The sequence below is a fragment of the Pseudoalteromonas aurantia 208 genome, from assembly GCF_014858725.1.
GTDB lineage: Bacteria > Pseudomonadota > Gammaproteobacteria > Enterobacterales > Alteromonadaceae > Pseudoalteromonas > Pseudoalteromonas aurantia.
Genome location: NZ_AQGV01000010.1, coordinates 173,015 through 224,211 on the forward strand (window position 1 = coordinate 173,015; position 51,197 = coordinate 224,211).

Here is a 51,197-nt window from a genome sequence, read left to right on the forward strand (position 1 = left end):
ACTTCCGGCACGGCAGTTATTTGTAAAAACAGCCTTTGAACGCTCTAAATCGGCTTGGGCGGTTGTGATTTGATCGAGGAATATCGGATCTTCAATATCAAACGTTAAGTTGCTCAACAGATCTAACGTGTTATCGATTGAACTGACTAATTGAACACTGCTAGTTGATGGTTGTGCGATACTGACTAGCGACTTTATCACGCCATTATGTGTCACTAAATGTGAAGCTAACTGGCCAAAATAGCTTGGCTCAGGATAAGTCAGCAACTGATTAACATTAAGTTGACAGCCTGGCTTTATTGCCTGAAAACCCACAACACCATCTAATCCATTGAAAACTAAGTCAGCATCATGATTTCCATGCACCATAGATAAGGTATTAATTTCATTAATGCGCGAACCGGCAATTCTATTGGTCTCGGATGCATCGGAGCCAGCGCTCAACGTATAACGTACAGACAGAGGTCGTAAAGACTCACAGACAAAGTTGTAATTCAAAATAGTTTTAAAAGAACCATTCCTGACAAGTCCGTCACTCGAGTACGCAGTATTGCGGTCGGCCGTCATGCTTTGTGAAGAGAATTGACAAGGAGGAACAAATCGTTCTCCTGTGCCCGTCATTCTTGACGCACACTGTGTGTCTGCATTAAATACTTCTACTGGAGCTGCTTGAGCTAAGGTAGCACCTGTCAAAGACAAAGTGGCTAGCAATAACATTTTCATAATATATCCTTTATTAATACTTATAGTTGATCGAAATTAGCGGTTAAAACTTGACGACTGACGGTGCCTTGTCCATCAGTCACTTTTACAACGGCATTTATCGTGGCATTATTTGCAGAACAAGCATGGAAAGCACTTTGGCTAAAGGTAATTTGCAAATTATTTAACTGAGAATTTGCAGTTACTCCTGAAGGTAAAAGTGACCCTGACATTGTGCCGGCATGGTATATGGAAGGAAAAATTTCAGACAGCGTTCTTGACATGTTCGGTGTCCAAAACATGCCATTGTATTCAAGATACTCCAGCTCAATAAACTCTCGTGAATGAGTTAATGCGGATGCTTCAAACAAATCCCAATCAATTGTTACTAATCGGTCTTTATCAAACATTTCGACATTGCTAATCACTTGACTACGAGCTGCGAGTTGATTCAATCGAGCGATTATTGTCTCTAACTGAGTCAGTAACTCTGCCGTATACCCGTCACGAATCATGAGTGAAAGCAAACTTCTTGCTTCTGTGGCTAACGTAAAACCCTCATCCTGAATCGCTGCCATTTCAGGATTTATTTTTCTAAACTCCTGACACAATAAAATAGGCTGTGTACCAAAAGCGCTTAAACTGGTGACTCCCATATTGCCTGTAACATCACTGCGCTCAGTTAACGCAGCCAATACCGCTTTACCAGTTTGGTTTTTCGACAAATAAGCAATGTCTATTGCTGTCGCTAAACGTTCTAAATTAGCCTGAGAACGTAGAGCCTTATAATCCACTAACTTACTACTCACAAAGCCGGCAAAATCTGGCTGTCTCAATAACCTAGGTTCGATCACCTGATAATTATCATTATAAATATTAGTTAATGCAGATGCTTCATTGTTAAGTGCAGTTAACACTTGCTCAAACTTCAGCAAACGATAATCAAACTCAGGATAGAACGGCATCGCTTCAGGTGCTGTGATCTTCGTATAACAAATACCTGTGTCACATTTTTTCAACTCAATATCGATATGTGGTGTAAGGAGTTGCGACTTTTCGAGCATTTTATCTTGTAGAGCAAGCGGTAAAGTATTAATCAGTCTAGACAATGTTCTGACTCGTCTATTCAAATGGCCCACGCGACTACTGGCAATTTGATCTGGTGTATAGCGCTTTAATAAATCCCAATAACGTAGTTTCACAGTTAATACAGAATCAATTTCTGCTTTTAAAGATTGACGCTGAGCTGTATCAAAATAAGGGTACTTATCAATATTAAATTTAATATCTATGATTGATCTATTTAACTGTTCTTCCAATAACAGACCTAACGAATAGCGTCTATACAACCCAGCAAAACGTAAAGGAGCGGCTAAAGAGTCTAGTTTAGTAAGAACATCCAGCCTAAAATTTACCCGTCGGAATTCATCACTTGCTGGACTAAAGCCAAAATATTTTGGTTTATTGACAAACTCACCATATAACTCATCAAACAACTCTTGCTGAAAAATATGAAGTTCTGAAATAAGTTCTGGGTAAGTCAGTAAATCAGACACATGAAACCACGAATAATCATCTCGACTTTGAAAGCCTTTACCTGTGGAATGTAATCCTGAAATCACGTCACACGGTAAATCCAATGATTTAAAACACTGTGGGCTATATTCCGGATCAGCTGCTGCACACACATCGGTACAATCTGACTCACTAAACTCCGAGTAACATTTTTGAGGAGAATAATTTACCAATTGAAAGCTTGCGCTACACATAGGCTCTTGTGCATAGGCAACCCCTAAATTAAGTAACCCTATCGTGAGAATTTTCAACTGTAATCGACTTTTACTTTGCTTTTTCAACACAAAATCCTTCTTCATATTCATAAAAATACAATTTGATATTAAGGGAAAAATACTTATATGCGTTTAAGTTAGGGGTCCATCCTAATTGACAAAAACGGGAAAGTAAACATGCTGAAAACAACGCATTAACACATCATTAACCTTATTTTTGTATACATACTATTGTATGCAATAAATGAAAGCATCATGAAATTTGTAAGGAGAAGCGCAGTTTCTTTCAAGGAGCCGTATCTACCACGACTATGTTTAGTGTAATAATTAATCGAAAGGGAGTTGTTTTTACTACTTATTTTATTAAGCCGAAACCCCCACACCTTGGAGGTAACAAAACTATAGTAGTACTTACTCTAAGCCTGTATTCTTTAAAGAAACATGATTTAATTACTCGGAAAATGGAATTATTCATCTGAAAATAATAATGAAAATATTAATTTTTTATCGATAAAGCAAGATTAGAAACATTGGAGTAGCATAAAAAAGGACTGGTTATCATACTTCCTTAAATAAAAAGTGGCATAACGCATCTTTTAAATTAAAAGATTTAATGAGATTAAATTGAATATAAATTTAGGCTGTTCTTTAAAAATCCGAACTAGATAAAATTAATGATGTACAATGAAGAAAACCAACATCGCAATTACGCTAATAACAAATCTAAACAGCTAATAATTAGTAACAAGGCATTGCATCACAGGTAAAAATAATCATACGATATGCTGAATAAAATCACACAATTAAACGGAACATTGTTGAATTTGAGATTGAATACAACTGCTTTGTAAAGGCTTAGAAGTGTTCCCCCTTCATTAAAACCTATCTTTATCAGTAACATTGTAGCGACTGTAATGCAGAGAAAATAGATTATAAACTAGATCCTCTGGTATATTCATTTAATCACACTGATGGCGACAAGGTTTCTAGAAACACTTACGGTATTGATAGTACCATTCGACTTATAGAAAATTACGGAAAATACACGAATGGCTCATAGTCGCAGATTCGAGTTCAAAGATGTTGCTGACAGCAAAAAAATAAACGTCTCTAAAACAAGGTAAATTGTTGGTCATACAAAATACGAGAACACCAATTATTACATTTTTATTAAAAATATAATTCAATGAAGGTACCTCTATAAAAAATGTATTTCCTAAAAATAAAAACAGTCCCCTCGTAAATTCAAGGCTCTTACATAATTGATTTTTGTTACATAAATATTAAGAATAATATGAAACTTAGCTAGTAAATGGCATAAATAAGTAAAACTCTATTTATTCATAAGGTTTATTGATCAACGTCGCATTAAAATGTGCCTCTATGCCTAGCATATTAAGCTTAAGCAAGCTGCTTGTAAGGGAGTTAAATAGTTCAGCTACTTATGTATTACAATGAATTGAATCACTTAAGCTGTGATAGGAAACAATTATTGTCAGAAATTAACAGTGAGTCACTGCTAACCTCCGAAATAATATATTAGTCTTTATAACCCCATGGCGCTTTTGGTGGCGTAATAGGCTTCGTTAAATCAAAATCAACTCTAAACTCTCGACCTTGACGCACTAAGCGGTAAGTGAACTGCTCATCATATATATACATTTGCCATGTATTGCCCATCGACTGGGGAATGCCTTGACGAGCAAATGACTCTTTTGAATACTGATCAGCAGGGAACGACTGTACATTTGCAAAACCTGCATCTGTTGTGTGACCGCCGTACATGGTTGAATCATCATCTGTACCATCTTGATGGCGATGGTCATGCTTAAGGCTCAAACCGCTGCCCGTTTTAGTGATCAACCAAGTACGTGACGCATCACTACCTACATGAAAAGGCACTTGCAATTCGCGCTCATTACAACGACGTACGTGCATTACTAACTTTTTACCTGCAAATGAATTTGGTCCAGTTGCATTATCAACTGTGATTTTACCTTCATATGCTTTACCACAGTGCGCTGCAATATTATCGAAAAAAGCGTCATGGCTAGGGATAGAGACCAAAGGTGCTGGGCGAGCGATAGCGACACTGCCCATTAACGTCAGTGCTGTTGCAACCACAAATTTCATAGTAATGTTCCTAAAAATTAAAAACCAAAGGGTAACTAGCCCTTTGGTTGTTTGCAATTAAATGCGCTTAACCCACCGCTTGATATAGTGGACTGCTAAAGTCACATTATTGCCATGGTCGCTCAGATTCTAATTTGCTCTCAAAGGCACTAATCGCATCATTGAGCTGTTCTGTTTCACCAATAAAGTCTAGCCCACTTAATAGTCGAGCTTTTATATCGGCCCGAACATCAAAGTTAATCGCATCAAAATAGGGACTGCGTAACTGTTGTTGTACTAAGTCTACTTCAACTTTCATATCATCATGCTGTTCAGCGAGTGAGAATAAATATTCTAATGTGTCAGCCGCAAGCGCGATACACAGCATTTGATTGTTGCCACAATTATTAAAGAAAATATCGGCAAAACTTTCGGCTAGTATAATACTGAAACCATATTGCTTAAGCGCCCATGGTGCATGCTCCCGAGATGAACCACAACCAAAGTTATCACGGGTTAGTAAAATTGATGCACCTTTATAGCACGCTCGATTTAATACAAAGTCAGGATTAGACGCACCATCATCTAAATAACGCCAATCATAAAAAAGGGCTTTATCAAAACCATCACGGCTCGTCGATGTCAGAAACTGTTTAGGAATAATCTGGTCGGTGTCCACATTATTTTTATCCAGCGGTGCTAATAGGCCTTGGTGATATGTACTCATGATGCCTCCCCTCTTATATCCGTGAAGTGACCGGCAATTGCTGCCGCTGCAGCCATCGCTGGACTAACTAAATGTGTCCGCCCACCACGCCCTTGCCGCCCTTCGAAATTTCGATTTGATGTTGAGGCACACCGCTTACCGGCGCCAAGTTTGTCGTCATTCATAGCTAAGCACATTGAACAACCTGGTTCTCGCCACTCAAAGCCCGCCGCTTTGAAAATCTCTGCTAGGCCTTCTTGCTCAGCTTGCTGTTTCACCAAACCCGACCCTGGCACAATCAACGCTTCAACACCGTGTGCAACTGTTTTACCTTCGACCACTGATGCCGCAGCACGCAAGTCTTCAATACGGCTATTGGTACAAGAGCCAATAAATACAGTATCCACTTTTGCATCTGTTAATTTTTGCCCAGCTTCAAGTCCCATGTATTGCAAAGCACTGCGGATCGCATCAGCTTTAATTAAATCGCTTTCTTGCTCTGGGTTCGGCACAACCTCATCAATACCAATCACCTGTTCAGGGCTGGTGCCCCACGTCACTTGAGGCTGAATATCTTGCGCATTAAGCTCAACCACTCTGTCAAATTGCGCCCCTTCATCTGAATGAAGCGTGCGCCAGTATGAAACAGCCGCCTCAAACTCTTCCTCACTAGGTGCAAACGGGCGACCTTTTAAATACGCATATGTAATGTCGTCTGGCGCAATCAAACCGGCTTTGGCACCCATTTCAATGCTCATATTGCACAGTGTCATTCTCGCCTCCATCGATAGTGCTTCAATACCAGCACCACAGAATTCAGCCACATAACCTGTACCACCAGCAGTACCGAGTACGCCAATCACTGCCATGATCAAATCTTTTGCTGTCACTGTTGGCCGAAGCACACCATTAATTTGTATTTTTAACGATTTGGCTTTTTTTTGCTGTAAAGTTTGTGTTGCTAATACATGTTCGACTTCAGAAGTACCAATACCATGTGCCAATGCACCAAAAGCACCATGGGTAGAGGTATGACTGTCACCGCATACAATGGTAGTGCCAGGCAGAGTGATCCCTTGCTCAGGCCCCATAACATGCACAATTCCTTGGTTTATTGAATTTAAGTCATACAACACAATGCCAAATTCTTTACAGTTTTCAGCTAATGCCATCAACTGGTTTTTTGATACCTCACTGGCCGCATCTAAAGACCGGCTTTTAGTAGAGACATTATGATCCATTGTCGCAAAGGTTTTTCCCGGGCAACGTACTGGACGATTTTTTTCACGCAAGCCTGAAAATGCTTGAGGTGACGTCACTTCATGGACTAAATGTCTGTCTATATAGAGTAAGTCGGTTTGTTCATTGATCTGTGCAACCACATGCGATTGCCAAATTTTGTCATATAAGGTTTGAGCCACGTGCTACATCCTCAAATAGAGCGGTAACCTGACGGAAGTCACCGCATTCGTTGCTATTAAATTCGCGATACTATGGCTTGTGCCACATCTTGTGTGGTGTAACCACCTTCTGGATATATATCTGGTGTACCAACACCTGCTGCAACCGCCTCAGCGACAGCCTTTTCTATGGCGCGTGCGGCTTCATCTTGACCCAGCGAATAACGTAACATTAGGGCTGCACTTAGAATCTGTGCTATTGGGTTAGCAATGCCTTTACCGGCAATATCTGGCGCAGAGCCGCCAGCAGGTTCATATAAGCCAAAACCTGATTGATTCAAACTCGCCGAAGGGAGTAATCCCATGGAGCCGGTGATCATGGCACACTCATCAGATAAAATATCACCAAACAAGTTATCGCATAACAACACGTCAAACTGACTTGGTTGCTTTACGAGCTGCATTGCAGCATTATCAACATAGATGTAATCCAACTGAACTTCAGGGTAATCTTGACTCACTTCTGTGACCACTTCACGCCAAAGTACACTGGATGCCAATACATTAGCCTTATCAACCGACGTGACATGATTATTACGTAGTTTAGCTGCTTCAAACGCAAAGCGAGCAATTCGCTCTATTTCTTTTCGAGAATAACGCTGGGTATCAAAAGCAGCTTCTTGATCACCTTCCCCGTCACGACCTTTTTCGCCAAAATAAATCCCGCCCGTTAACTCTCGTACACACAAAATATCGAAGCCTTGCTCGCTAATATCTGCACGTAATGGAGAAGCACCACTTAATGCAGGTAATAATTGTGCCGGACGTAAATTACAAAATAATCCGAAATGTTTACGTAATGGTAATAGAGAAGCACGTTCAGGTTGCTCACTCGGTGGTAAGTGTTCCCACTTTGGGCCACCAACTGAGCCAAATAGAATAGCATCCGCAGCTTCACACGCTTCCAGTGTTGTCTCGGGTAATGCTTTACCAAATTCATCAATGGCTGCACCACCAATCGCGTGGGTTTGACGATTTAACTTGAACTCAAATTTTTCACTCACAGCATCTAGCACTCTATCTGCTGCTGCCATAACTTCTGGGCCAATGCCATCTCCGGCTAATACGGCAACTTGGTAACTTGCTTGGCTCATCCTGCTTTCCTTTGTTGTTTCAAATCAGAGACTTTTTGCGCTCTGTTAATAAGATTATAAACACGGACCATAGCCCGTACCGATGCTTCAACAACATCAGCAGCAAGACCTGCACCGTGATATTGCCGTCCGTTATACTTTGCAATAATATCTACTTGGCCAAGCGAGCTTGCACCTTGCCCCGTCGCGTCTAAGTTGTATTCTATGACTTCAACAGACATACCGATAATTCGCTCAATGGCTAGAAAGGACGCTTCTACCGGACCATTACCCGTTGCGGCTTCTTGTTTAGATTGACCTGCGACTGTCATACCAATAGTCGAACTGGCAACCGACTGGGAATTCGAGGTTGAATTGACAAATTCAAGCTTAAATTGATCATCATCATCACCCATTTGGTTAAAGTGGATCATGGCCTCAAGATCATAGTCATACACGGTACCCTTTTGGTCTGCCAATGCTAAAAAGCTAGTATATAGACTGTCCATATCGTAATCCGACTTTTGATAACCCAATTCAGATAAGCGATGCTCTATTACATGACGACCCGAACGAGACGTCATATTGAGTTGATTGTTTGGTACACCAACACTTTCTGGTGACATGATCTCATAGGTATTCTGCGCCTTTAAAACACCGTCTTGGTGGATCCCAGAGCTATGAGCGAACGCATTTTCACCCACAATTGCTTTATTTGGCTGCACTGACATATTACAGATTTTTGCGACCTGTCGAGATGCTCGGTAAATTTCTTCACTGCGAATAGCAGTATGTACTTTTAAGTAGTCTTGACGCATCTTCATGATCATGGCCACTTCTTCTAAAGAACAATTACCTGCGCGCTCTCCAATACCATTAATGGTACATTCGATTTGTCTCGCACCCGCTTGCACCGCGGCAACAGAATTGGCCACCGCCAAACCTAAATCATTGTGGCAATGCACACTTAAGCGCGCTTTATCTATATTCGGCACATTATTCATTAAATGACGGATCATGGCTGAATACTCATCAGGTGTAACGTACCCTACAGTATCTGGCAAATTAATGGTCGATGCACCGGCATTAATCGCAGACTCGACAATACGACATAAATCGGCATGTGGGGTGCGCCCAGCATCTTCACATGAGAACTCAACGTCATCAGTATAATTACGTGCTAATTTAATTGATTTAACAGCCATAGCTGTCGCATCATCCAAGCTCATACGTAGCTTGTGCTCTAGGTGCAAGGGGCTGGTTGCAATAAATGTATGGATACGACCACGTTCTGCAGGTCGCAGAGCTTCGCCACATGCTTCAATGTCTTTGCTTACCGCGCGTGCCAAACCACAAATGATTGGATTACGTACTTCAGTCGCAATACGCTGTACTGCTCTGAAGTCAGCGGGGCTAGATACAGGAAATCCAACTTCCATAACATCAACATTGAGGCGGCTTATCACATGCGCAAGTTGCAATTTATCATCTTCTGTTAAACTGGCTTTTAATGCTTGCTCGCCATCACGCAATGTCGTATCAAAAATCCAAACTTTATCCTGCATACCCTATTCCTCGGCCCAAAAAATAAAAAACCCCGCAATGTGCGGGGTTGAAAGTAGTTGCTCAGTTACGCGCACTACGCCCCGCTCTTACATTTAATGAGTAAGAGGTTAAGCAGTAATGACAAGCGCGTTGTTTTTTTCATTGAGCAAAGTTGTCCTGTTGATGGATTAATTATGTTTTATCATGCATTCAAAACCAAGATCAAGCATATTTTTTTCAAAAATAAATCTAATATTCTTTTTTTAAGAAAAATAAAACCAATAAAAAAACAAATAAAGACTATATTAACCACTTCGTGTATCTAAAAAGAATAAATCCTAATCTTTATTTTTGATCTGTAGTAGATTTATAAAGCAATTAAATATCTATAAAAAGCAATATGCCGTTGTCAGCTCTGCTAATTAACTCTACTCGCTTCATTTGTGAATAAATTAGCTACACTCCCCAAGCCATGGCCTCTGCTGACATGTTTCTCGCAGTGCGCTTAATTCAGATAAATTCTGAGTTGCCATATCATATTCAATTTGCGCATCATCATACTCATTCTCAGTCGCTATAGTAAGAAATGCTTCAGCACGTGTATGTCGTCGGACAGCATCGCCAAAACGCGCTTCAACTGAGCGCCATATGTGATCATATTGGTGGTCAACTCGTACCTGCGCAGCATCCATCAGATCATAGTGACCAGAGTCTTGATAAGAACGCGTCGCCACACTACGAGGTGCTTTCTTTAACTTATTTAAATCACTCGTAAATCCAGTATCCCCAAATACATAATCGGATAAACGCTGTAACGTATTCAAACAAGGCGTGATATCACTTCCTCTGCAATGCTGTGTATTGCTATTTAATAATTGTGTCAAACCTGCGGGGAGTGAAGCATTTGAATTTGCATCAATACTTAACACTGCATTTGCTGCATATTTTTCAATTAACTTCACTTTAGTGATGGTTTTCTTGAAAAATAATAGACGTATTTTAATTTTCGTGACGAAACGCTTAAAATCAGCTTCAGAGCGAAAGTGTAAACGTGTATTAATAAATATATCTCGGCCATAATTAAGTTGATAAATAAATGCACCCCCACATGCTTTTTTATCATAATCCGCCACCAGCGAGCGGTTTTCTAATGTGCTATACCCTTCATCAAGCTTAAGGTGTAGTTGAGACGTTAAACTCAAATTATCGGTTGAATTTCGGTGATTAATCGATGTTGAAACGCTACCTGCAACAATAAATAAGTTTACCCCTGCATGGATCTCACCGAACGTTCTGCGACTTATTGCTACTGAGTTCTGATGCTGTAAGTAGTCAAGCTCGCCAGACATCGCACTATGAAATTTTAGATCCCCCGTAACACAACTGTCCTGCTCTTGGTGTAACTCTTGGTCAAACCCTTTCCCTAAATCAGATTGGCTATATCGTTCACTATAATAACGCTGGGCTACAACACCGCACGAAAAGCACAATATTAAAAAGCTAAATAATAGTCTCATGCTCAGTCCTTGTTAGAGCCAAAGTCTCTGACTTTAGCTCTATCATTACTTTAGTCTGTGCCAAATACCGTACCGTAAGTACTCAATGCACCCTCACATAATCGCCAATTTAATATACCTACTGCAGGTGTCTTAGCATTTATGAACGTTGGCGCCCAGCGCATATTGCGATATTTAACACTCTCATTTTCACTGATCACCCCCGCACGAACGGCTTCCTGTCGAGCTAATTCACACTGTTTCCAATCCAAACGATCTGATGAAGGTAGCTGTAGTTGCGTAACATCGTAACTTGCAGGACAGGTTTTACCACGACGCGTACAATCATCTTTCATTTTTTGCACTTCAACCTCACAGGATGTACCAAACGGATTATCTCGGCAAAACTGTGCGGCATTGAATAAAAACCATGCATTGTCATACGCCAATTTTTGGATTTGTTCCACTGCGTTACTTTGCGAATCCGGTAAATAGGCGTAATAACTGGTTAAAAGACTCGTAGCACGCTGCTCATCTAGCACAGCTTGCTTAAAATCATCTTCCAACTCACTGATCATCCATTTCGTTGCATTACGTACTTTTTGATAATCGGCAACTAATGGTCGAATAGCTAATGACGCACTGTCGTAACGCGTAGTGTAATAACGCACAACATTGTAATCACTCAATGAGTTAAGTTGTGTTCTAAAACCATCTTTTGAATACTTCACGGCTTCATAAAACATATCAAAACACGGCTTAGGGTTATCCAAGGAGCACGTAATTATATTATTAGGGATAATACTCAGTAGCTGTTTCGGATCGCCGCCATGTTGAATGGCTCTCACGGTGATTTTTACTGATGACTTTGTATCATCTTGCAAATATTTAAGCTGTCCGCCTACGTTAAATACGCCGCCATATAAATCAACATCAAGGTAACCACCAATTTCAGATTTATCGCGATTACTGCCATAATCTATTTTTAAGTTGACCATAATATTAGCGCCATACTCTATTGCACTCACAAACTCGTCACCTGCTAACTGTTGAATACGCGCTTGGTGTTTATTCGCTATTTCACTCCCTGCAGGCGTAAGCGTATACCCAACATTACTATCCTCAGGTAAAAACAGTCGTTTTTTAGGCGTACTCGTTGCGCTAAATGTATATGAACTAGAATATGTGCTCGATGCCATTTCTTTCGCTAACGACGCACCGGCCGAAACTCGCACGACGGGAAAATTAACATCAATATCAACACTACCATTCAAGGTACTGAGCAAATCATCATAGCTCATGTCAATTCCGGTTTTGAATTTAACTTCTGTATTTCCAAACGTTTCGTCCACACGTCCAGATATTGGTTGTACATTCAAAAAACGCTTGGTCTGGCTATCATAGGCTGTGCCGATTGACACATGATCATTGATTAACCCCGATATAGTTGAGCCTGCATTTGACTGCTGACTTGCTAGTGATGACTCTTTTGCTAATGCATACTGGCTAGTCAATCCTACCACCAGCATTGTAAAATATATTGATTTCATGGTTGCTCCTTAACGAATTGTCACTAGGTAATCTTCAACTTCACCATAATGGATACGGTTACACGCATTGTCAGAACCACCTCCAGAGTCAGTGGCTACACGCATTAACGTCACTCCTCCTGGCTGCTCAGTCGGGACACTGATTGCAAATTTAAACACTCCGTCTGACGCCGATTTATACACCATTTCTGAGTCTGAAAATTGACCGTCTTGGTCCCAATCAACCCATACTCTTGCCGCAACATAAGAAGGATATTGCGGCTCTTTATTACCCGGTGTTATCGTCATAGAAGCCTCTCTTCCGGCTGATAACGTAATCACCTTACCTGACACAGCTGTGTAACTGTGGCGTGCCGAGTCATGACTAAAGTCATCAAGCGTTACCTTATCAATCCATTCCCATTCACTATCAAACGCAACATTGTCACAATATGCATTTTTTAAAACGGTCGTCTTTAAAGCAACTGGTACATATTCAGGTGGCATCGTGCTGCATGCATCTGCTGCATTCGCCCCAGCATGCCAGTTATATGGATTAGTAAAATCTGAATTAGCAAAAGTGAGGTATTGCCCATGCCCTTGAGCAAGACGTTCCGGGGATAACCATAACGCCCTTAATTGCGCAAGCTTCTGTTCTTTGCTGATAATATCGGTTGTATCAAACGCACGTTCCCACACCTCAACAAGTAAACCGTCATAGCATTTCTCTAACCAAGCGAATCGACCTTGCGCCTGTTGAACCGTTAGTAGATCTCCTAATTCATTATAATTTGCGCTTGTTTCTGATTCTGTGTTCGCTTGAACCGTTGCTGCAATGCACATCAATGATGATGCGGCTATAAGTTGTCTTATCATGATCATATCCTTATTTTAATACCTGACTAAAGCTGCTGTAATCTCGGTAATAACTCAGGTTTTCGGCCTCGTAATCCAAACAATAACTCCCTTCAGGGTTTTGCTCACAATAATCCACCATATCTGCAAATAAGTTGGCATTACTTCGGCTTGAAGTCTCAATTTCGTGCAGTTGATTTAGCTCCAAAGTGGAAAATTGAGAAGCATAATAGCGTTGTAAGTTTTTGGCTCTACGATAAGTTAACCGTTCTGTTATCCAGCGATTTGTTAACTCTTTTACAACCAGCTTGGTTAAGTAATTTACGGCTACATAACCTTGAGCAGGTACCAGTTGCTGTAACATTGGGCCTGAGTCTTGATAATTCGCAACATATGTATCGGTAATATTGTAATCATCCAATGAATTAAATTGATTGATATAATCGGTTTTCAAATAATTCACTGCAGACTCAAATAATGCAAAACATGGCTCTGGATTTAGTAATGTACACCGCATAATGCCATTAGGAATAATCGTCAATAATCGATTCGGATCACCGCCACTTTGATAACCACTTACAGAGATTTTAATGGATTGCCGCTTACTATCATCGAGCTTTTGAAGCTCACCATTGACTTTCACTTTGCCAATCCAATCAACACTTAAGTAGCCACCAATAGACCGTTTATCTTCTTCATTCCGGTAATCAATTTTCATGTTAATAACGACGTTAGACCCATATGCAAAACCGTGAACGAAGCCATCACCTAAGTTGCTTGCTTTATTACCTGGCTCAGCAATAGCCAAGTCTTGCGCGGCCATTGTAGGCTGGTAACCCATTGTTGATGCAGGCATTAACATACGTGATTTGGGCTTAACGGATGAATACACCGTGTAAGTCCCCGTATACTTATCCGCGCTAATATCTTTGGCATAATTGGCGCCAGCATCAATGCGAACAGCCGGAAACTTGAAGCCTGCGTCCACCTTTCCATCAATAAGTTTCAGCGCTTGCTCGTAGCCCAAATCGACGCCCACTCTAAAATCAATTTTTGAATTACCTAAATCTTCAACTTCTGCCCCTGTTACTGACTGTAACCCTAGGAAAACTTGACCCTTACTTTTATAGGCCGTGCCTAGTGGAACTGAATCAATATTATCGCTACTGTTTGATAATATCTTAGGCTTAGCACCTTCTTCAAAAGAGGGCGTTATACTTGCGGCAAAACTCGCCGTACTGAACAAAGCCAGCAATACTGGGGTATAAACAAAATTTCTCATAATGTCTCTCCGTGTGTTCGGCCCCAAAAATCATCAGAGCCATTCCTTGATTAGCGTAAGCTATTCAAATAATCTTTATGCCAAGTTTCTGGTATGCGATTCAGTACATCTTGTTCTGTTTCAATCACATTTTTGAATTCGTTGTTACTTTGCATTGCTAAATCGCCCACCTGAATCCCATTTGCAAACATGCTAAAAGTTTCTCCCTCCAGCTCGACAGGATCTTTCTTGGTTCGCTTCAAACGCAGGTTATAAACATTGCCATCAAACTTTACCTGCTCAATTTTGCTAATAAATTGCATTGCCCCTTGAGTATGAATATGCTCACCTAGCTGCAAATCTTTTGCCCATACCGACTCTCCTGATTGCGTAATGACAGGGTGAGACTCAGTTAACAGCAGTGTTTTTCCATCTTTGGTTGTTAGCTGGATCATGGGAATAGCCTCAACACCAATTGAAATATCTGCAATTTCAAGATTCAACTTTTGAGTCGGATGATATTGACTTGCCCCTAGAACGGTATCGCCAACACTTAATGTTTCTATCGGTAATTGACTGCCATCTGGTAATGTAATAAGGCTACCTTCGGCCAAGCAGCTATAAACGATTTGCATTTGTGGATGGTCAGTATTTTCCCAAGACCCCGCTAACCCAGCGGATCCAATAACTATTGTTTCAGCGCGTGGCGTTTGGTTAGGTCGAGGCGCATTATCTACCGCTATATTCATCACCCAATTCGCATCTTGATAACGGCCATAAAGTGATGCATCACCAAAAACCCCTTGGTTTCGAGGGATGTTCCAAGATAACTTGGTCGTGGTGCGTCGCCCAACGGTGATGTACTCAACATTGAGGTTATCAGCAAAGAAATTCTGTATATCGCTATATTGATCCCCTGAAATAGTCGTTGCCCCACCTCCCTCTTTCGTTTGAATAAAAATATTAGTACCAAAGTCAAGTACAGCTGGCTTTTCAACTTGTCCGCCCGGCACCAACTTGGTTGTGCCATCTGGGTTTTCTATTACGTCTAACACACTCCAATCAGAGCGATAAATACGTGACACTTTGCCAAGCATGGTGTATTCACCCACAAATGGGATCTTTAACTTAAGCTGATCATTGGGTGTATTAGTTGGGTAAATATTCTCATAATCACAATCGCCGTAATTTCGATTAAGACACACGATAATTTTTTGATCTGGCGTTGTCGGGCCTGCAGCTGAGCGAACATCCCTCGGGTGAGACACATTCGCACCATATGCACCATTCGATGCTCTCAATATATCCATATCGAAGTTTTGCTGTTCAAGTTCAGCTGCCGAACTAACCAACATATCTGGTGCTACGTAACCCAACAGCGCTAATATGGTGTCTTTTGAATATTCTACTTTAGAGTTGCGGTCTTCAACGACTTCTTTACCACTGGCATCCGTATAGATTACAGTCACCCAGGCATCGGCATAAACACGTTCAACCGTTTTCAGTTTTTGTAAGGCATCAGCAACTTTCACTGAAGAGTAAATTGATTTTCGTTTTTTTTCTGGCCCATCCCCAAAATACTCAGCATAGCGCGGCAACGTAATTGAACTGCCCTTTTCATCCACTAATGTAATATCAATAAAAGTATAATCAGTGGTTTTATTCTCACTATTTAACGCAGAGATCACTAAATGCTCTTCATCTGTTCCTGGAGGCGTGAGAACTTCAACTCCCATATGCTTGAAAAATGAACATAAGCTGACACGATGTGCATCACATTCCTCAGCCTTACTTTCAAGACCCTGTGCACCGAAAAACGAAGAAGATGTATACCCTGATTCAAGCTGTTTGTTTATTAAAGAAAATAAGTGTGGGCGGTTGTGTTTATTCAACCCATATTTATTTAATCGATCTTTTAAAGCCTGATTGTTTTCTTTTGTTTTAAGGTTTGTACGTGCAAAACCATGTTCAACATTAAAATACGGCGCAGCGGCAGTCATGGCGATATCTGACTGCGAAGCGTGCGCAGAAATTGAAGCCCCACCTAACGCCAATGCAATAGATAAACTTAAGATTTTCATCTGTTTTCCTTATTATTTTATAACAAAACACATTGAATTTTGAGCTCACGCTCAGGGCCCTTACATCTATCTATGTAAGGACCTTACGGCTATATATGACGGGATAAAATGGTGGCGTTAACGACCTTTCACTGTAATTTCCATATCTTCAACCTCACCATAGTTGAAGTTACTACAGCCATCGTGACCAAATTCAGTCAAAGGATGCTCTTCAAGTCGGACTCGAAGTGTGAAGTTCTTTTTTTGCCACCAATACATGCTGGGTAAAAATATGGCTTGGCTAGCTTTTATTCGACATTGGCCGTTATTGCAGTCTTTGGTGTAGTTACCACTCATATCGAAACTATTAGATTCATCAGAACGAAATACTTTATCTTTGTCTTGGTCAACCCAAACAGTAAGACGTACATCACGATTGTCGCGGCTTAACAGCCTATCGACCGTTGCTTCATTTAATACATTAGATTTGATATCTACATTTAATTCTGCACGGCGTAAAAACTCGAGGTTAGTTGCATGCTTTTTATAACCAGTATTATTTGTACCTGACGCATTTGCGATGAGATTACGGTTGTGAATAGATGTCCATACATGCATTTCATCAATATATAACGCTTGCGCATTGTTTGACGTAGTGATTCTGCTTTTACACTCTGATGGGGCAGTCAGTATTATGTCCTGAGTCACTTCATCTGTTTGCCCACTGCCATCTTGGTAAGTAACTCGCAGTGACACTCGATAAGTTCCATTTGTTAACGGATAACTCACCGTTTCAGGCTGCTCATTATGGCTCGTTTGGTTATCATGCCCGAATTGCCAATAGTAACTCGGTTGACGAACCTTATTTACTTGAGAAGTATTGATAAACTTAATCTGGTTATTCGCCAACAACTGGTAGCTAAAACTTGCTTGTATCGGAAGTTCAGGCACATCAACGTCCGTTTTCACATCAATTACTTGAGATGCTTTTGCATATCCACACGTATCATAGAATGTATATTTCCCCCCAAATGATAATCGCATCAAGCCAATACCAGCGGTTGTTTGATCTTTTAGTTTAAAACGCACTTGTCCATTATTAATCACTTGATTCTCTATGATTAGTTCATTCGATGAAAACAAACCATCACGGTTATTATCAAATAATACCGATACGAGTTTACCATTGAGCGTATTGTCAAATTGCAATTGCTGTTCACTATGCTTATTCATAAGTAGAGTAGGCGTCAGGACACTTTGGTAAGGTTGATGCGCTAAGGGCACGCTCTGCGCGTTGATAGATAGTGAAGACAACGGAGAGTTTCCTTGTGCAAGCGTTGGTGCACATGCGGCTTTCACAGCTCGACTAAAATAATGCCTAAAGCCCACCAACTTTGTACTGTCTGTTTTTGTGACTGTGAGCTTAAACCGAATAAGTTCATCAATATCTAAAACGCGCGAGCGTTGTAAGAATGGGTGAATAGCTGAATTGTTACTTTTTTGCCAACGTTCATTAGTGCCATCACCCCACTCAACCTCGATCTCTTTTATATCCGTGGCAGCAATACTATTTAAAGTATAACTAACGGTGTCGTAATGCATCGCACTATCAAATTCTAATGACGAAAGTTGTGTGTTATTCGCAACAATTCCTACCGAGTGCAAAGTGTTATCTATTTGTGCTGTTACTTCACTCTCTGTGCCTATGTGACTAAAAAACCGCGCTTGGTCAATCAAACACATACCAGCATCTTGCACCGATGCGCCGGTAAAAAAACAATTTACGTTGGCTCGAAGAAATAACTTAAATCCATCTTGAATACTCCAACCTTGCGTTTTTACCAATTCATAAAAGGCTTTTCTAAAAACACCCGCTGTACTATATATCGACTGACTCGGTTCGTATGACTTAAAGTGGTCAATGCTCTTGCCATCCCAAGAAGGCATCTCAAAATACCGAGCTCCCGTGTCTTCATATAAGACATCCCAGCCGTACCACCATTTTCGATTACCATCATGACTTGTAACCTGATCCACTGATTTGTTTTTAAAAGCGGTTGACTGACGGTATGAGCCCCGAACATATTGTGAAAAATAATCAAACACTGCGACGCTTGCAATATCTGAAAAAGCTTCATTCAATGCACCATCTTGACCGCTGGCATTTAACTGGCTATTCCAAAATGTTACTGCATGACTGACCTCATGAGCCACTATATCTAAGGTTGTATGGTAGTAATGCGTTCCCCCATAATTCCCTGTGCCATAATTCACATGGGTATCGTCCCAATTGGCTTGCGAGTTACCATACGTGTTGTTGCCTACATTCTGTGATAATTGCTTTAAACAAAAACCCGCTGCCTCACAGGTAGACCCTTGATCAGGGAACATCTCTGTTAAAAGTTGGTGGTAATACTGCATCACTAGGCCAGCATTGAAGTGAGCATCATTTAAGCCTGAGTAGCTGTAGTAATCATAATACTGATTGTCTATTGTTTCCTTATCAAAATTCTCGTTTGAGTTACTACATTGATAACTGGCTGCTTTTGTTTTGTCAGCGATATAATCGATGGTCTTTACGTAAGGGTTTTCTAGCGCACAATTTCCCTGCTCTTTAGTGACAATGAACGGGTATCCTGAGAATGCACTAAAAAGACTTACATTATTATCTGTAAACAATACCTCAGCAGCTGCGACATCGGTTGCTTGAAACTTGTAAGATAAGCAATTGTTCATACTCATTGGAGCTGGAGAATAACAAACCGCCCCTAATTTCTCATTACCGCCAATTCCTCCTCCAGCAATCAACTCTGCTTGAGGATTTAACCCATCAATATCATTGTCTTTTCGGATCACTTTTAGAGTTTCTGCGTTTATAATGAAGTTTACTCGCCGCTCAGGTGTGTGCACTCGTGCAACAAAAACGGCTTGGAGTTCGTTCTCATCCAACATGAACGCCTTGCTAAATGACAGTTCATTTGTGAACGGGATCCCATCCGCAATAAACTGCTTTGTTAAAGTATGCTTAATTTGAGTTTCGGTTAAACGAAATATATCCGGTATAGAGGTAGCGAATTCTTCTTCAGCAATAATAGCACTACCTAGACCTTGTTCGATATCGCCTAGTTTATCGACCAATAGAACAAAGCGACTGTTTAAAACGGGAATATTGCCAACATATACTTGATAGTGCTGATAACGATTATTGGCACCAACGGTCTTCATCGCTCGATAATTAATGGTGAGCTCTGACAGATTTTTCTCTGCTTTTAAAGCCATATTGGACTGAACAATTTTTTTCTGTACTTGTGCCCAAATATGACTTTGGTTCATTAAATTCTGCTGCTCTATTGCATGACTACCAAATGCAATACTCATCAAGCCACTAATCGCGGATATCGAAAGCGTATTCATCCTAACTCCTTTACACAGATGTGATAAATAAAGAAATACACACAGCAAACAATTGTGAATATTTTATTTAGAGTAATGGATCAAATTTAACATTAAAATAACAATAAAGTATGGAAGTAGCACAAATAACCAGCAAGAACTTGATCTAACTGGTTATTTAAAAAACAAAAAATTAACATTTTCGGGTTTATGAACGAGAATTTTGACGATTAGATTATAAATACCAAAAAAGTATTAAAAGAGTTTTTACTTCAACTATTTTCCTGAAGAGTGACTAGTGGCCACCATAATGTGCAGCGCCTCGAGCAATGTAGCGGAGCTGCCAAATCAAACGTTCTGTTAATTCACTAAGTTGTTGACTATCTTGATCTAGTGCATCAGCTCCCGCATTAAAAACTAAAATAACCATTGCTTCTGCTTGCATGTACGCATGGTTTTTATTGCATGGCGTTTCAGATTCTAGATAGTGTGCAAGCTCTAACGTAAAATGCTTAATTTCTCTTGCAACTGCAGCTCGAAACGCCTTAGACGTGCCTGAGCGTTCTCTGAGCAATAATCTAAACTGGTTACTTGATGTATCAATAAATTCCATAAAGGTTTGCACTGAGGTATTTATGACACTGCCACCGTTTGCTATTCGTCGCCTAGCTTGACGCATCAACTGGCGCAATGTAAGACCAGCTTCATCCACCATGGTTAACCCTAGTTCATTCATATCCTTAAAATGGCGATAAAAAGAAGTGGGGGCAATACCTGCTTCACGTGCGACTTCACGTAAACTAATATTTGAAAAACTGTGTTCCGCACTTAACTGGTTAAAAGCGGCTTCTATCAGCGCTTGTCGAGTTTTTTGTTTTTGCTGCGCACGTACACCTGACATTTTTCATTCCATATATAATTAGTTCAAACATTGTAGAGTCTAATACTTGACGGCAGCAGAATGAAATACTATTTTAGCGTACAAGTGTACGCTGAGATTTAAATAATGAAAAAACCGCCGATTATTTGGACAAATGTGCTGTTCTTTAGCATCACCTTTTTGGCTGCCATCACATTGGTACCCTGGTATGGCTATGAATATGGCTATACCGCAACACATTGGGCTGTATTCACAGCTTGTATGTTCTATGCTGGACTATCTATTACTGCTGGGTACCATCGCTTATGGGCTCATAAGGCTTATGATGCACACCCCGTGATACAATGGATATTCGCAATAGGCGGAGCTTTTGCATTGCAAAACAGTGCCTTGCATTGGAGTAGTGATCATCGAGTCCACCATGGTCAAGTCGATGACCCAGTCAAAGATCCCTATGCAGCAACCAATGGGTTTTGGTATAGCCATATAGGGTGGATGCTTCGTGATCATCAAGGTGAGAGTTATGGAAATTACAGTAATGCCCGTGATTTACAACGTAACAAAATCGTGATGTTCCAGCATCGCCATTATTTAAAGCTCGTACTCGCAACTAACCTAGGTATTCCATTGTTACTGGGTGTGCTTGTGGGTGATATTATTGCAATGCTACTATTGGCGGGAGTATTAAGGTTGGTGCTGAGTCAACACTTTACCTTCTTCATCAATTCACTGGCGCATATCTGGGGCTCTCGACCCTATACTGAGAAAAATACCGCGCGTGATAATGGGTTTTTAGCGTTATTCACCTATGGAGAGGGTTATCATAACTTTCATCATATTTTTGCAAGTGATTATCGCAATGGCATTCGCTGGTATCATTACGATCCAACGAAATGGATGATCCGTACAATGGCTGCTTTGGGGCTAGCCTATAAACTTAAACGGACCCCTGTAGAGCGAATTGAAAAAGCCAAAGCGGAAACGTTACTACTTAAAACAAAAGTACGCTTAGCAAAATTGCCTTTGGCGCAAGATAAGCTTACATTGTTACAACAAGAGTATGACTTGCTTCTAAAAAAACTGCAGACATTTTGTGTCGCGCAAAAAGCACTATTAGAAGCCAAAAAAGATTCCATGCGCGTGCAGTGTGATAAATCACTGCTCGCAACGCAGTACCAAGAGCTCGAAGCTGCTTGGCACGAGCAAAAACAAGCATGGCTAGCATTAAATGCGAGGCTGCTAAAACCGTCATTCAACGTTTAGCGGAGTTTCACAGCCTCTTTAGTCTAACGTTGAGGAGAGGCTGTGACTAAACAACAAAGTTCCCCTGAAGAAAAAGAAGTAAAAAACTACCAGTATGACGCAATCATTATTGGCACGGGGCCCGGTGGTGAAGGTGCAGCTATGAATCTATCTAAAAGCCAACAGCGCGTCGCCGTTATAGAGCGCCAGCAGGCTGTTGGTGGAGGCTGCGTGCACTGGGGAACAATTCCTTCCAAAGCGCTACGTCATTCAGTAAGTCGCTTAATAGAATATAAAGCCAATCCTCTATATCGTTTCACAGAGAAGCCACAACGCCATACATTTCAAGATATTTTGAATCATGCCAGTACCGTTATTTCAAAGCAATCTAACCTGCGCAGTAGCTTCTACGATAGAAATCGAATTCATTTATATCAAGGCGATGCCAGTTTTATCGATGCACACACGATAAAAGTACAACATGATGATGGCTCTCAAGAAGTATTAACAGCGCAAACAATTGTGATAGCTACGGGCTCTCGCCCCTATCGCCCTCCCGAAGTGGATTTTACACATTCTCGTGTTTATGACAGTGATACTATATTAAGCTTAAAGCACAATCCGCAACGTGTCATTATCTATGGTGCAGGTGTCATTGGCTGTGAGTATGCTTCTATTTTCAAAGGGCTCGGTGCAAAAGTAGACTTAATTAATACCCGAGATCGACTGCTTGCTTTTATGGATGCAGAGATATCTGATGCACTCAGTTACCACTTTTGGAATAGTGGTATCGTTATTCGTCACAACGAAGAATTTGCTACCGTAGAGGGAAGAGATGACGGCGTAATATTGCATTTGAAATCAGGAAAACGTGTTAAAGCAGACTGTATTTTATTTGCCAATGGCCGTACCGGTAACACCAACGATTTAAATCTGGCTGCAGTAGGATTAAAAGCTGACGGAAGAGGCCAGCTCAAGGTAAATGGGAACTATCAAACTGACATTGATAATATTTATGCCGTTGGCGATGTAATAGGTTATCCGAGTCTAGCTAGCGCTGCTTTTGATCAAGGCCGAATTGCAGCCCATGCAATCGTGCAAGGCGATAGTGCCGACAAGTTGATTATTGATATCCCTGCTGGAATTTATACAATCCCTGAAATGAGCTCTGTCGGTAAAACTGAACAAGAGCTCACCGCGGCAAAAATACCCTATGAAGTTGGTAGAGCGCAATTTAAACACTTAGCGCGTGCACAGATCACGGGCACCGAAGTCGGCAGTTTAAAATTGCTATTCCATGCGGAAACCAAAGAGTTATTAGGTGTACACTGCTTTGGTGAACGAGCGTCCGAAATTGTCCATATTGGACAGGCAATTATGGAACAAAAAGGCGCGGGTAATAATGTCGAATACTTTGTTAATACCACCTTTAACTACCCCACAATGGCAGAAGCCTATCGGGTGGCAGCCCTAAATGGCTTAAATAGATTATGTGATTAGCCCACCAGCGCCAGGGTATACCTGGCGCGCATTTTTTATTGTGCTGCGTTTAATACACACGCTAAAACTGGTACTTTGCAGTCGCTCTATAAAGGGTTTCTTGCTGTTGTGCATCACGACCTACTGGCGGCCTGAATTCAGCGCGGGTATCTAAATATTGCCACTCAAACCCTAATTGCCATTGTTTATTCAGCTGTTTGCGAATATTGAGGGTAGCAGCCTGTGTTTCACTATTATTGGGGTCAAATTCCCAGAAATCTTTATCAATTACTTTAGATTGCTCCAGCCTACCACTCACTCTATAATTCTGCCATGTATGGCTGAGCATCACAAACCAGCTATTAAAATCATTATCTACGCCTCTGCGCGCACCCATAGCCGTGTTACCAACCATAGCTTGCATAATGACTTGAGTCTGTTTTGATAGCTTACTACGCCACGCTAAACTCCAAAATTTAGTGTCCCACGCATATTGCTGTGTGTTGCGATTGAGCACCGATGGGTCACCATTGTTATCATACCAATACAACCGCAATGTGTGTTTTTTCAAATACCCAATATGCGTACCAAAGTAATAACCAAAGCGTCCATCCACTTCACTGAATGGCTCTACATACTGACCTTGGTGCGCCAATTGCGGTGCCATAAGTGCATACAAAGGAGCAAATTGGACCCGCTCATTAATCACTGACTGCCTGTCATGAGGCGTAAAACCACGCCAAGCTACTAGCGTACCCGCAGGATCATTACCTTTATAAAGCGCCCCTAAAAAACTGATATCATATTTGCTGCGAAACCGCCTAGCTGGACGCTTAATTTCAAACTCAGCACCAAACGTGCGTACTTCTTCCCCTATCCAAGCATTAATGGCGGAATACTGATAAGTATAAGGAGAAGACCAACCTAAACTGGGGTTTTCAAGCGACATACGAGGATAAAAGGCACCAATACGAGACCTAAACTGATATCGTTTTGAAAGAGGTTGATAATTGACATAAGCTTCAGTAAAACCAAGTTTATCATTTTGGTCAGGGACATATTGTGCAACAGCATGACCAGACCATGCAGAACTCAAATCAACGCGACCTTCGAGTACACCTCTGGAAATATTAAGTACATTGCTTTGCGTACCAAAACGACTCATCCCCCAACCACCCGCGGTCCACGATTTTTGTTCACTGCGATCATGCGCACTTATTTCAACCAAGCCGTGTAGCTGCCCCTCAACTGCATAAGATTGATTAGCAAACAGAAAAAACAAGCTGCCAATCACTGTGACCCTTTTATTCATAGCCATCCGTTTCATCCGTTAAAAAGTCCAATTTATCAAGCAATGGTTGTTGTAATTGGTACTGTATTTTCTGATTAGTTTGCACAATGTTCAGCTGTTTTGACTCTGGTTTATCTAAATTTTCATAGCGTTCATGCCAGACTTTCAACGTCGTTGTGCCTAACTGATTTTCCATCAATGGCAAGTTAACCTTGCCATTGATGTCAGTTAAACCAAATACCCCTGAGTTCACCACCAAAATGTAACCTAGCATCCAGTCATGAATATTACAGCCAAGCTCCACAACACCAGTCTGAGAAAAGGTGATCGGGGCTTGGGGCTTATCGCGATATAGCTTTAATTCAAATGCTTTGGGTTCTGAGAAAGAATATACGTGATGTAAAATTGAATCAAAATTAGGAAAATCAACCTTGGCCCCTTGCGGCACAATTAAAGCATGTGGCGTGAAGTTTCGATCTTTTTGTCCCATATTATATTGCTGTGAAAGTGAGATATCATTTACTGACCATTGCTTCCCCTCAAGCCACACAGCCGCACCGACTAAAGGTTGGCCTTGTGTATCCTTCACTGTCAGCTCTAATGCTTGGCAAGAAAATCCTAGCCAACACAATAACCCTATAAATTTTTTCATCTTTTACCAATTTTTATGTGTGAAATCGCTTATATTTTAGTATAGGTTATCTATACACAAATTCGTATTTTTACACCCGAATATAAACAGACCGGTACAACCAAACTTATCATTCATTATGAATACGTATGCAAGCTATTCATCCTGAAATTGCAGCGCAGTATGCTAACCCTACCTCACCACTAACATGCTTAACTAGGAACCTGTTATGCGTTTACTCACGTCGTTATCATTAACTGTTAGCTTATTATCGTGTACTGCTTTTGCTACCGTACACTCTGTAAGTTCACCAAATAATAATATTGTTTTTTCTATCTCTGATGAGCAAGGGCCACCCACTTATAGCGTCTCCTTCAACAATAAAAAAATCATTAACGGCTCCAAACTTGGTTTTGATTTTCAGCATCACCCAGCAATGCGCAGCAACCTAGCGATAGCTAAACATAACAAGAACAGTGCGCACCATCAATGGCAGCAGCCGTGGGGAGAGGCACGTACAATCACTGATCATCATAACGAATTAAGCGTAGTGCTGAAGGATAAAACGACGCAAGATATTGCATACATACTGCGCGTGCGCGCATTTGATGATGGTATCGGATTTCGATATGAAGTCAATAAACCCAATGCTCGCTATATTACTCGTGAATTAACAGAGTTTAATTTTGCAGATGCGCACAATAGCACGGCTTGGTGGATACCTGCACGCGGATGGAATCGCTATGAGTATACCTATAACACCACCTCATTACCTAAAGCAAGCCATGTCCACACACCATTTACTCTTAGAAATGCCGATGGCGTTCACGTCAGTGTTCATGAAGCAGCCCTTGTTGACTATGCAGCCATGACACTGAATCAACGTCGTCCAGGGACATTCGTTGCTGACTTAACTCCTTGGTCTGATGGTGTTGCAGTCAAAACCAATGGTCAATTTAAAACACCATGGCGTACCATTCAAATTAGTAATTCAGCGACTGGCCTCTTAAATTCGCATTTAATTCTAAATTTAAATGAGCCAAACAAACTGGGAGACGTTTCATGGGTCAAACCAGGTAAATACCTTGGTATCTGGTGGGGCATGCATATTGGTAAAAATACTTGGGGCAGTGGTGCCAAGCATGGCGCGACAACTCAAAACACAAAAGCGTATCTCACCTTTGCAGCTGAGCATGGCTTTGATGGTGTGTTAGTCGAAGGGTGGAACCTAGGTTGGGATGGTGATTGGTTTTCTAATGGCGACGTATTCAGCTTTACCAAAGCTTATGATGACTTTGACATTAATGCCATAGCTGAGCATGGTCAAAAAGTGGGGGCTCGGCTTATTGGCCATCATGAGACCTCAGGGAGCGTCAGTAATTATCGAACACAAATGGAAGCGGCCTTCAAACTCTATCAACAAACAGGTGTTCATCAAGTAAAGACCGGTTACGTTGCGGATGGAGGTAACATCAAGCGTATAGACGAGCGAGGCAATGCGCGTTTTGAATGGCATGACGGTCAATTCATGGTGAATGAGTATTTAGCCAATGTGACACTCGCAGCCAAGTATAAAATCAGCATAAACACACATGAGCCGATAAAAGATACGGGGTTACGTCGTACCTACCCCAACTGGTTAGCGCGCGAAGGAGCCAGAGGGCAAGAATTTAACGCTTGGGGAACACCTCCAAACCCGCCTGAACATACGACTTTGCTTGCTTATACCCGTATGCTCGCAGGGCCTATGGACTTTACGCCTGGCATTTTTGACATGAGTTTTAATGGTCTGGGCGAGAACACTAACCGACCTCAAACCACACTCGCTAAGCAACTCGCTCTGTACGTAGTTTTATATAGCCCCATTCAAATGGCGGCAGATTTACCTGTTAACTATCTCGCTAAGCCCGATGCTTTTCAGTTTATTAAAGATGTCCCGACCGATTGGGAACAAAGTATTGCCTTAGCGGGTGAAGTGGGTGATTACGTTGTTTTTGCAAGGCAAGAAAGGAAACGAGGTAATTATCGTGGCAACGACTGGTACCTTGGTGCAATTACTGATGAGCAGGCCAGAACACACACGGTTAAATTGAACTTTCTAAGTGAAAACACCCAATATGAAGCACATATTTATCAAGATGGAAAACAAGCCGAGTGGAAAAATAATCCATATGATATACAAATCAATAAGCAAATCGTTACCGCAAAAGACACGCTGACCTTAACGCTCGCCCCCAGTGGCGGCACCGCTATCCGTTTTAAAGCATTATAATCGCGTTGTTATGCATGAGGTAACACCTCATGCATTTTGCTTGCTTCATACGCTACATTGAAGAAATACGCTCCAATAGCCTTCGCTGAATTCACTCTTCTATTATCGGCGCTTCTTTTAAATTTTATCTCTTCACTATCAAACAATAATAAGTCTCATAGAAGTGGTAGTATTGCTATAGTTACAATGTAAGCTCTCATCATTGTACGATGATATATTAAAACTAACAAAGGACGCTGATAATGGCAAAGAAGACCTTAAATTTCACCGTAGAACCGAAAGATAATGGCAAAAACTGGACGATTAGTGACTCTAACGAAAAACCAGCTGAAGAAACACGCATAAACGTACAAAACAACATTCACACAATCGTACTTAAATACACACTGACTCAAGCAAGTACAGCTGATTGGAAATTCGCAGAAAACGGAACTTTGTTTGTTCATGCCCAAGATAACTTCAATTATCAACTAGATAGCGAAACACATTCCAACGGACATGAACTAACAATTAACATTACTGCAATTCAAACCGGTGCAACAATTCCTGAAGAAGTCCTGCACCTCATGTTACAGAACCCGAATACGGCGTTAAAAGTTGACCTGTCTGATAAAACAGAATATGCCGTAGATTTCAGGATTGTCGCCAAAAAAGCCGGAGATGCAGCGGAGGTTCGACACTTTTCACAAGATCCTAGAGTCGTGATCATTGATGTCGAAGTCCCTCATTAAAGGTCGAAGCCCCTTAACTTACAATTACAGCAAGTGACACCTTTGAGCAAGCTGCTGCTCTCTATTGAGCAAAGTAATAAACGCAGCTTCATCGCATAGTCGGTCAAACCAGCTAAGTTGATAAAAAACAGGGGCTAACCCTGCATTAATACTTTGTTCAATGGCAATAACTGCTGATTTAGGCTCATTCGCCAAAACAGATACAAGTGCTGACGAGAATAAATAGTCAGCCTTGTTTTTATGCCCTTCATACAGAGATTGCAATACCTTTAAAGCGTCTATATGTTTCCCCAAATGTGCCAATGCTTGTGCGCGATCAAGTAACTTGGTGTACTCTTGAGTTGACGCAGTAAGTGCCAATATCTCTCTATAATAACTATGCGCTGCTTCTTTTTTTCCTTGTAATAGTAATGTATCAGCAAGCCCTAAAAGGTATAAGGTATGTTCCGGTGCATGCTTTACCGCATGTCGAGCATAAGTTTCTGACTGCTGATATTGCTGTTGAAGAGTGGCAATGGTTGCCAAGTTAGAGTAACTTTCTAAGTCATTAGGAACAGCTTCAATCACTTGCTGGTACAAAAGCAATGCTCTATTTAATTGACCTGTGAGCAATGATAAATCAGCTCTTAAGCGCATGGCACGGCTATCTTCAGGTGCCAACTCGGCTACTTTATCCAAATGCACTAGCGCATTCTCATAGTCGCCTAAATACGTGTATAAAATAGAAATATTGCGCAACAGAGTTAATGTTGGCCGCAGTTTATTGGCCTGTAAAAAGTAATCGATAGATTTTTCAAACGCTTGGCTTCGCTTATAATAAACACCTTTCAATGTCAGCTTTTCATAGTTATCGAAATCATAATTATCGAGTTTTGCCAGTAATGCTTTGGCTTCTTTTACCTTACCCGAGGCTTGTAACAGCTCTAAAGAGCCTGAAAGATAATTCAAGCTCTGTCTGTATTGCGCAGGTGCAGAGTCTAAAATGTTTATAGATTGCTTTAACACAGACTGGTCATCTGTCTTTCTAAAGTATTTAATAGTTGCAGACTTAAGTAAATTATAAGCGGGATAAAAATCTGGTGAACGTACGATGATCTTGCGTAAAGCCGCTAAAATGTCTTCATTGCTTTTACCTTGCTGAGTAACCATCGTCATCAAAGAAAAGTACTCATTGTAATCCTCAGCCGCAATCGTATTGCTTACACTCTTGTTCTGACTTGTAATAACCTGTTGCAAACTTTGCATCATAGCCATTAGGAATTTAGAAGGGCTATCAACAGCCACAGAGAAATGATCACTTGCAACCGTGTTAAATGATTCAACATCAATCACATCAAACTCTACTTCACATGCATACACAGTACAGCGTGCATTGGGCAACAGTAATATTTCAGCCTGCAGTGCTTTGGCTATTGCTCGTAAATCATTATTTTTTGGATCTTGTCGATAAAGTTGCATAACATGACGAATTTCGCGAGCTGGAATGACAGAATATCGTTCATCAGTAATAAAAGTCTGTTCAATCGCATTTTTTAAAGTTGATTCAACAACTTGTTTTTGCGCGCGTAATTCGCCGGTATTATCACTAAACTCTACAGGTAATGCGGCAACATACACTTTAGGTAAATGGGTATACCATAACCAAGTCCCTAACCCCAATATACCGCAGAGACAACATACCAACGAAGCTATCTTCCACCGTCTGTTGATAGGTTGTTTTCTCCCAGACAAATCAGGTATCGGTTGAGTAACACCACTTTGCTCATAACTTACCGTACTCATAATTTGTTTAAGCTGTTGAATAATTTCAATACAGCCGTTGGGTCGTTCTGTTTTTTTAAATTGCAATAAATGATCTATCAGCTCAGCTAATTCAATAGGAATACCCAGCATATTACGGGCATTAAAATTTAATGCCCGCGTTTTAACCTCTTCTGCAATGCCTTTATCGTCACAGGTTTTAGCTTGTGTGGTGTAAGGGTGGCTTCCTGTCAGTAGTTGATAAGCCAGTAACCCAAAAGAAAACAAATCACTACGCATATCTAAAGGCTCTTGCCTCAACTGTTCTGGAGACATGGCTGTTAAACTACCGAAGCTGCTTGGACTTGAGCTTGATTCTGTACCCACTAACTGAGAGATACCAAAATCAACTATTTTGGCCGTTTTCGATTCATTAATCAGAATATTGGAAGGTTTAAGATCTAAGTGTAAAATATTTTGTTGGTGAGCACTGTAAAGTCCTTCTGCAATATCAATGAGCAGCGAGAGTTTCTCTTCGAGTAAAACATTATTTTCCTGAACATAATTGTTTAATGTCGCACCTTGTACGTACTCCATTTCAATTGCAAATTCATTTGAAAGTTTCCTGACATTATAAACCTGTACAATATTACTATGATTCAGCTTAGCGAGTAAGCGTGCTTCTGCTACTATATCTTCATTATTGTGCTCAACCTGCTTAATTACCTTAAGTGCAACACGCCTTCCCAAATTTTTATCTGTAGCTAAAAATACATGACTCATGCCCCCTTCACCAATAGGAACAATATCAGTATAGTATTCATTAAAATTCTTCACTACAAATCTTACCCAATCATAAATGCAACAGTGTATCTTGATATAATTATGATGCCTAACTATTTAATCCTAGTAAAATATTATATTTCAGTAACCTTTAAATGGTGTGGAATACCCTTCGCGCGTTACACGACCTCAAGTACCCACACATAAACAATCGGCTTACCATTTTTATAGCTCACTTTAATGTCAATCAAATCCCCACTGACAATTTGATTCACTGAAAACTGGGCTTCAGATAATAAATAGTGACCATTCTCGAAACGAATATTTACCTCAGAAGTCACTGTAACTCCTTTGACCTTAGCCAGTTCGATTAAGGCATCTTTAATAGCATAATCAATGGCCGTACTGAGTAATGTATCTGCCGTCATCGCTCCCATTTCACCAAAGTTCCCCAAAGCGATGGCACGGCCTTGATAGTAAGGTTGCGATTTCCAATCACCAGCTAACTTAAAGCGATGAGGTATAATTCGTTGTACCTCATATTGTGCAACGAAGGTGTTACCGTACGTACATGATCGCGTGTGTAGAAGTGGAGCAGACAGACGCTCAGCTGTTACCTCTCCAGAACGAGAGCGCTTAATGCTATGCACAATCTCCCCAGACAAATCTTGATACAACTCTGTTTGAGTATCAATCACTTGAACATTAGCTGTATCGAGTAAACTGGCAATAACACCCGCATTTCTTTCACTTTCAGCTAGTTGTTCATGTGGTATGGCAGTAAAGTAACTGACTGAGGTAATCGTATTTTGGTCTGTACTACACAACCACTGAGGTGAACAAGTGTCAAAATTGCAATGCTTTTCAGAACAAGATAATGGTAATGCGACCGCCGAGCCTATAAACGCATAACTGTATATTACTGCCTTAGTTACATGAACAGGAACAAACGTCACAGCGTGTCCACTACTAAGCGAAATTACCATATGGTCTTGCGCCGTTACATCCGCAAAATCTTGATCCGTTAGGTTAATTTTGTGGAAATGTGCAAGCTTACGCAACGCTGTTTTTCTGCTTGTTTTGATTGCAAGTTGACCATATGCATTCAATACTGCACTTGTTCCAATAAACCCCCGCACATTGTCCGACACAGGTGCCTGTAACCAACAAGGTAAGGTATCAGATCCTAAGTCAGTCTCATTGTTTACGCGCTCAAGTCTGTCATTACTAGTACCCGTCGTATTTTGACAGCCAACCAATAAGCAAGTCATCCCTCCCCAAATAGCAGCATGCACCCTGTTTAATTTCATCTATACTTTCCTTGTATTATCCATCTCAATCTCCCTTTAAATACCATCTACCATATATGGGATTAACACGGTCGTATAACGGAGAATCACTGTTCAATAACGCTCTAAAATAGATTTACACTGGTCAAGTAGTATACTAAGTCCATAGAAAACTAATCGCCACCATGACTGATCTTATCTCAATAAAGTATGATCTGATCAATTTAGCTGATGAGAAACGGCAAAAAACTCATACTAAATTTTCGCTTCACGACTAATTTCAAAACTAGATACATAAAGTATGAAATGTTAAAACTCGACAACATACAACCCATAACAGCAATAAACAACAACAAAACACACACTACATAAAAGAGCAAACCACCTCATTAACCAAAATCAAACAAATAAAGATCGCATTTTGAGCGACTTAACAAGGTCGCGGTAAATTCATCCGAATGTTACAAGCCAATAAAAGCCAATAGGTATCACAACAACATATAAAGTTATCTGCACAGTAAAAGGATCTTTGATCTTGTTCTTCTCATCATTGGCCTGGGAAGTCCTGCGAACCTCAGCAAGTAAATTGATGAGTATTTCATCAAATCCGCTATACTCCAGATTTACGCTTTATCACCTTATTGACGCACCTATAGAGTGTTGTAATGCACCAAATCCAAACGAAAAATGGCATCGTGATTAGCTATCAAGATTTCGGACATAAAAAAGCTCCCGCTGTGATTTTGATTATGGGGCTAGGCGCACAAATGACCGTTTGGCCTAAAGAGTTTTATCTCGAGTTAGTTGATAACCATTTTCGGGTTATTTTATTTGATAATCGAGATGTCGGTTTATCTAGTCAATTTGATGAATATGGATGCCCGAGCCTCTTTGATACATGGATCAATAAATATTTGTCTCTCGGCAAGCCTGCGCCATATACATTAGAGTGCATGGCTGATGATGTATTAAATCTTATGAATGAATTAGCCATCTCACGCGCCCACCTTGTTGGGGCATCTATGGGAGGCATGATAGCGCAAATTATTGCAGCCAAGCATAAACAAAAAGTCATCAGTCTTACTTCTATTATGTCAACACCCGGTACCTTCCATTTGACGACAAAAAGCATCGTAGCTTTACTCAAGTTACTCCCCCAGCATCAAACAACATCAACACACGACAAAGCCATTGAATACAATGTTAAATTGAACCAAACTATTGGCAGTCAAGGTTTTTTACCTGATAATGTTACGTTGCGTCACAATGCAACAACACAAGTAAACCGCGCATACAACCCCAACGGAATAAAGCGTCAATTACTCGCTATTGCCGCAACCGGCAATAGGTCTCAACTATTGAAAAAAATAAAGGCACCAACACTTGTGATTCATGGCAGTGAAGACCCGATATTTCCCATCAAAGCGGCGCTACAGACAGCGCAATTGATCCAAAAATCAAAATTAAAAATCGTAACTGGGTTAGGTCATGACTTTCCACCTGTTTTAATGGCACAAATTGCACAATGGATCACTAAGCATATTAATAAAGCTGAAAATAAACGTATAAAAAAACAGCTGAACAAACTCACTAAATAAATAGATCTGACGCCGGCACTATACATTGCAATTAATAGCGTCTGCCAATGTCATGCCAAGCATGATGTGCGAACAGTTAGTAATATTGACTAATAGTTAGCTAATTTGATTCAATTAATAAGAGAGAGCAAACAGCAAAGTATTGATTTTATTTAATTAAATAACTGGTATTAATATTGCTGTACATAGGAATATCAGTGTAATTACAGCGCATCAGGGAGCAAGTCATGCCAGTGTCAGCAAGTGATCGACCATTAGAGAAAGTAAAAGAAGAAGTCATTGACCAATTAATTTTAAACTATAGCCATGGTGAAATCTCAGCTGATGCATTCGAGCGCCGCCTAGATCAAGCCTATGCCTGTAACGACCAAGTCGCACTGATGGCATTGGTGGCAGATCTCCCACTACAAACAGATCCGAGATATCACACAGAAAAAGCATCACGTATGCAACCTAAGTTTACTGCTTCAAGTAACAATGATGCACCGTTAACCATTAGATCTATTTTAAGTTCAGATCAACGTTCTGGTGAATGGGTTGTCCCCAAAGAAATTACCATTAACAATTACTTCGGCAGTACAGAGCTGGATTTTAGAAATGCTATATTCACGCACCCGGATGTCATTATTAACGTGAACAGTGTTATGGGTAGTGATGAGTTTATCGTATCCGAAAATATTGATGTCACCACATGTACAACTAATATAATGGGCTCAGTGAGTAATAATAAGCCTAACCTTGCCGCTACGAATTTAACCACGCAACGACCTCGACTTCATATCCAAGGTAAAGTGATCTTAGGCAATATCGACATCCGAATCAAACAATCGATAAAACAACAAGTCACGCAATTTGCCAATGGTTTAAAAGACCTATTTCACGACGAAAGAAATAACCATAAATCCCATTAAAACCTCGTCAGATGTGTCCTGTTTATTCAGTCTACGGGACACATCAATTAAATTATTTATGTTTTGCATATACCATATGAATAAGCATCCAAGCGTTCACTGCCAATCAAAAAGTGAGATCGCAATAGACCTTCTCTTTGCATACCCAGTTTTTCCATTAACCGCCAAGATGCGGCGTTATCAACCGCACAAACCGCCACGATCTTCATTACTTTTAACTCTGAAAATAATGATTCGATAAGCATACTTACGGCCTCAAATGCATAACCAAAGCCGATAAATTCTTTATTGAGTCGATACCCAATTTCCCCAACTAAGCTCGGTTTGTTAACATACTTGAACATCAACTCACCAATAAGCTGCTGCGTATCTTTTTTGGTAATTGCCAATGCTAAACGTTGATTTTCTTCACCCAACCAAGGCTCACAGTTTTCACGTAAACGCGCTTGTGCTTGTGCTAGTGTTAAAGGCTCACCAATGTAACGAGACGTTTCAGGACAACTTCGATGTGCATAACTCGCCTTTAAGTCTTCTAGAATCATGGGTCTCATCAATAACCTTGAGGTTTCGAACTTCATACTGTACTCCGTAATATTCTACCTGAAATGTCTTTTAATCTGCGGTATAAAACAAGCTGTCTTGGTAACAATTTCACCCAAGCTAGCACTAATAAACTCGCCACCGTTAACGTGATCCACGCTAGGTCATGTATAGAGTGAATAATATAAGCATTACAGCCCACAGCAAGCAGTGTAAATACCAATAACTCACAAGCCCCAACCAGTGCATTGACACTCCCTGCCTGCGCCAAATAGTGAAGCCCAATCAGTTGCATATAGGCCGCAAAATAGCCACCAAACACCACCATCGCAAAACCATATCCCAATAACGTGCTGAGCAAGCCAAAAGGTAAGAGCAAATAACACAATGCGCTTAGCAAAAGTAATGGCCAAAATAGTGCAAATAAAACGACTTCATTTAAATATCGGTGTAAGCACTTACTAATAAACGCACCGATTAACAAACCACTCATTGGCAACATCATCATTGTGCCAAACTGCTGCTCTGTTAATGCAAAATGTTGCTGTAATAAAAATGGAAAATACAATTGCGTGGTCAAATATATAAACGTGGGTAGCCACTTAAATGCTGCTATAGCGATAAATTGAGCATCATTTAATAGCTGCCAGTAAGTTCTCAGCATTTTATATGGGTGTACTGAACGACTGGTGACCCTTTGCTTATTTGCAGGTAAAATCCACCAGCCCAGAGTTGCTACCATAAAAAAATACGATGCTAGGATCCAAGCAAGACTCTGCCAGCTGATTAAAGTACTGAGCGTCCCCCCAAGCCAAGGTGCTAATACAGAAACACCGCTGGCGGCCAGCGCTAAAGTCGCCATTGCACTTTTTAAATGTGCACCACTTAATGTTGCAGCGAGCAACGTCCGGCTTATCAATAATGGGGCAGCTGCGCCTATACCTTGTAAAACCCTGCCGAGCGAGAATATTTCCGCTGTAGTTGCTAATGCACAACAGGCTGTGCCTACAATAAAAATACCTTGCCCAATTAAAAAAACGGGTCGGTCACCAAACCGGTCTCGTAAAGGGCCTACGACTAATTGTGCGATGCCCAAACAAATAAAATAGCCAGTGATCATCGCTTGGCTTTGGCTTTGACTTAACGATAAGCTGTGCGCTATTTGTGGTAAAGCAGGCAAGAATATTTGGCTGGCCAACTGCGAACACGATAGTAATAAAATCGCCAATACAAGCATACATCCCCCCCCCTTTCTTTTATGCTAAGTCCACTATAGGCTTTACTTTGATGACGAAAAACACTGTAATTGGCAAAACATTATTTCTTAATAGGAATTAATATGGATTGGCTTACTGCTACTCGCAGCTTTATCGCACTCGCCGAGCACGAGAGCTTTACACTGGCGGCCGAACACGAAGGTGTCTCCGCCTCAGCCATGAGTAAACGAATTGACTGGATAGAAAAACAACTAGGAATAAGCTTGTTCACACGTACGACTCGGCTAGTCAAACTCACGACAGCAGGTCATAGTTTCTTGCCTAAAGCCAACGCAGTACTCATACAATTTGACGCCATGATCAATCACAGTGATGAAGCGACTAAAGTACCATCTGGCACGCTAAAAATAGCCGCAACACTCGCTGTCGGCAGCCATATTTTACTGCCACATATTCAAACTTTTTTGGCAAAATACTCACAAGTTACTATCCAACTTAATGTACTTAACCCTGGTGCATTACCCGACTTAAGAAATGATTTGGTGATCACTCGTCAATTTGAACAGTTTGACTCTGCAGCACATAAAGGCACACGGTTACTCGATTATCAAATGCACTTATTTGCGTCACCTGACTATATTGAGCACCATGCAGAGGTTCAATCTATTGACGATTTAGCCCAGCACAAAATGCTACTAAGTAATTATTATCAAAAAAAAGGCCATATAGAGCTAAGTTGTGGATCACGGTTTTTATTTAATAATTACAACTTTGTATCAGATAATCTAGATTCTATTTTAGAAGCTGCGATTCAGGGAATGGGGCTTATTTTTATTTCCCCTAGTTATATTCAAAAACAACTCCATGAAGGGACACTCGTACCATTGCTACCAAAGCTACGCTCTGCAACCAAACAATTGTGGGCCTATTACCCCAAGAGCACATTTGTTCCTCTCAATACTCGTTTATTTATCGATCACTTAAAACAACAACTAACACATTCTGTTTCATTTTAAATTGAATAATTTATTTACATGTATTCGGTAGGTGCTAATTTTTAATGTGCCAATTATGGCCATTTAAAAGGAATATAATAATGAAATTATCTTTAAATAAAAAAACAATTAAACGCCTATTAGATAAAACAACAGAAATTGATCATAAATTGACACCACAAGCAGCCGGTGGACGCCCTGAAGAAACGTTCTTCTGCCAAAATACACAAGTAATTTACTGGTGTACGCGACCAACATCTCCCAATGTAGGCTGCTCTAACGTAGAGCGCTGCTTATAACCGTTACGCATAGGGTCAATTGAAAAATTGGCCCTATTCTTACTGTACACGACATAGCTGCTAAGACGTTAGCGTGCTGATTTTACGTAGATGAGGGGATACAAACTGACTTAATATTAACGAACATCCCGCCAATACCGCGCCAAAGTAAAATACCAAAGATTGATCATATAACCACACCATACCAAATGCTGCTGGTATAATGACCGCAGCTATATGGTTAATTGTAAAACTCACACTGGCAGTTGCTGCGATGTCTTCAGGTTCCGCTATTTTTTGAAAATATGTCTTCAAAGCAATAGCCATTGCAAAAAACACATGATCAATAATATATAAAGCCGCCGCAAAAAGTGGAGAATCAACCAGAGCATACCCAATAAACACCAATACCAACCCAGAATACTCAATCGTCAGTGTTCGCTGTTCACCTATTTTGCTGATCATACGACCTACTTTGGGGGCAACAAATATATTAATGATGTGATTTATCATGTACAAGGTGGTAATTTGTGCAACATCAAAACCAAACTTTTCAACCATCAAGAACCCAGCGAATACCATAAATATTTGCCTGCGCGCTCCAGAGAAAAATAGCAGTATGTAATACAGGCTATATTTTTTACGCAAAATAATTTTTTTATGCTGCGATGAAGACATCTTAAATTCTGGAAACGCGACGACTAAATACACGGTTAACAACAGCCCAACCCCACCAATCACCAAATATAGTACTTGATAACCCGTCGCTAGAAACGTCACTGACAACCAAATACCCGCGTAAGTCACTAAAGAAGCAATTGACTTAACAGACAATAGCCGCCCCAATAGCTCAGGCGCTTCATCTTTATTGAACCACTGCAAACTTAACGACTGGTTAATAGTCTCAAAGTAATGAAAGCCAATCGACATTAAAACGGTGGTTGCATATAGACCATAAATACTCGGAAACAGCCCTGTTATCGCAACACCCATTGAGAGTATGCATAAACTGACCAGCGCAAAGGTTTGCTCTTTCAACACTAACAATACAAACACCGCTGTGAATGCCAAAAACCCTGGGATTTCACGTAAAGATTGCAGCATGCCCATGTTAGCCCCGGTAAATTGTGCCGCCTCAATGGCAAAGTTATTCAATAATGCCATCCAACCCGCAAAGGTAATAGCCATCACCGACGTCGCTATGGCTAAAAACCCAAACGGTGAACGCCATTGCTTTAAATCCAATTTATTGATCATGTTTGTTCCTAAGCACGCTTCTAATTGCAGCTGTTTCTTTAAATTGTTTAAACCTCCCAGCTATTGTATGCTCATAAGAAATGACCGAAATTACCAAAAATGACAGATAGCTTACCGGATCAGACACATCATAAGTGGAAAAGCGTAAAATCAGGCTTTAAATTAAACCAACTTAACAAACCGATTTTCCCACGCGCCATGACTATGCCTCCGTGGCAGCATGTGTATACCCACCAACACAGCTGGGGGCAGCTTGCCTACACTAGCAATGGCGTAATGACGGTAGGCACCCCCGTCGGCCGGTTTGTTATTCCACCTAACCAAGCACTTTGGCTTCCTCCTAACTTACCTCATGAAATTTTTTGTCGCTATGGTGGGCACTTTCGTAGCGTCTATATTGATAAGAAATATGTCGATATTTTAGGTCTTCATGCCAAGTTATTACACGTAGATGAATTATTAAAAGCCATGATTTTAGATATATGTAGCTGGGGATCTGATTACGGCTTAGACGGCAAAACCCTGCGCTTTATACAAGTATTCATAGATCGGCTGGAAATGGCACAAACCAGTACATTTTTTATTCCTACCGCGCAAGACAAACGATTAATCCCTATCATTAGTGAACTTCATGCAAACCCGGGCAACCCACGTACTCTTGAACAATGGAGTGAGCATGTAGGTGCATCTAGCCGCACCCTAAATCGCTTATTCAATAAGAGCTTTTCCATGAATTTTAGCCAATGGAAACAAAAACTCAGAGCATTACGCGCTGTCGAAATGCTCGAAGCTGGCCAAACGCAGCAATTTATTGCCGAACAACTCGGTTTTGAGTCCAGCTCGGCGTTTAATACCGCATTCAAAAAAGCCTTTAATTGCACACCTGGGCAATACTTAAAAAAATAACTTTTATTTATTTCATAAAAAACAATAATATCTGAAATAAATTACCAAAATCACTTAAAAACCGTGTGATTTTGGTGCATTAATACCTAAAAAATGTACAATACGCTCCGAGAAAAATCTCCGTAAATTGAAATATAGGCAATTATGAATACATTAAAAACCACTAAGGGATTAGCGGTCTCGCTATTGACTTTGGCTTTGACTGCATGTGGCGGCGGTAGCTCTACCCCCTCAACTGAAACACCGCCAACAACAACGACACCTGTCACACCGCCTGTCACACCGCCTGTCACACCACCAGAGCCAGAAAATGTAGCGCCTAGCATTGCAGACTTAACTGATTTGAGTGTGATGGAACGAGCAGAACTTACGGTTACAGCCACAGTAACAGATACCGACGGCACAATAGCAAGCTATGCATGGGAGCAGATTTCAGGTACAGCTCTTGAACTCTCAGGAACAGACACGGCCAGCATTCAATTTACAGCACCGAATATGACGGAATCAGAAAGTGTGGTTTTACGTCTAACTGTGGCAGATGATAAAGCAGCCACCACCAGCAAAGACTTCTCTGTATCGCTTGAAGCATATGACGCTATTTCTTCTGAAAACGTGACCGATCAAGCACTATTGAGTTGCGCACTCAGTACGAATATGGATATGGGTTCTGACTCCCTAAAATGTATCAACATCCCAGTATCAACATTGGATGACTTAAGCAAGTTTACAAACTTGAAATCAGTACATTTAGAAGGTACTCACATTTCAGACGTTGCGCCTTTGGCCAATATAAGCTCACTACAAAATCTCAGCTTAATAAATAACCCAATTAATGATATCACAGTTGTTGAGCAACTAGAGTCGTTAACGACATTATCAATTGTTCAAGGTGCCTACGGCTTTGAAAACCAAACTATCAGCCTAGATAAGTTTAGTAATTTAACCCAACTGACATTTAATGCAGAACAGCATAGTTACCACAAGAGATTGCATATCAAGTTCAATACAGTGCCAAATACTCTGACACACCTGAACTATGTGGAAGGTCGTGACTTTGATGAAGCGCATTTAAGTACACTCACTAATCTAACCCATTTAAAGTTAGACTCTGTAAATGTGAATGAAGCTCATATAAAGCCCCTAATTAACCTACAAAGCTTAGCACTGCATAATATTAATAACCTCGAATCACTGTCATTTCTTACTGTAATGCCAGCAATGAAAGTGCTTTCATTTGACAATATATCAGCTGCCGACTCGACTGCACTCTCTCTTTTAACAACCTTGACATCTTTGTCATTAGTAAATCACAACTTCACAGACTTAACCTTTATTGGCGCAATGACTGACTTAGAAAAGTTAGTGCTCAACGTTCGATATTCCAGACCTGATTTTGATGCTGCGCTTCTTACCGATCTAACTAAACTGACTGAGTTGGTAATTACTGGCTATAAACTAGTAAGTCCAGAACAGCTGGCAAACTTGACCCAACTGACATCTCTAACACTAAACAATACTGGCCTGGACTCAATCAGCTTTGTAAAAAGTATGTCTGAGTTATTAAAATTTGATGCGCGCAACAATTCAGAATTAAATGACATTGGCTGGTTAGAGTTCACCCCAAAAATAGAATACTTGAATATTGAACGTATTGGCAGCATTAGTAACTTATCTGTTATCAGTCAGCTACCAAACCTATCAGAGCTAGCACTAAGTATAAGTACAAATACAAGTACGTACTACAGCACGCATTTAGACGCAACTTTTTTGCAAAACTCAGCTCAGTTAAAAAAACTAACAGCTGAAACGCGTACAATTGAGAATATCGAAGTCATACAAAATATAGTCGCGTTAGAAGAATTAAATCTAAACGTGCGCACTCTGGATGCATTACCAAGTTTAGGGTCTCTACCGAACCTAAAAAATGTACTAATTCGTACTAGTAGTAGTGAGCTTACTGATATCTCTCAATTATCTCAAAATACCAGTCTAGAATCGCTGGAATTAAACGGACTCAGTAACGTAACCGATATCACCGTATTATCTGGCTACTCTAACCTAAAAACGCTCAAACTAGCGGGCTTTGAAGTATCAGATATAGCTCCAATCACACAATTAACCGGCCTGACCAGCCTCTCTCTACACAATTTTGATGAGCTTTTATCAGCAAAGGCATTATCCAGCTTAACCAATTTAACTACATTAGATTTAGAATCTTCATTTAATATTCTATGTGCTGACCTAGAGCACCTTAAAAATACGTTCGCGGATATCAATTACAAACAACCTTATAACTGTATTGAACAGCCAATTAACCTTGAACTAATTACTGATCCGACTATAGCTGAATGTCTAAAAAATGTAAGAGACGCGGCCAGAGTTACACAACTTAGCACATGTGGCTCCTCGCCAATCGAATCTCTCGCGGGAGTAGAGCAGTTTTCAAACCTTACCTATGTTAATTTCCAATCTCTTAATTCTGGTGCAATACTCAACAGCCCGGTACTCACTCAACTCGCTAACTTGGAGAGAATTGAGCTTTCTTATGGTACATTTACTAATTTAGAAGGGGTGACACTGCCTGAGCATGTCAAAACGCTTGCCATCTACGGTGCGAAACAATTTAGCATTAGCACATTTGTTGCCCCCGCATTAACGTCGTTAAATTTAAACGCTACCACCTTATTAGACCCTGCAAAGCTCAGCGGTTTCCCAGAGTTAACCCACTTATACTTAGAACAAACTGATATTCGTGATTTATCTGCCTTGCCCACATTAAGCAAGCTTAAGCTCGTATCTCTGAGTTATAATTATAACCTGCCATGTGCTGATATCGAGGCCCTTAAGGCGATTAGACCTGATTTAAACCTTCGTTTTTGGTCTACAAATTGCAACTCGTAATTCAGCAGCTTGTAATATTTTGTGAGCGTCTTAAGTCATATTAATTGACGCTCTTTTGCTGATAGTGCGCCGACAACTTTGGAGGCGCACTATGACTTTTTTTCAAGATGGCGTTTCTTTGTTATATCTTTGAAATCTTTTCTTCAATAAAAAATATAACCCCCTAACTCTACAATTAGCATAAAAACCTCACAAATGAGTGAAAATTAAAATAATATCACCTGTTCCTATTTGTAATTACATGACACAAAACTGAAAACAATTCATTTACATTTAGTTTGCATTTAGATGTCAGTCCCCATATTCTCGTTGCCAGATACAACAACACAACATGGAAATAACAATGAACAAGCGAAATTCATTATTTAAAAAGGTGTCTCCACTCATTACCAGTAGCGCGCTCCTACTAAGTGCCACGTCTTTAGCGTCAGAAATCACACCCAATATCGTCGGTGGCCAGCCTGCGGATACCAGCCAGTGGCAATTTTATACACAAATATTAAACTCAAATGGCTCCACCGCTTTCTGTGGCGGCAGCTATATTGGCGATGGTTATGTATTAACCGCCGCCCACTGCGTAAAAAACAAAGCAACACGGTTTTTGCATGTAAAAGTCGCAGGATTTGTACTCGGCGGCAATGATGGTGATCGTATCCAAGTCGCTGAGAAATTTGTGCACCCACAATATAACTCAAACACATTAAACAATGACGTCGCTCTACTGAAATTGGAACGTACCCCCACTGCCGGCCGCCAAGTAATACTGGCCCAAACCGACATTAACCACTATGCACGCAATGGTGACTTGTTAACCGTTGCTGGACTAGGTCGCTTAAGTGAAGGCGGCAGTCGTCCATCCAATTTGCATGAGGTCAGTGTGCCACTTGTCTCTGATCAAGCCTGTAATCAATCTGGCGGCAATTACGCAAACGTCGGCAGCGTCGCATTTTGTGCAGGCTATACCCAAGGCCAACAAGATTCTTGTAGTGGCGACAGTGGCGGTCCAATTGTGATCAATTCAGGCGGTCAAATTGTTCAATTGGGTATTGTAAGCTGGGGTATTGGTTGTGCGCGTCCTGCTAAATACGGCGTCTACTCTGACGTTGCAGCGTTAGGTAATTGGATCGATAGCGTCAAAGGTGGGGCTCAACCGGTTTCAGTTGCATACCAACAATCACAAACGTTACCTAACTTCACACTCGGTGAGCAAGTTTCACACACCTATGCAATTAAAAACACAGGGACTAGCGCATTTACGTTTAAAAGTATCAACTTAACCAATAGCGGTGTGGCTTCAACGCCGGTGACTGCTGTAGATAGTTGTAGCGCTAGCACATTACAAGCAAATCAAAGTTGCCAAGTCGGGGTTGAATTCACAGCGACAGCGCCGGGTACTGCGAATATTGCCTTGAATTTCAAACTTGACGAAAGCCCAAACACCTATGTTGCCAAAATAAGTGCTGTAGCGACAAGCTCTGACAGCAGCTGTAAAGGCACCTGGAACGCCAGCGCGGTATACGACAAGCCAGACCAAGTGACTTATTACGGTAAGGTGTACAAAGCACTTTGGTGGACACAAGGAGATGTGCCATCAGAATCTGGTACTTGGGGTGTTTGGCAAGAAATAGGTACTGATAGCAGCTGTAAAAACTAGCAAATAACACTTAAATATACTAAGGGGCAGTGCATACTTGCATATTTACTGCCTCTAATTTAATCATAATACTAGACTAGCGATGACCATGTATTATTCCTATAATAAGGTTGACAAGATGGATACACTCAACCTTAAGGATAGATATGAAAAGTCATTATATAACAGCATTATTTAGTTTATTAATTATTACACTGTCTGGCTGCACCACTACACAGCCCAACAAACAGCACTTCAATAAAAACGAAATACTCCCCAATATCGTTGGTTACAACAGCAGTAAAACAGTCATAAAACTGGATGATCACCTTGCTGATACCACCATTTTGCTGTTTTGGGATCCAGCGCAACATACCGAATGGCTTCACAGCCTAGATAAGCTCTTATCTGCAGCACAAGCCAAAGAAGTAAACCTAGAAATAATAGCCGTGTCATTCAAGACTAGCGGCACAGGTCACTTGGTTAAAAGTCACAAAGCGGCAAAAGAAGTCAGTATGCTGTACCATACCAGTGATATTATCTTTTCATATGCCGATAATGAAATCCGCAAAAGCTATAAACATATTAAAGCGCCAACAATTATTGTTACCAATAACAAAGGTCAATATGTAGCCTCTTTTAATAAGCTGAGAGATTTAGGTAAATACTTCAGTAAACAAAAAACCTGATTGCTTTTCCATGCGGTATTGAATATGTACCGCATTTGTTTCCATCACTGAATTTTTATCTTTTGCTGTACAGACATTGAGATGACGCGTAATCTTGCCCCGTTTTCTATCAGGCAACACACTGTATAAGCATTATTTAATCTTACTAGAGGGTTTATGATCAGCGCTTTTTCTCATCGTTTTAACGAACTTGTATTACAATTTTCTGGCGGTAATAAACGTCACTTCGCTGAGCTAACAGGAAAATCTCAATCTCATATTTACCGTATATGCCGAGGCTTAAGCCGCCCTTCGATGGCATATTTAGAGCACCTTTACGAACTATTTAAAATAGACTTAAACTGGTTGCTAACTGGACAGTACTCTATAGAACAACACACAAGCAGCCAAAGCACAGACCTGTTAATGGTGCCTAAGTTTGACATAGAAGCCAGTGCTGGCTTTGGTAGTGTAAACAACTCCGAAGATATTACTGAGCAATTTGCACTTAATAAGCATTGGTTAAGCACACAATTAGGGGTCTATGGAGAGCAATTAGCATTTGTTTCTATTCGCGGTGATAGCATGCTGCCAACCTTGCACCATGATGACATGGTATTGGTTGACCTCAGCCACCAAACACCTCATCAAGAAGGTATTTATATTATTCAAACCAGCGATGGTTTAATGGCGAAACGATTAAAGCAAGGTAAGCAACACATTGATGTCATAAGTGACAATCATGATTACCCTAACTGGAAAATTGATCACAGTAATGCCGAGCAACATGGTATTGCAGGAAAAATTGTTTGGTGTGGTAGAAGTATATAGCTAATAACGAGTTAAAGTGAATATATCACTTTAACTCGTAGTAAAATATTTACTTAATAAATACTTAGCGTTTGACGATGAATACGCCTTCAAATTGCGCCACCACAATATCTTGATCATACACATTTACTGGCACGATATATTTTGCTTTCCCATGTGTTTCTAACTCTTCTAATTTGCCATCACATTCAGCAATACATACTGTTGCTCGAGGTGCAGTCGTTAAAGGCTTTAAATACTTAATATTCGCGTCAGCTAAAACAATGTCACCTTCTAGGTTAAGCTCTTTTAGCGCTAAGTAGGTTGCCCCCCACCCAGTCAAAGTTGCCATACTATATATTGACCCAGCAAACATTGAATTATGTAAATTTAAATTCGCTTTGAGATCTGCACGTGTTGAGAACTGCCAGTCGGTATAACTTTCAACTTTAATGCCCATAGCATCGCTAATTGGAATAGATTCACGCCACGTATCTTGTAAAATTTGCGTCCAATCAGGGTGACGAAACCACCCTGGTTCAGACGGGTTCTGCTTCACCATTTTCCAATGCTGTATATCTCCATAGGCTAAATGTGCTTTTTCTAACACTTTATACCCATGACGCTCATAAAATGCGAGTGCACGTTCCCTTGCATACAGTACCAACTCGTCTGCATTTTGGTGCCATGCAAGTTTCTCTAATTCATGCAATAACCGCCCACCTAAACGGTGACCTCGATGTTGATCTGACACCGCCATATAGCGTACTTGCGCTTGCTGCTGAGTATTAAAGTGAAGCCTTGCAACAGCAAGAACATCGCCCTCATTATTTTTAATAAAGCGATGCTCTGACTCTTGCTCCAAATCATCTTGTTCCGAGCCTCTCGGCTGATCCCAAGGCGCTCTAAGCACTTGCCAGCGCAACTGATAATAATCTTGCCAATCTTCACTGCTTTGTGGTGTCGTCACTTGAAACATACGAATTCCTGTTGTTGTGCATCTTAAGATGATTTTTTATAACACCCCACCTTACTAAAAATTGGCTCTACTTCAAGTAACATTTAAGTCTTACAGGGTTTCTTTCGTAAATATTACTTAACAAAGTGGAATTACAGGAACGCTCGACTATGATGATGTAATTATGGTTAATTTTATGACTGCCGAGGGCACGGTCGCTAACCAATTTGTTAAACAAAGTCATTTGCTGGGTCATTTACTTTATTGGCATAAGCATGGCAGTGTTAGCATACAAATAAGGCAAGATAAAACCTTTAGATGGTTATTGATCAACGATACCTTACAATCTGTTGTGGAGAGAGACCACCCAGAGAATTTACTATTTCCTCACTTACAGCAACTCGCTCGCCTCTGGGAGTTATATCCGGCCCCAAAAAAAGTTTTGGAATTAGGCCTGGGCGCAGGCGCTATTAGAGACTATTTACATGCAACTTACCCAGAATGTGATGTGTTGTCGGTCGATAATAACCCAGATATCATCCGTTGCTATAAACGCTATTTTAGTGGTGATCACACCTGTGCTGTTGCGTGTATGGATGTTGATGACGCACTAACAGATAACAACATGTATGACTGGATCATCCTTGATTTATTTAGTGAGTTTGATGCTCCTATATTTTTATTTCAGCACCAATTTTACCGCCAGTTAAGAGCTCGACTGCGCCCTGGCGGAAAGCTATTTATAAATTTTTTAGCTGAACACGAATCACAGTTAAAACAATTAACGCACTTGCTCATTACTAATTTCGGAAGAAAACCTCATATTGAGCAAGTACCCTTATATGCAAACCATGTCATTGTGATCAATCGCTAGCTCTTAAGCATAAATGTTACTGGACCATCATTACATAAGCTCACTTGCATATCGGCACCAAACTCTCCCGTTGATATAACTAAGCCAAGTTCACGGGCCTGCTCCACAAAATAATTATAAAGGTGCTCTGCTTGATCGGGTGTCGCCGCACTTGAGAAACTGGGCCTCATCCCTTTTTTAGTATCTGCCGCGAGGGTGAATTGTGAAACTATCAATAAGTCACCCCGAATATCCTTTAAACTCAGATTCATCTTACCCTCCGAGTCAGTAAATATACGATAATGGGTGACTTTATGAAGTAACTTATCAACAGAGGTTTCATCATCCCCCTTTTCAACACCCAATAGTAATAAGATCCCCTGTTGAATCTCTCCTATCATAGCCCCATCAACCACCACATTTGCATGCGTCACTCTTTGGATTAGTCCTTGCACAAGCAGCTCTTTACATATTTAAATAGAACCAAATAATAACGTAAAGTGCAAATGAGTGGTATCAATGAGAGAGTTTACAAGCCAATAGATCTGCTGCCCGTCGTATAGCTTCAACGTAAACTTCATTTGCCCCACAATGACCCAAACCATCAAGTACATATAGTTGCGCACCAGTGTTTTTTGCCAATTGTTGTACCGCTGCGAAGCGACACACTAAATCATGACGGCCATGTATAAACCAAGTTGGAATGGTTTTAAGTTGCTCACTGACCTCTTGTAGTGGTCTTAATTGCAACATAATCTCTGGGCTAAAATAATGATTCATGAGCTTGGCTTGCTGAAGGATGCATTCAACATTATCCAAATGATATCGACCCGCTAAAGCTCCTAAGGTCAATTGACGATCCCAGGCATGCCACCGTTGCGCAGCTTTATGTTGCTGCAATTCATCTTGTCCTGTTAAATCAACTAAATACCCATTTAAGATTTGCTGAGTATCACTTTCACCTCGTTGGAACTTTTGGTACTGTTCAGGGTAAAACTGGGCCCCTGCGCTAAGTGGCCCATAAAGCCAGTCCAAATCATTTTGAGACGCCAAAAAACTAGCCCATAACACAAGCCCTTTTACTTTGTGAGGGAATTGACTAGTATACAATAGTGCCAATGTTGCCCCCCACGAGCCGCCAGCTAAAATACATTGCCCTATCGCTAAATGATCAATCAGTCGTGCTATGTCATCGACTAAATAACTCGGCGAATTATGTGTCAAAGCTAAAGGGGTTGATTCTCCGCAGCCTCGTTGACTAAATAAAATGATTCTATAGCGCTTCGGATTAAAATACCCCGCACTTTCACGACATAAGCCGGAGCCTGGGCCACCATGACAAACAATGACTGGCTGACCATTAATATCACCATATTCTTCAACATGAATTTGATGCCCCTCACCCACAGCTAAGTGGAAACTACGTATAGGGTCGTTCACCACATAACGTTGTGTCATATATCACACCTTAGTTTAAGGTGTATCTTACGGCTGCTCATTCTCCAATAAAGACGGTGCTTGACGCTCATCTAAGCACACCGTGAATTCAGCACCAAGTAGCACCACGATCCACGATAAATACACCCAAACAAACAAAATAGGCACAGTTGCAACAGCACCATAAATCACCTCATAAGATGGAAAATGACTTATATACATCGCAAATCCTTTTTTCGTCAATTCAAATAGTAGTGCAGCAAATAATGCACCTGGAATGGCAGCTCGAAAAGACACACGTGTATTAGGCACTAAAGTATAGAGCATAATGAAACCTGCCATTGAAATAACATAAGGTAATAGCTTTAATAAAAAGCCACTGAATCCTGGGATCCCTTGATCAGCAAACGAGACAAGTGACACAATATAAGACGTAACGCCAATACTGGCTCCCAGTAATACAGGGCCAAGCGTCAATACCATCCAATAGATGGCAAACGAAATCATCAATGGACGCTTTTCTACAACTCGCCAAATTCGATTAAGTGCACTATCTACATTTCTTATGAGCAATAATGCGATAGCGGCTAAAAAACTAATCCCCACAGCAGTCATTTGATTTGCATTACCTGTAAAAGCACTGATATGGGCTTTAATTGAGTCAGTAGAGGTCGGTACAAAATTATTGAAAATAAAATTTTCAATTGCTAATCGTGTATCTTCAAAGCCCGGAAATGCCGAAAAGATAGCAACGCCAACTGCAATCAATGGCACAAGTGATAGCAAAGTTACGTATGCTAAATACCCCGCATTAATCGTAATTTGATCTTCTTGGCAACGCCTAAAGTAGCGTAACCACCACTGAGGTTGTTGTCTTCCCCATGCTTTTATATGCAGTTCATATTGTTCAATCTTTTCACGCATAATGTACTTAATTCTTAAAAACACTTTGCACATCATAACAATCAGCTACATAATTTACAGCAACATACTAAGAAAATAGGTTGAATATGAAACACTTTACACTCGCTGCCACACTATGTTTTGTACTTACAGGCTGCCAAACTGCATACTATTCGGCAATGGAACAAGTCGGTGTTCACAAACGAGATATTCTAGTTGATCGTGTCGAAGCAACCAAAGAATCACAGCAAGAGTCACAACAAGAATTTCAGTCTGCTCTTGAACGACTCACGACTCTCATCAACTTTGATGGTGGCGAGTTGCAATCAGCCTATAACCAACTTAATGATGACTATGAATCCAGTTTATCAGCCGCAACCGATGTGAGTCGTAACATAGATAAAGTTGAAGATGTTGCTGGTGCTTTATTCAGTGAATGGGAAGAAGAACTGACACAATACTCTAGTGCAACACTAAAACGAGAAAGTGAAAAGAAACTCAAACAAACACAGCGCCAATTTGATAAATTACTACGCTCAATGCGCAGCAGTGAAAAGAAGATGCAGCCAGTGTTATCATCGTTAAAAGACAATGTCTTATATTTAAAGCATAACCTAAATGCACAAGCCATAGCAGCCATACGAGGCGAATTTAAAAGCTTAAAAAGCGATATCCAATCGCTGATAGACGATATGAACCGCTCTATCGCTGACTCAAATAAGTTCATTGCACAAATGAATAATAAAAATACATAACCTGAGTTCTATATAAAAACTAAAGCCGAGTTACCTTTATGCTCGGCTTCTTTGCTTGAAATGTATAAACAATCAACCCCGCTATTAACTTCACCATAAATGACATGCAGCTACGGTGCCTTGTGTGACCTATTTGAGCTATGTTTTTGGAGGCTGCAACAGTTTTAGTACCCATAACCTTGCCCACTCTTATGGATCCTGACCTACGTCAGGAAGACCATAAAGTCGGATTTCCGTGGAACTCGTCTCCCTGAATT

General features: G+C 40.7%; 40 protein-coding genes and 1 pseudogene (1 of these 41 cut by a window edge). 15 read left to right on the top strand and 26 right to left on the bottom strand.

All coding sequences use genetic code 11. The annotated features are described in order from the left end of the window. The 14 genes from PAUR_RS02410 to fabR form a co-directional block, all read right to left on the bottom strand. Positions 1–723, bottom strand: partial view of a hypothetical protein gene (locus PAUR_RS02410; protein WP_192506225.1) — the 5' portion only. Its footprint begins 195 nt before the window's first position; 723 of the gene's 918 nt are visible here — the first part of the coding sequence; the start codon lies at positions 721–723; its stop codon lies beyond the left edge, outside the window. A gap of 20 nt (positions 724–743) precedes the next feature. Then, positions 744–2,582: a hypothetical protein gene (locus PAUR_RS02415; protein ID WP_192506226.1), complete on the bottom strand. Its 1,839-nt coding sequence runs from the start codon at positions 2,580–2,582 to the stop codon at positions 744–746. A gap of 1,449 nt (positions 2,583–4,031) precedes the next feature. Then, a complete protein-coding gene (locus PAUR_RS02420; RefSeq protein WP_192506227.1) occupies positions 4,032–4,625 on the bottom strand; it encodes a hypothetical protein in 594 nt (197 codons plus the stop codon). A 106-nt stretch (positions 4,626–4,731) separates the two neighbouring features. Then, complete coding sequence (gene leuD, locus PAUR_RS02425) at positions 4,732–5,331, bottom strand: 3-isopropylmalate dehydratase small subunit (RefSeq protein WP_192506228.1); 600 nt, start codon at positions 5,329–5,331, stop codon at positions 4,732–4,734. Next, positions 5,328–6,731: a 3-isopropylmalate dehydratase large subunit gene (gene leuC, locus PAUR_RS02430; RefSeq protein ID WP_192506229.1), complete on the bottom strand. Its 1,404-nt coding sequence runs from the start codon at positions 6,729–6,731 to the stop codon at positions 5,328–5,330. The genes leuD and leuC overlap by 4 nt, the downstream gene beginning before the upstream one ends. Before the next feature lie 56 nt (positions 6,732–6,787). Next, a complete protein-coding gene (gene leuB, locus PAUR_RS02435) occupies positions 6,788–7,864 on the bottom strand; it encodes a 3-isopropylmalate dehydrogenase (RefSeq protein WP_192506230.1) in 1,077 nt (358 codons plus the stop codon). Continuing rightward, positions 7,861–9,408, bottom strand: coding sequence for a 2-isopropylmalate synthase (leuA, locus tag PAUR_RS02440; RefSeq protein ID WP_192506231.1), 1,548 nt, complete (start codon positions 9,406–9,408; stop codon positions 7,861–7,863). Before leuA ends, leuB begins: the two co-directional genes overlap by 4 nt. Positions 9,409–9,840: 432 nt before the next feature. Further along, entirely contained in the window at positions 9,841–10,905 is a 1,065-nt protein-coding gene (locus tag PAUR_RS02445; RefSeq protein ID WP_192506232.1) for a hypothetical protein, read from the bottom strand. A gap of 50 nt (positions 10,906–10,955) precedes the next feature. Then, positions 10,956–12,434, bottom strand: a complete 1,479-nt coding sequence (locus PAUR_RS02450) for an internalin (RefSeq protein ID WP_192506233.1) — start codon at positions 12,432–12,434, stop codon at positions 10,956–10,958. Between the two features lie 9 nt (positions 12,435–12,443). Then, a complete protein-coding gene (locus PAUR_RS02455) occupies positions 12,444–13,289 on the bottom strand; it encodes a GEVED domain-containing protein (protein ID WP_192506234.1) in 846 nt (281 codons plus the stop codon). A gap of 10 nt (positions 13,290–13,299) precedes the next feature. Beyond that, the gene (locus tag PAUR_RS02460) at positions 13,300–14,550 is read right to left on the bottom strand and encodes a hypothetical protein (protein ID WP_192506235.1); all 1,251 of its coding nucleotides are present in this window, start codon (positions 14,548–14,550) and stop codon (positions 13,300–13,302) included. Positions 14,551–14,600: 50 nt separating this feature from the next. Continuing rightward, positions 14,601–16,610 (bottom strand): Hint domain-containing protein, encoded by a 2,010-nt coding sequence (locus tag PAUR_RS02465; protein WP_192506236.1) that lies wholly within the window; start codon positions 16,608–16,610, stop codon positions 14,601–14,603. A 117-nt stretch (positions 16,611–16,727) separates the two neighbouring features. Beyond that, the gene (locus PAUR_RS02470) at positions 16,728–20,003 is read right to left on the bottom strand and encodes a M4 family metallopeptidase (RefSeq protein ID WP_192506237.1); all 3,276 of its coding nucleotides are present in this window, start codon (positions 20,001–20,003) and stop codon (positions 16,728–16,730) included. A 274-nt stretch (positions 20,004–20,277) separates the two neighbouring features. Next, on the bottom strand, positions 20,278–20,883 hold the full coding sequence (gene fabR / locus PAUR_RS02475) for an HTH-type transcriptional repressor FabR (RefSeq protein WP_192506238.1): 606 nt from the start codon (positions 20,881–20,883) through the stop codon (positions 20,278–20,280). 105 nt (positions 20,884–20,988) lie between these two features. Here fabR and PAUR_RS02480 point away from each other — a divergent pair, with 105 nt between their 5' ends. Further along, positions 20,989–22,125, top strand: a complete 1,137-nt coding sequence (locus tag PAUR_RS02480; RefSeq protein WP_192506239.1) for an acyl-CoA desaturase — start codon at positions 20,989–20,991, stop codon at positions 22,123–22,125. 42 nt (positions 22,126–22,167) lie between these two features. Beyond that, a complete protein-coding gene (gene sthA, locus PAUR_RS02485) occupies positions 22,168–23,604 on the top strand; it encodes a Si-specific NAD(P)(+) transhydrogenase (RefSeq protein ID WP_192506240.1) in 1,437 nt (478 codons plus the stop codon). Positions 23,605–23,665: 61 nt separating this feature from the next. Here the strand turns inward: sthA and PAUR_RS02490 are convergent, their stop codons facing one another. Both PAUR_RS02490 and PAUR_RS02495 read right to left on the bottom strand, forming a co-directional pair. Then, a complete protein-coding gene (locus tag PAUR_RS02490) occupies positions 23,666–24,895 on the bottom strand; it encodes a hypothetical protein (protein WP_225738264.1) in 1,230 nt (409 codons plus the stop codon). Then, positions 24,888–25,526, bottom strand: coding sequence for a methylamine utilization protein (locus tag PAUR_RS02495; RefSeq protein WP_192506242.1), 639 nt, complete (start codon positions 25,524–25,526; stop codon positions 24,888–24,890). Before PAUR_RS02495 ends, PAUR_RS02490 begins: the two co-directional genes overlap by 8 nt. A 208-nt stretch (positions 25,527–25,734) precedes the next feature. On the opposite strand from PAUR_RS02495, the gene PAUR_RS02500 reads away from it, so the two are divergent. Beyond that, positions 25,735–27,777, top strand: coding sequence for a glycoside hydrolase family 97 protein (locus tag PAUR_RS02500; RefSeq protein ID WP_192506243.1), 2,043 nt, complete (start codon positions 25,735–25,737; stop codon positions 27,775–27,777). Positions 27,778–28,019: 242 nt separating this feature from the next. Beyond that, complete coding sequence (locus PAUR_RS02505; protein ID WP_192506244.1) at positions 28,020–28,508, top strand: hypothetical protein; 489 nt, start codon at positions 28,020–28,022, stop codon at positions 28,506–28,508. 24 nt (positions 28,509–28,532) lie between these two features. On the opposite strand, the gene PAUR_RS23885 is transcribed toward PAUR_RS02505, so the two are convergent. Beyond that, entirely contained in the window at positions 28,533–31,085 is a 2,553-nt protein-coding gene (locus PAUR_RS23885; RefSeq protein WP_192506245.1) for a protein kinase domain-containing protein, read from the bottom strand. A gap of 125 nt (positions 31,086–31,210) precedes the next feature. Beyond that, on the bottom strand, positions 31,211–32,341 hold the full coding sequence (locus PAUR_RS02515) for a hypothetical protein (RefSeq protein WP_192506246.1): 1,131 nt from the start codon (positions 32,339–32,341) through the stop codon (positions 31,211–31,213). Between the two features lie 644 nt (positions 32,342–32,985). Between PAUR_RS02515 and PAUR_RS02520 the strand changes: the two genes are divergently transcribed. Further along, positions 32,986–33,918 carry an alpha/beta fold hydrolase gene (locus tag PAUR_RS02520; RefSeq protein ID WP_192506247.1) on the top strand — a complete coding sequence of 311 codons (933 nt, stop codon included), beginning with the start codon at positions 32,986–32,988 and terminating at the stop codon, positions 33,916–33,918. A gap of 227 nt (positions 33,919–34,145) precedes the next feature. Next, entirely contained in the window at positions 34,146–34,829 is a 684-nt protein-coding gene (locus PAUR_RS02525; protein ID WP_192506248.1) for a DUF1707 SHOCT-like domain-containing protein, read from the top strand. 56 nt (positions 34,830–34,885) lie between these two features. Here the strand turns inward: PAUR_RS02525 and PAUR_RS02530 are convergent, their stop codons facing one another. Together PAUR_RS02530 and PAUR_RS02535 are read right to left on the bottom strand one after the other, a co-directional pair. After that, positions 34,886–35,407, bottom strand: a complete 522-nt coding sequence (locus PAUR_RS02530) for a GNAT family N-acetyltransferase (RefSeq protein WP_192506249.1) — start codon at positions 35,405–35,407, stop codon at positions 34,886–34,888. Beyond that, a complete protein-coding gene (locus PAUR_RS02535) occupies positions 35,404–36,606 on the bottom strand; it encodes an MFS transporter (RefSeq protein ID WP_192506250.1) in 1,203 nt (400 codons plus the stop codon). Before PAUR_RS02535 ends, PAUR_RS02530 begins: the two co-directional genes overlap by 4 nt. Before the next feature lie 102 nt (positions 36,607–36,708). Here PAUR_RS02535 and PAUR_RS02540 point away from each other — a divergent pair, with 102 nt between their 5' ends. Continuing rightward, positions 36,709–37,602, top strand: coding sequence for a LysR family transcriptional regulator (locus tag PAUR_RS02540; RefSeq protein ID WP_192506251.1), 894 nt, complete (start codon positions 36,709–36,711; stop codon positions 37,600–37,602). Between the two features lie 80 nt (positions 37,603–37,682). Then, on the top strand, positions 37,683–37,880 hold the full coding sequence (locus PAUR_RS02545; RefSeq protein WP_192506252.1) for a hypothetical protein: 198 nt from the start codon (positions 37,683–37,685) through the stop codon (positions 37,878–37,880). A gap of 60 nt (positions 37,881–37,940) precedes the next feature. Here the strand turns inward: PAUR_RS02545 and PAUR_RS02550 are convergent, their stop codons facing one another. Continuing rightward, positions 37,941–39,116 carry an MFS transporter gene (locus PAUR_RS02550; protein ID WP_192506253.1) on the bottom strand — a complete coding sequence of 392 codons (1,176 nt, stop codon included), beginning with the start codon at positions 39,114–39,116 and terminating at the stop codon, positions 37,941–37,943. A 99-nt stretch (positions 39,117–39,215) separates the two neighbouring features. On the opposite strand from PAUR_RS02550, the gene PAUR_RS02555 reads away from it, so the two are divergent. The 5 genes from PAUR_RS02555 (at position 39,216) to PAUR_RS02575 (ending at position 46,055) form a co-directional block, all read left to right on the top strand. Continuing rightward, positions 39,216–40,022: an AraC family transcriptional regulator gene (locus PAUR_RS02555; protein WP_192506254.1), complete on the top strand. Its 807-nt coding sequence runs from the start codon at positions 39,216–39,218 to the stop codon at positions 40,020–40,022. A 144-nt stretch (positions 40,023–40,166) separates the two neighbouring features. Further along, positions 40,167–42,923: a PKD domain-containing protein gene (locus PAUR_RS02560; RefSeq protein WP_192506255.1), complete on the top strand. Its 2,757-nt coding sequence runs from the start codon at positions 40,167–40,169 to the stop codon at positions 42,921–42,923. Positions 42,924–43,266: 343 nt separating this feature from the next. After that, positions 43,267–44,577 (top strand): trypsin-like serine protease, encoded by a 1,311-nt coding sequence (locus PAUR_RS02565; protein ID WP_192506256.1) that lies wholly within the window; start codon positions 43,267–43,269, stop codon positions 44,575–44,577. A gap of 146 nt (positions 44,578–44,723) precedes the next feature. After that, positions 44,724–45,245 carry a hypothetical protein gene (locus PAUR_RS02570; RefSeq protein WP_192506257.1) on the top strand — a complete coding sequence of 174 codons (522 nt, stop codon included), beginning with the start codon at positions 44,724–44,726 and terminating at the stop codon, positions 45,243–45,245. Positions 45,246–45,401: 156 nt separating this feature from the next. Next, positions 45,402–46,055, top strand: coding sequence for an XRE family transcriptional regulator (locus PAUR_RS02575; RefSeq protein ID WP_192506258.1), 654 nt, complete (start codon positions 45,402–45,404; stop codon positions 46,053–46,055). 64 nt (positions 46,056–46,119) lie between these two features. On the opposite strand, the gene PAUR_RS02580 is transcribed toward PAUR_RS02575, so the two are convergent. Beyond that, complete coding sequence (locus PAUR_RS02580; RefSeq protein ID WP_192506259.1) at positions 46,120–47,013, bottom strand: bifunctional GNAT family N-acetyltransferase/hotdog fold thioesterase; 894 nt, start codon at positions 47,011–47,013, stop codon at positions 46,120–46,122. Between the two features lie 163 nt (positions 47,014–47,176). Here PAUR_RS02580 and PAUR_RS02585 point away from each other — a divergent pair, with 163 nt between their 5' ends. Continuing rightward, complete coding sequence (locus PAUR_RS02585; RefSeq protein WP_192506260.1) at positions 47,177–47,866, top strand: spermidine synthase; 690 nt, start codon at positions 47,177–47,179, stop codon at positions 47,864–47,866. Here the strand turns inward: PAUR_RS02585 and dtd are convergent. The 3 genes from dtd to PAUR_RS02600 all read right to left on the bottom strand — a co-directional run bounded on the left by dtd (position 47,863) and on the right by PAUR_RS02600 (position 50,206). After that, positions 47,863–48,300, bottom strand: coding sequence for a D-aminoacyl-tRNA deacylase (dtd, locus tag PAUR_RS02590; protein ID WP_192506261.1), 438 nt, complete (start codon positions 48,298–48,300; stop codon positions 47,863–47,865). The genes PAUR_RS02585 and dtd overlap by 4 nt on opposite strands. A 61-nt stretch (positions 48,301–48,361) precedes the next feature. Beyond that, positions 48,362–49,303 (bottom strand): alpha/beta fold hydrolase, encoded by a 942-nt coding sequence (locus PAUR_RS02595; protein ID WP_192506262.1) that lies wholly within the window; start codon positions 49,301–49,303, stop codon positions 48,362–48,364. A gap of 27 nt (positions 49,304–49,330) precedes the next feature. Further along, positions 49,331–50,206, bottom strand: coding sequence for a virulence factor BrkB family protein (locus tag PAUR_RS02600; RefSeq protein WP_192506263.1), 876 nt, complete (start codon positions 50,204–50,206; stop codon positions 49,331–49,333). Positions 50,207–50,292: 86 nt separating this feature from the next. On the opposite strand from PAUR_RS02600, the gene PAUR_RS02605 reads away from it, so the two are divergent. Continuing rightward, positions 50,293–50,940 (top strand): DUF2959 domain-containing protein, encoded by a 648-nt coding sequence (locus PAUR_RS02605; RefSeq protein WP_192506264.1) that lies wholly within the window; start codon positions 50,293–50,295, stop codon positions 50,938–50,940. Between the two features lie 19 nt (positions 50,941–50,959). Here the strand turns inward: PAUR_RS02605 and PAUR_RS24020 are convergent. After that, positions 50,960–51,088, bottom strand: a pseudogene (locus tag PAUR_RS24020) (IS982 family transposase); the annotation flags it as partial. Positions 51,089–51,197: the final 109 nt, after the last annotated feature.

Coding starts and splice junctions, on each gene's coding strand:
- PAUR_RS02570 (WP_192506257.1), top strand. CDS start 44,724: ATGAAAAGTCATTATATAACAGCATTATTTAGTTTATTAATTATTACA.
- leuD (WP_192506228.1), bottom strand. CDS start 5,331: ATGAGTACATATCACCAAGGCCTATTAGCACCGCTGGATAAAAATAAT.
- PAUR_RS02600 (WP_192506263.1), bottom strand. CDS start 50,206: ATGCGTGAAAAGATTGAACAATATGAACTGCATATAAAAGCATGGGGA.
- PAUR_RS02585 (WP_192506260.1), top strand. CDS start 47,177: ATGGTTAATTTTATGACTGCCGAGGGCACGGTCGCTAACCAATTTGTT.
- PAUR_RS02415 (WP_192506226.1), bottom strand. CDS start 2,582: ATGAATATGAAGAAGGATTTTGTGTTGAAAAAGCAAAGTAAAAGTCGA.
- PAUR_RS02445 (WP_192506232.1), bottom strand. CDS start 10,905: ATGAGACTATTATTTAGCTTTTTAATATTGTGCTTTTCGTGCGGTGTT.
- fabR (WP_192506238.1), bottom strand. CDS start 20,883: ATGTCAGGTGTACGTGCGCAGCAAAAACAAAAAACTCGACAAGCGCTG.
- PAUR_RS02560 (WP_192506255.1), top strand. CDS start 40,167: ATGAATACATTAAAAACCACTAAGGGATTAGCGGTCTCGCTATTGACT.
- PAUR_RS02470 (WP_192506237.1), bottom strand. CDS start 20,003: ATGAATACGCTTTCGATATCCGCGATTAGTGGCTTGATGAGTATTGCA.
- leuA (WP_192506231.1), bottom strand. CDS start 9,408: ATGCAGGATAAAGTTTGGATTTTTGATACGACATTGCGTGATGGCGAG.
- PAUR_RS02525 (WP_192506248.1), top strand. CDS start 34,146: ATGCCAGTGTCAGCAAGTGATCGACCATTAGAGAAAGTAAAAGAAGAA.
- PAUR_RS02520 (WP_192506247.1), top strand. CDS start 32,986: ATGCACCAAATCCAAACGAAAAATGGCATCGTGATTAGCTATCAAGAT.
- PAUR_RS02495 (WP_192506242.1), bottom strand. CDS start 25,526: ATGAAAAAATTTATAGGGTTATTGTGTTGGCTAGGATTTTCTTGCCAA.
- PAUR_RS02605 (WP_192506264.1), top strand. CDS start 50,293: ATGAAACACTTTACACTCGCTGCCACACTATGTTTTGTACTTACAGGC.
- PAUR_RS02455 (WP_192506234.1), bottom strand. CDS start 13,289: ATGATAAGACAACTTATAGCCGCATCATCATTGATGTGCATTGCAGCA.
- PAUR_RS02500 (WP_192506243.1), top strand. CDS start 25,735: ATGCGTTTACTCACGTCGTTATCATTAACTGTTAGCTTATTATCGTGT.
- PAUR_RS02450 (WP_192506233.1), bottom strand. CDS start 12,434: ATGAAATCAATATATTTTACAATGCTGGTGGTAGGATTGACTAGCCAG.
- PAUR_RS02545 (WP_192506252.1), top strand. CDS start 37,683: ATGAAATTATCTTTAAATAAAAAAACAATTAAACGCCTATTAGATAAA.
- PAUR_RS02420 (WP_192506227.1), bottom strand. CDS start 4,625: ATGAAATTTGTGGTTGCAACAGCACTGACGTTAATGGGCAGTGTCGCT.
- PAUR_RS02535 (WP_192506250.1), bottom strand. CDS start 36,606: ATGCTTGTATTGGCGATTTTATTACTATCGTGTTCGCAGTTGGCCAGC.
- PAUR_RS02595 (WP_192506262.1), bottom strand. CDS start 49,303: ATGACACAACGTTATGTGGTGAACGACCCTATACGTAGTTTCCACTTA.
- PAUR_RS02565 (WP_192506256.1), top strand. CDS start 43,267: ATGAACAAGCGAAATTCATTATTTAAAAAGGTGTCTCCACTCATTACC.
- PAUR_RS02460 (WP_192506235.1), bottom strand. CDS start 14,550: ATGAGAAATTTTGTTTATACCCCAGTATTGCTGGCTTTGTTCAGTACG.
- PAUR_RS02465 (WP_192506236.1), bottom strand. CDS start 16,610: ATGAAAATCTTAAGTTTATCTATTGCATTGGCGTTAGGTGGGGCTTCA.
- PAUR_RS02490 (WP_225738264.1), bottom strand. CDS start 24,895: ATGAATAAAAGGGTCACAGTGATTGGCAGCTTGTTTTTTCTGTTTGCT.
- PAUR_RS02550 (WP_192506253.1), bottom strand. CDS start 39,116: ATGATCAATAAATTGGATTTAAAGCAATGGCGTTCACCGTTTGGGTTT.
- leuB (WP_192506230.1), bottom strand. CDS start 7,864: ATGAGCCAAGCAAGTTACCAAGTTGCCGTATTAGCCGGAGATGGCATT.
- PAUR_RS02575 (WP_192506258.1), top strand. CDS start 45,402: ATGATCAGCGCTTTTTCTCATCGTTTTAACGAACTTGTATTACAATTT.
- PAUR_RS02515 (WP_192506246.1), bottom strand. CDS start 32,341: ATGAAATTAAACAGGGTGCATGCTGCTATTTGGGGAGGGATGACTTGC.
- PAUR_RS02505 (WP_192506244.1), top strand. CDS start 28,020: ATGGCAAAGAAGACCTTAAATTTCACCGTAGAACCGAAAGATAATGGC.
- PAUR_RS02540 (WP_192506251.1), top strand. CDS start 36,709: ATGGATTGGCTTACTGCTACTCGCAGCTTTATCGCACTCGCCGAGCAC.
- PAUR_RS02530 (WP_192506249.1), bottom strand. CDS start 35,407: ATGAAGTTCGAAACCTCAAGGTTATTGATGAGACCCATGATTCTAGAA.
- PAUR_RS02480 (WP_192506239.1), top strand. CDS start 20,989: ATGAAAAAACCGCCGATTATTTGGACAAATGTGCTGTTCTTTAGCATC.
- PAUR_RS02555 (WP_192506254.1), top strand. CDS start 39,216: ATGACAGATAGCTTACCGGATCAGACACATCATAAGTGGAAAAGCGTA.
- PAUR_RS02580 (WP_192506259.1), bottom strand. CDS start 47,013: ATGTTTCAAGTGACGACACCACAAAGCAGTGAAGATTGGCAAGATTAT.